Origin of the sequence: Fibrisoma montanum (assembly GCF_003583365.1) — a bacterium.
In the GTDB taxonomy this organism is placed as follows: Bacteria; Bacteroidota; Bacteroidia; order Cytophagales; family Spirosomataceae; genus Fibrisoma; species Fibrisoma montanum.
The window spans coordinates 807210-864880 of the sequence record NZ_QXED01000001.1 but is presented as its reverse complement, the minus strand read 5'-3'; the positions used below and the strand labels follow the sequence as shown (position 1 = coordinate 864880).

Here is a 57671-nt window from a genome sequence, read left to right as displayed (position 1 = left end):
GACTAATCATTGTCGGGCACCGGGGTCCACTGAACGTGTACAATAACCTCATCACTAATTCGGGCACCTGCGGTGTCTTCGTCGATGAACGGGCTAACTCAGTGCCTGGTGTTAGCATCAAATTCACGAACGTAACCGTCGACGGTGCTGGTGAAGACGCCTTCCGGTTTTATAACGAGACCCAGAAAAACGAGGTGAGTAAGACGGTCACGCGAAATTATAAACGGTTTCTGTTCGACCGTTCTCCCAAAACGGTTCCTCTCGTTGAATCCGGCAACTACGACGGCACCGGTGCAGCACCCAAAGGGGTTGGTTACCAGCCATCGAATTGATACTGGGTATTACCCCCAACCCCCTGAAGGAGGCTAAACCATCCGGGTCTTTCAGCCCCCTCCAGGGGTGGGGGTAATACATGAATAACACGGATATGAGTAGCCAGCCAGGCCTACAACAGAAAAGCCACTGCTCAAGCAGTGGCTTTTCTGTTGTAGCACGTCGAGACGATCTATCGCGCCGAAACCAATTCAATTTCGAAAACGATTGGTGCATAGGGCGGGATGACGTACCGGCCTGAGTTTGGCGGATTCTGCGCGCCGGCCGTTCCGTAAGCCAGGGACGAAGGCAGAATGATGATGGCCTTTTCACCAACGTTTAGCCGGGCCAGTCCTTCTTCAAATCCAGGGACAAATTTGGTCTGTCCTACTACTTTATCCGTCAAGCCACTGTCGAACGGCGTTAAGCCACGTAGTAATTTTCCCGAATAACTGATCTGTAAGTTCTGTCCGGTGTTTGGGGCTGCAGCCGAAGGTACCGTTTTGGTTTTAACAAAGCGCAGTCCACTGGCCGTTTTTTCGACGTTGGTCAATTTAGCCCGCTTGATGTATTCATCGATCTGTTCGTCTTCGGTGCGCGACCGCAGGAACGTAACATCAAACCGAACGGGTGAATAAGCGGGTAATTTGTCGCCAACGGCCTGATTGCCGTACGCCAGGTTATACGGCACCAGCAACGTAGCTTTTTCGCCTTCGCGCATCAGCCCGATGCCATCCTGAAGCCCCGGCAGGAATAGGTATTGATTCGTGAACTGGTAGTAAACGGCCGAGTCTTTACGGGTACTGTCCAGAAACTCGTCATTCAGATTATAGAGCTTAAACATAAACTCGACTTCGTCTCCAATCTGAGCTTTCTTTCCGTTGGGATTGGGCGTAGTAATGACGTAATACAGGCCCTTATCGGTACGCTGTACTGTCAGGTTTTTCTTGGTTGCGTAGGTCTGTATCTGAGCATCGTTATCCGGAATCTCTGTTGAATCGAGCGAATTCATACAGCCAGTCAAACCTGCCAGTAACAGCGCGCTACCAATTAAAGCTTTTGATGTACTCATGAAATGAAGTTATCAAACAAATATGTTTCTCAACACGTATTGACCCCTTAAGGTGCGAAAGCGTTGGTAAGCTTCTTAAATAATTTTAATTTATCACCAGACTTTCGCCATTTTTTAACGCCCGAAAGCGCTCGGCAGGTATCCCCCTGGCGACCAAAGCTTTCGATAAATCGACGACTGGCTCGTTTTCGCCGTCGTCGGCCAGCGGGAACGTACCGAAGTGAATGGCTACGGTCCGCTCCGCCCGCACATCCTCATGAATCTGTACCGCTTCGGCCGGCGAACAATGCACCGGCGACATGAACGAAGGCGGTTTGTAAGCACCGATCGGAATCAGGGCCAGACGGAGTGGACCGAATTGCCGGCCAATTTCCTTAAAGAATGCTCCATAACCTGAGTCGCCGGCAAAATAGATGCGCCCGGCCGCTTTGGTATCCAGCACGAATCCGGCCCATAACGTAGCGTTCCGGTCAAATATGCCGCGGCCGGAAAAGTGCTGCGCCGGTACGCAGTGAACCGTAACACTGTCGTTGTAGACAGCCGACTCGCGCCAGTCGAGCTGCGTTACGTTCCGGCAGCCCTGCTGATCCAGAAACGTCTTGACGCCAAGCGGACAAAAGACCCGTGGCTGATCACGGGCGCAGATTTTCTGCACGGTGCCGATATCGAGGTGGTCCCAGTGGTTGTGGCTCAGCAGCAGGATGTCGATGCGGGGCAGCTCATCGAAACGGATACCGGGTGGCTGATTCCGCCTGGGGCCCGCAAACTGAAAAGGGCTCACCCGTTCGTAGTAGATGGGATCGGTCAGGATATTCAGCCCTTCCGTTTGAATCAGTACGGTCGAATGGTTGATAAACGTCACCCGGATCGACTGGTCATGAACCCGGTCGGGCGGGGGAGGGCCCGGCGGCTCATTATGATAGGATGCCCATTGGCCCTGCTCACGGTTCAGCAGCCAGCCAAGCAATTCCCGAAACCCTTTGGGCTGGGTATCGCCGAGGTTCCGGAATACCTGCCCGTCGAAGTGATCGCTGACAGGACCAACGTAGCGGGGAGCCGAAATCAGGTAGCCGATCAGCAGGGCTGTTGCAACCAGCAGTACGGCAAAAACGCCAATGATCAACAAAAGTTTGGACGGCATGGCTTAGGGGATCAGCACCTGGTCTATGACGTGAAGAACCCCGTTGTTGGTTACCTGATCGGCTCGTCTGACGGTTGCCGGAATGGTGTTTCCATTGCCTTTTACGGTGATTAAACTACCCGATACGTTGACCACCACCCGGCTGTTGGTCAGCAACGTATTGACGCTGCCCGGCTGGAACTGATACGACATCGTAGCACCCGGCAGTACGTGGTAGAGCAGCACACTCGCCAGCGCCTGCGGATTGGCGGCCTGTATGCTCGCCAGTGTGCTGTACGTCCGCGACGCCCGGAACGCATTGTCGTCGGGGGCCAGTACCGTTACCGGCTGGCTGCTGGCGCTCGTGCTGCTCAGCGTGGCCGTTATCGTTGGATTAACCGTCTCGATCCGGCGAATGGCGGCCGTCAGAAACGTCAGATTCGGGTTGGTCTCGATGGCCTGCAACGTAGTACCGGCCGAGGGAGTAAGCACTTTATCGATGACGTGAATGATACCGTTAGCCGTTTGCACGTTGGCCCTGGTCACCCGGGCGCCGTTCACGAAGAGGGTGCCGTTGCTGGCGTTGTTAATGTACAACACCCCCCGACTGGCCGTTTCTACCTGACTTTGTCCGGCTGGGATGTCTGCCGAATTAACCCCGGCCGAGAGCACATGGTACAGCAGAATACTCCGCAACTGATCTTTCGGTACGCTCGTAACAGCCGCTTCGTCGAGGAAGCCCGACGCCTGGAAGGCGGTGTTGTCGGGGGCGAACAGGGTCAGGTTGCCACCTTTCAGGTTATCACCGACGCCCGCATACGTAATGGCCGCACGGAGGATACTGAACTGAGGGTCTTCCAGCACAACGTCGGGTATGGTTTTCGGGCTGGCGTCTTCGTCGGTCTGGCAGCTAACCACTGTCAGCATCATAACAAACAGGGCACTGATCCGGCAAAACAGGTAAGAAAAAGCCTTGTGCATGACTAAGGAAAAACGGTGTATGTGAGTTGGTTTAAAAACGTAAAGACCCGGCTTATGTTTCTTCCGGACAAATATAGTACGCAACAATGGGTAAGTAGCCGGAACCAAAAGAATGCAGGCTGTGATCTGATCGGGATGATATAACAACCGAGGGTGATTACCTTGAATCCCAGTCCTGAATTGTGTAACTTCGCAGCCTTGTTGCTCTGTAACAGAGATTCTCTTAATTATTGTTAAAACTATCCCCCTGGGATGAAGGAACACATTGACCCGAGCAATCTGCCCCAACATATTGCCGTTATCATGGACGGAAACGGACGCTGGGCCAAACGGCAGGGAGCTGCCCGGGTATTCGGTCACCGAAACGCCATCAAGGCCGTACGGGAAGTAACGGAAGGTTGTGCAGAACTGGGCGTAAAATTTTTAACACTTTACGCCTTCTCGACCGAGAACTGGAATCGTCCCAAATTTGAGGTGGATGCGCTCATGCAACTGCTGGTGCACACCATCCGGGGCGAAATCAAAACGTTGATGGACAACAACGTTCGGCTGGCGACCATCGGCAACACGGAAAGCCTGCCTATCGATTGCCGGCACGAACTGGCCGAGGCCATGCGCGAAACCGAACAGAATACCGGACTGACCCTGGTGCTGGCCTTGAGCTACAGCGGGCGCTGGGAGATTCTGGAGGCTGTGCGGCAGATCTCGGCCGAAGTGCGCGACGGACGGCTTACCCCCGGCGAAATTGATGAGCAGGTGTTTGGGCAGTTTCTGAGCACGAAAGGCATTCCTGATCCCGAATTGATGATCCGCACCAGCGGAGAGATGCGCATCAGCAACTTTTTGCTCTGGCAACTGGCCTACTCGGAACTGTACATGCCGGATGTGCTCTGGCCTGATTTCCGCAGAAAGCACTTGTACGAAGCCATATTGAGCTATCAGCAGCGCGAACGCCGATTCGGTAAAACGAGCGAGCAGTTAGTAAAATAGGGGAACGGCATACAGTATCTGGCCAGTGGAGCCACAGCGACGCTGCCTGGAAGCTGCCCGCCGGATACCGGATGCCGAAAACCGTAAACTGAAAACTATCTAGACACGTACCACACTTGGAACGATCTGTAAAATGTATTTTAGGGGCCTTGCTGCTCCTCTGTCTGGGGTCGGGCGTAAGCCGGGCACAGGTACGCGTGGGCGTAGGCGTCGGTCGGGATGATGCGACGACCTCAACCAGTTCTACGGAACTGAGCGATTACGCCAATCCAAAAGAATACGAAATTACCGGCCTTACCGTAACGGGCACCCGCTACCTCGACCCAAACTCACTGGTGTCGCTGTCGGGTCTTAAAGTAGGGGATAAAATCCGGATTCCCGGCGAGGCCGTCGGCTCGTCGATCCGCAAGCTGATGGACTCCGGCCTGCTGGATAACGTCGAACTCTTCGCAACGAATGTAAACGGCGATAAAATTGCGATGAGTTTCCGGGTGCAGGAGCGGCCCCGGTTATATCGCGTTAACTTCCTGGGGGTTAAAAAAGGTGAACAGGATCAGCTAAAGGATAAAGTAAAGCTGAACCTGGGTAAGATCGTTACCAACACAGTTACCAAGAACACCCAACTGGCCGTTCGTAAGTTTTTTGTGGATAAGGGCTACCTGAACACGAAAGTAAAGATTACGACCGTGCCCGACAGTACGCGCAACAACGCTACAATGCGCGTGCTGGTCGATAAAGGCCAGAAAGTGAAAATCAACAAGATCACCTTCGATGGCCGTTCGGAAGTGGAGGAAGCCAAGGTCCGGATGAAGCTGAAGAGCACAAAGGAGATGCGCTTTGGCCGGTTGTTCACGCCCTCGAAATTTGTACCAAAAAAGTACGAAGAGGATAAGCAGAAGCTGATTGAGTATTACAATAAGTTGGGTTACCGCGACGCGATGATCGAGGAGGATACGATCATCAACAACGGCGGTAAAACAATCGACATTGTGCTGCGGATCAATGAAGGCCGCAAATACTACTACCGCAACATCGAATTCTCGGGAAATTACCTGTACACCGACGCCCGCTTGCGGGAGGTGCTTGGTGTCACCAAAGGCGATGTCTACGACCCAGAAGATCTGGAAAAGAAAATGAACGGCAACCCCGGGCAGGACCTGAGTTCGCTGTACATGGATGATGGGTACCTGTATTATAATGCCCAGCCGGTTGAGAAGACCATCGAAGGCGATTCGATCGACCTCGAAATCCGGGTTTTTGAAGGCAAACAGGCGACCATCAACCGGATCGTGCTCAATGGTAACACGAAAACCAGCGACCACGTAGTGATGCGCTCCATCCGGACGCTGCCCGGTCAGAAATTTTCAAAAACGAACCTGATCCGGACGCAGCGCGAACTGGCTACGCTCGGCTACTTTGACCCGGAGAAAATTGGTATCAATCCGGTGCCGCAGAACGACGGTACCGTGGATATTGAGTATAGCGTTGAAGAAAAACCAAGCGATCAGATCGAACTGTCCGGTGGCTGGGGCGGCTACGTGGGCTTTGTCGGTACGCTCGGCCTGACGTTCAACAACTTCTCGGCCCGCAATATCCCGAACTTCAGTGCATGGCGGCCGCTGCCGGCCGGCGATGGTCAGCGGGTTTCGCTACGTTTCCAGGCCAGTGGTAAGCAATTCCAGGTGTACTCGCTGTCGTTCACGGAGCCGTGGCTGGGTGGCCGGAAGCCTAATGCGCTGTCGGTGGGCGTCAACCATACGGTGTATCGGTCCTACAGCTTTACCGATCTGTACAGCCGGTCGACCCGTGGGGCAGTACCAATTGGTTCGTACGTTAATACGTCGTTCAGCGTTGGTCTGGCCCGTCAGTTGAAAGTGCCCGACGACTACTTCTCGCTGAGCCACTCGCTGTCGTACCAGCGCTACGATCTGAATAACCTCGATATTTTCTACATCGGCTACCGGAACGGTATCTCGAACAACATTACGTTCAATACCACCCTGTCGCGCAATAGTATTGACAATCCGCAGTTCCCCCGATCGGGGTCGTCGTTCTCCCTGAGTGGTTCATTCACGCCCCCCTGGTCGGCCTTCCGCTCGGTTGAAACCTCAACGCCCGAAGACAAATACAAGCTGGTTGAGTACCACAAGTGGATGTTCGATGCGAGCTGGTTCCAGACCGTATTCGGCAAGCTGGTTCTGAATGCGCGGGCGCACATGGGTTTCCTGGGCAGCTACAACAAGCGCACGCAGATCGGTCCGTTTGAGCGATTCGTGCTGGGTGGATCGGGTCTGGCCGGTCAGGGACAATTTGCCCTGGCGCAGGACATCATCGGTCTGCGGGGTTACGACGATCGCTCTGTGTTTACAGCTGACTATGACCGGGCTACCGATGCTACCGCACGCAGTCAGGGCGGGGTCGCCTACAACAAGTTCGTCGCCGAACTTCGCTACCCGGTATCGCTGAATCCATCGGCCACAATCTTCGTACTCGGCTTCCTGGAGGCTGGTAACAACTGGGGAAGTTACAAACAGTACAACCCGTTTGACCTGAAGCGGTCGGCTGGTTTTGGCGCCCGGATCTTCATGCCGGCCTTCGGCCTGATCGGTATTGACTATGGCTACGGTTTCGACCGGATCCCGGGGGTTAAGAACGGCCCTGGCGGACAATTCCACTTCACAATTGGTCAGCAATTCAGATAAGATTTCAGGTTGTCAGACGTTAGAGTTTGTATAGTAGACAAAAAAGATCGACTATAATTCCACCAACTCTAACATCTGATGTCCAACCGGTTGATTATGAAAAAAGCTATATTTTTCGTACTTTTGTGCTTTGTTTGGCTGGCAGTTCCAGCACGGGCGCAGAAGTTCGGATACGTTGATACGGAGTTTGTATTCAGCAAGATGCCGGAGTACCAGAAGGCACTGGGCGAAATAGACAAGTTCACCGATAAGTGGTCGAAAGATATTCAGGATAAATACCTGGAAATCGAGAAACTACAGAAAGCGTATCAGGCCGAAGAAATTCTGCTGACCGAAGATATGAAACGCGAACGGCAGCGGGTGATCAGTGACCGGGAGCGCGAAGCCCGCGAATACAACAATAAGGTGTTTGGGTATGAAGGCCTGCTTTTTCAGAAGAAGAAGGAACTCATGAAGGCACCGATGGAGTTGGTAAACCGGGCAATCGAGAAAGTGTCGTTGCAGAGAAAGCTGGATTTTATGTTCGATAAAGCCAGTGACTTTGTGATGTTGTACACCAATCCGCGCCACGATTACACCGACTACGTTATGGAAGAATTGGGACTGGATGCCGACAGCAAAGCCAAAAAATCAACAGCCGTTAACACTAGTCCCACAACGACAACACCAGCTGCTGGTTCTGGTACGCCAGCCCCCGGTGACCCTGCAAACAAAACAACCACAAAACCAAAGTAAGTACTAACAACTAATTCGAAATGAAAAAAACTCTCGTCATGGCGTTCGCAACGGCTCTGCTTGCAGGTGGTTTGAACGCACGGGCACAGGCCCAGGCTTCTACGCCGGCAGCGGGCGCCACAACCGCGGCAGCTCCGGTGAAGCTGGGTTATACGAACATTGATTACATCCTGGGTCAGACGCCCGAATCGAAAGATATTACCAACCAGTTGACCATTCAGCGGACGCAGTCAGAAAACGAACTGAAGCGGATGCAGAAAGAACTGGAAGATAAATACAACGCCTACGAGAAAGGGGCCGCTTCGATGACCGACGTGATCCGTAAAGATCGCGAGACCGAACTGCAAAGCCTTCAGGCGCGGATTCAGGAATTTGGCCGGACGGCTGAGCAGTCGTTGCAGACCAAATACCAGCAGCTGGTGAACCCTGTGGTTCAGAAGATCCAGAAGGCTATTGACGCCGTTGCCGCAGAAAACAGTTACACGTACGTGTTCAATCTGGATGCGGGGGCGAATACAATTCCTATTTTGCTGGTAGCTCCTCCGCAGGATAACATCACGGACCTGGTGCTGAAAAAACTGGGTATCGACCCGTCGAAAGCAGCAACAGCCAACAAGCCCGCTAATGCAGGTGGCTCTGCTCCGGCGGCAGGTTCTACAACGACTCCGAAGAAGAACTAAAAGTCATTGCTATAATGAAAAAGCCGCCTTATCCGGGCGGCTTTTTTGTTACGATTTTTCTTAGAAAAATTTAATATAATAACAGCAAATTTCTTATCTGGCTAAGAAAAGTATCAAAAAGAGCCGATTTCAAGCCTGTTGACAAAATCTTAGCTTTACTTTTACGTTTCTTAACGTAAACTACTATCTAACCTGTCGCTCATGATTCGAAACGCTGGTAGTATGACGTGGCTGCTGATGTGCCTGTGGGCAATCGGTAGCAGTTATGCTCAAGATACGAAGTCATTACAAATAGTCCTTCCTACACAAACCGATTGGAACGTTATACCCGAAGGAAACTCTGTACGCTTCACGATTAAAGCCGTTGGGGCTCCTGATGATACCGTAACCTTTTCGATTGCTCAGGGCCGGCAACATGGTATGAATTTCGATTCCGTAGGCTCTTTCAGTTGGACACCAAGTTTTGACATAGCCGACCGGATTCAGACAACAAAAGTAATTTCAGTGATTTTTGAAGCCCGCAATCAGCGCGGGCAAAGCGTTACGCAGTCCGTTGATTTTAAGGTACTGCACGTCAACAGACCGCCTACCATCGGTGATCTGCGGCCTTTCTACGTGCGTTACCGCGCCCAGAATACGTACAAGATGGATTCCGCTATGATTCGCGACGAAGATGGCGACCCGATTGTGTTTATTCCAGTTCTGGACCAGATGCCCGAAGGGAGTAAGCTGACAAGTCAGGGCGAATTGACGTGGACATTATCATTGAGTCAGTTCAACAAGCTCAAAAAATCGCCCCAGTACATTGAGTTCTGGGTAGAAGACCAACCCGCCAAGTCGAGAACTAAAGGGCGCTTGAAACTGGAAGTGACCGAAATGGACCTGCCGCCCGACATTGCTATCATTCCGAAGGAAACGCATTACCGGCTGCGTGAGAACCAGACCGTTAACCTGAAATTTTATCTGTCAGATCCAAACGGGGACGATGACATCACGACATTTGACTTTCTGGCCGATAATCAGCAGATCCCCAAACAGGCCTTAATCAAAAATACAGAGAATCAATACGAGTTTATCTGGCAGCCAGGCTATAATTTCGTCAAGGATCCGTATGACTCATTACGGACGGTCTTGACTTTCTACGTGCTTGATAAAGCTCAGAACCGGGAAGAACGTAAGGTTTCGTTTACAGTATACAATACGATTAATGAGGGAGAGAAAGACCGGTATTACTACACGCAATACCGCCAGGCGCTGGTGAGTGCCTGGAACCTGGTTGAGCAATTGGCGGATAAGGAGGAAGAGCTCAAAAAAGACTACAAACGAGCCAAAAAGGGGAAACGTAATCGATCGGTGGCCAATGCTTCACTAGGGGCCGTGACTGGCGTTACGCCGGCCGTAACGGGAGCGAGTACGAGCCCGGAGGCTCAAAAGAACGGTCGCCTTATTTCGGCCATTGGCGGAACGGCCGTAATGACGATGGGTACGCTTGAAGCAACGGAAGTCGTCGGTAAGTCAATGAAGGACTTGCTGGATCGGTACAACTACGTGCTGAACAAAAAAAGCGAAATTCAGAACCGAGGAAACGTATTTGCCCGCGAATTTGCCTTGAAGTCATCCCGTCGTAATGGTGAGTTTATCAAGAAACTTGATGAGTTTCGAGGTTCAATGAGTCTGAGTGGTCTGGTTGCCCTGGAGTTGGATGCAAACTGGCAGAACAAGAAAGAAGCCAGCGACAAAGCGATTAAGCAGACCTTCAAGGATTTTACCCCGCTGGAAGAAACCCAGTAGATATCTTAAGCCATCGTATACGTAAAACGGCCACCGTTGCGCAACGGTGGCCGTTTTCTATCGTTTCAGATCTCAATCCTATTGATTTGTTTCCTTGGGGGTATCGGGAAGAACGGGCGCCGGCGATGGCCGGGCATCTTCATCCGATGATTGAGCCGCGTCGACAGAGGGATCCGTATCGGCAGACGAGGTGGCTGTATCATGACTGAATTCGGCCGCGGGCAGAACGGCGGCTTCGGTTGCGTCTGGGCCGTCGGAGGGCAAAATAGAATCTTCAACTGGTGGCTCACCAAAGAAACGACGCTGAAACAGCAGGATCAGGCAGACGCCAACAAAAATGCAGGAGTCCGCAATATTAAAAATAGGTGTCGAATAATATTGACCACCCCAGACCGGTACCCACTCCGGAATGAAGCCTTCCCATACATCGACAAAAATCATATCGATCACCTGGCCATGAAACCAGGGTGTCGGCGATCCGTAGGGCGCATTACCCAGAAAAACGCCGTAAAACGTACTGTCAATAACATTGCCGACCGCCCCAGCCAGAATCATGGCCATGGCCCAGAGCAGCCCGTCAGGGGCGCCCCGATGCGCCAGATTCACCAGATAATAGCCAATGCCGACCATAGCCAGTAACCGAAATACGCTCAAAATTAATTTACCGTATTCGTAGCCCAGCTGCATACCAAAAGCCATGCCCGGATTCAGTACGTAATGCAACTTGAGCCAGTCGCCGATTACTTTAATCTGGCCTGCAAAGCCAGGAGCCATGTAGAAATGTACAGCCAGCTTTACCCCCTGATCCAGGACAATTAAGGCTAAGGTCAGCAAAAAAAACTTGAGGGGACTTTTCCGAATCATATCACAAAGATAGCTGCCCTACGCATTGGGCTTATCATATAAACGCGGATTGAAACAAATTGGGACGGATTTGTACGGAAAAGTCCGTTTAATCCGTCCCAATGTATAAGCTTATAATCAGTCGGCCAACGCCTGGTTCTATCGGCGACAGCCTTTCCGGCGAGCCAGTTCGTTGCTAACCAGCGTAAATTCCCGGCTGCTCTGCCCGGCAATAGACTTATTTTCGTCGGCCCGGCGAAACAAATACGGCATAACAGCCTCAACCGGGCCGTAGGGCACGTATTTGGCTACGTTATAGCCTGCATTTGCCAGATTGAACGAAATATTATCACTCATACCCAGCAGCTGAGCAAAGTAAATGTGCGGGTCGCCCGGGGCAATACCGAGTTGCTTCATGCACTGAATGCAGTACTGGCAACTATACTCGTTGTGCGTACCGAGACAGATTGATACTACATCGCGATTCTCCAGGCAGAAATCAATCGCCAGATTAAAATCACGGTCGGTGTCATCCTTCGTAGGCTGAATCGGGTCCTGGTATTCCTCCTCATGAGCCCGCAGGCGTTCTTTCTCCAGATACGCCCCACGAACCAGTTTGGCCCCCAGGAAATAACCTTTAGCCCGCGCTTCCTGCACATCCCGGCGCAGATGATCGAGGCTTTCCCAACGATACATCTGATACGTATTGTAAACAACGGGCCGTTCGTGGTTATACCGATCCATCATCTCATACGCGAGCGTATCGATCGTATCCTGAATCCAGCTTTCCTCAGCATCGATGAAAATCCGGACGTTCCGTTCATACGCACGACGGCAAAGCGTATCTACGCGCTGAAGAACCAGCTCAAACTGGGCTTTCTGCTCCTTGTTGAGCGAGTCGCCAATCTGAACGGCTTCGAGGAGTTCTGTAGACGCGATGCCGGTTACTTTAAAGACTGAGAAAGGAATTTCGCTGGATTCGCTGGCCCGTTCGATGGTGCGCAGGATTTCGAGGGTCGTATCGTCGAAACATTTTTCACTTTCCTCACCCTCAACCGAATAGTCGAGGATGGTTCCGACGTGGGCGTTATGCAGATGCTGGATTGTCTTCTCACAGTCGCGGATGGTTTCCCCACCGCAGAATTGTTCAAAAATCGTATTCTTTACAAGCAGTTTGATGGGTAGTTTGAGCTTCAGCGCAATTTTTATAAAAAAAGTGCCTAAATTTACCAGCCATCCCTTATTCATCAACGCAAATAACCAGTACGTTTTTCGAAGTTTTGAATTCGACTGGGAAGAGAAAGCAATCGAAGTGTCCTCGAAGGAGACGGGTTTCACCTCAATCTCTCGGAGTGCGGTCACCCGCTGGACAGTACTTGGCATAGGATTACTTCGGTTCGACATATCAGTGCTCCGTTCTGACGGTGCTACTTCCATAGCATTAGTGCGTTGCTTGGTTAACACGAACTGCCTTTTCTGGCCGAAATATAAAACGAATTTTCGGCACATTCGGTTAAGCGGGCAGACGCAGCTACTGAAAACAAGTTTAAAACCCGTTAAGACAAATGAAGGAACCGGGCTGAAAAACAGTCGATTCCTCTTGCAAATATACTACAAAATTGAATTAAAAGTTCCCTATAGAATTGAGGTGTTATTTCCAGATTACGCATACATATGAAAGTTGACTTAGCCGTTGAGCCGCTTGGATCGTGGATACAGACCGACGGCAAACCTTTGATTATCGCTGGTCCGTGCAGTGCCGAGACCGAAGAGCAACTCTGTGAAACGGCCCGCCAGCTCAAAGCGCTGGGTGCCGTACATGCCATCCGTGCCGGTGTATGGAAGCCCCGTACGCGCCCCGGAAGTTTCGAGGGAATGGGCGAAGCAGCCCTGCCCTGGATTCAGCGGGCTAAAGCCGAAACGGGGCTGCCGTTCGCCGTGGAAGTCGCTACGCCTGAACACATTGAACTGGCGCTTAAATACGGCGTCGATATCCTGTGGGTGGGCGCTCGTACGACAGTGAACCCCTTTAATGTGCAGGAGATCGCCGATGCGCTGCGGGGTGTCGACGTGCCGGTACTGGTCAAAAACCCGGTGAACCCGGACCTAGCTCTGTGGGTCGGTGCTTTTGAGCGTCTTGCCGGTGCTGGGATTAAGAAACTGGGGGCAATCCACCGCGGGTTTGCTACGGGCGAAGCGACCAAATACCGCAACGTACCGATGTGGCAGATGGCCATCGAGCTCAAGTCTATTTTCCCGCAGTTGCCTATCATCGGTGACCCGAGCCACATGGCTGGCAAACGGGCTTACCTCAATGAGCTGGCACAAATGGCGATGGACCTCAACTACGACGGTCTGATCGTTGAATCGCACATTGACCCGGATAACGCCTGGAGTGATGCGGCTCAGCAACTGACGCCGGCAGCCTTCGGCGATATGCTCGATCACCTCCAGATTCGTCAGGTTGAGTCAGAAAACCTCGAATTTCAGGGGGTTATGGATCAGACCCGGCGCAACATCGATAACGTTGACCGGCAGATCGTTGAGATGCTGGCAGCCCGGATGGCGCTGGTTGAACGGCTGGCTGAATACAAGCGCGACAATAACGTAACGCTGTTCCAGCCCGACCGCTGGAAAGAAATTCTGAAAACCCGTACTGAACTGGGTCAGCGCCTGAATCTGTATCCTGAACTGGTGGAGGAGATTTACAAGATCATCCACATGGAATCAATCCGGAAGCAGACGGAGGTAATGAACAACCAGCCGGCGGTTTAAAAATAAGGAGAAAAGGAAGAAGGGGAGGCCAGGAGAAAGGAAGTTGCAACCGTGCAACTCTTTTCTCCTAGCCTCCCTCTCTTTTTGCCTGTCTTTACTTCAGCTCCATTGTCAGCGATGAGCGGTTATAGGCTCCGAAGCAACCCAAACCGCCCCGGATGTTTGTCGGAATAGGCACCGGCTCGGCGAAGGGATTACCATCCGTGCCGGCCTGCCGTTCTACGGCGTCGTGATAGCGATAATAATTTTCGTCGACGTTGAGCAGATACACAGCTACCCGACCAGCCGGGCGAACCGACTGCCTCTGTCCGGTTACGAAAGAAGAGGACGCAACCAGCTGGCCACGGCCGGAAATCATATCCTGCCCGTCGCGCCCGGCATCGTTCACGGTTAAGTTATTACCAAAAGAGATTTGACCGATTTGCCGAATTGTTGTGTCCCGTGGGGGTCTATTAGGCTGGGTATACCTGGTGGTAAAGGAATATTCATTTGAACCAGCCACCCGGTAAAAATTAGCCTGACCAGCCGGGTCGGTCCAGCGCAACCGAACGTAATATTCCGTGCTGGTAAAGCCAAAATTGTTGATAACGGCCGAGTCTACCGTAAACGACGAAAGTGCCACCGGTCCCGGCACCGTGCATTCGGCTTCGACGGCCGGGCTACCCGGAGCTTCAACCCGTAATCGGTACGTTTGCCCCGCTCGGATGGGCATTACTGACGTTTTCGCCCAATATTCACTGAAGCCACTGAGTAAAATCCCATACATGTACGTTTGACTGTCCCGAACACGTAACGTAACGGACTGGGTGCCGTCCGAAAATGTGACGAGCGCATTGGCAACCGTACTGCTGGCGGGCGTTGTCGTTCCCACGACCGATTGGGAACGGGATACACGCACCACAACGGCCGTATCGCCCGGCGCGATGAAGCAACTCACGACTAATTTCTGGGGTTCAGTAGTCAACCGGTCGGGGTTTATTTCCTGTCGCAGACTATCACAAGCCATTAGGAACAGAACGCCAGCAGCAAAAAGTAACAGACCAGCTATTCGTTTCATAGTCATAGAAGATAAAGTCAGTTGCTCAAAATTTGAAATTGTAACTGAACGAGGGTACCACCGGAAACACCGAGTACCGAAACAGAGCTGTGCGGCCGGGCTGACTACGGTCCTGCGGAGCAATGGTTTCTAAATTATAGAAAAACGGATTTCGGCGGTTGTAGGCATTGTAGAGACTAAACTCCCAGGTCCGCTCATGGCGTCGTTTCTGTTTGTGGAACTGAATACCTACGTCGAAACGATGGTACGCTTCTGCCCGGAAACTATTTCGCTGCCCACCGTAATCGCTAACCTCGCCCGGGTAACTGAACAACGGAGCAATTATCGAATTCATCCCATTGGCATAGACGGTACGCAGACCGGGGTCATGCAAAAACGCCTGGTAATTCGCAACCGGCACCGTCAACGCCTGACCCGTACCGTACACCCACGTACCGGATAGGGTAATGCGCTTGCTTAGTTCATAGATGCCCACCACCGATACGTCGTGCCGCCGGTCGTAGCGGGGGAAGAACGGCCGCCCGCCGTTTAGTTCGGCGAACTGCCACTGCGTCCACGACAGGGTGTAGCCCAGCCAGCCCGACAGCCGACCGACTTTCTTTTGCAGCAGCACCTCCGCGCCATAGGACCAGCCCCGGCCCGCCGTTACGTTGTCTTCCCAGCGCACCCGCTCGGCCGACGTCGGGTCGTCGATGAGCAGAAAGCTGGCGCCCTCGCGGTAGTTGATGATATTCTGCATCTGCTTGTAATAGCCCTCCAGCGTCAGGGCGAAGCCTTTACCCAGCACGAAATTATCCGAAAAATCCCGCGCCAGCCCAACGGCCACCTGCCGCGACTGTTGTGGAGCTACGCGGTCGGTAGTCGGCACCCACAGGTCGGTGGGCAGGCCGATGCCGGTGTTGCTGAGCAGGTGAATGTACTGGTTCATGGTGGCATAAGACGCCTTGGCCGACAGCCCCGGTCGCAGTTGATACGACGCCGACAGCCGCGGTTCGGGGCGCAGATACGTAACGCTTCCCTGCTGAAATGCGCTCAGTCGTAAACCCGCGTTGATGCGCCAGCGGTCGGTGGGTTGCCAGACATCTTCGGCGTACAGACCCGCTTCGACGGCGTTGATCGCTTCAACGTTGCGCGTGAACTCGTCGATCAGCCTGTTCTGTACTACCAGCGCACTGGGCGTAAAGCGGTGTGCCGTCGCCTGCCCGCCCATCCGAAACGAATGGCGGGGCGTTGGGTAGTAATCCAGGTCAAATTTTACGCCCAGATCGCGGATACCCGATCGGTATCGTAACGACGTAGCGTTCTGGCCGTTCTGGTCCGTTTCGTCCGACGAAATCCCGAAATCGTAGTTGCTGTAAATCAATGATAAATTGGCGAACAGTTTCTGGCTGAACAGGTGATTCCAGCGTACTGTCCCCGTCGCATTGCCCCAGCCTAAGCCAATATCAAAAGTTCCGCCGTCTTCGCGGGAATAAAACCGGTCGCGACCGAAGTAGCCGCTCACATACACCCGGTTCTTGGGACCAAAATCGTAGTTGGCTTTGGCGTTTAGATCGTAGAAATAATAGCCGGCCGTGGTTTCGCCGTTTGTTGACGCCCGGATAATTGGGGCCGTCAGCACGTCCAGATACGTCCGCCGGCCCGATACCAGAAACGAGCCTTTCTTGTTTTTAGTAAATGGTCCCTCCAGCGTTAGCCGCGAGGCAATCAGACCGATGCCGCCTTCGCCGTGCAGCTTCTCGCGGTTGCCGTCTTTCATGTTCAGCTCAATGACCGATGAGAGTCGCCCGCCATACCGGGCTGGGAAACCGCCCTTTGTGAGCTCCACACTCTTGAGCGCGTCGCCGTTGAAGACGGAAAAGAAACCGAAGAGGTGGTTGGCGTTGTAAACGACCGCGTCGTCGAGGATAATGAGGTTCTGGTCGGGGCCGCCACCCCGTACGTAAATGCCGGTCTGCCCTTCGGAGCCTTTTTGTACGCCCGGCATGAGCTGCAGGACTTTCAATACGTCCTTCTCGCCCAGCAGCGTCGGAATTTTCTTGATCTGCGCCACAGGGATATCAATCTGGCTCATCTGCGGGCTTTCGCTGACTTTTTCGTCGGTTCGGGCTCCTCTGACCTGTACTTCACTCAGTTCGCGACCGGGCGTCAACGTAACGTTGAGCTGGGCGTTCCGGCGAAAGCTGACGGTTCGGCTGACGGTGCCGTAGCCGACGAAGGAAAAGGCGAGCGTGAGGGAATCAGTGGCGGGTAGGGTCAGCGAGTAAAAACCATACGTATTGGTCGTCGTGCCGGTCGAGGTACCGGGCAGGTAAACGTTGACGCCGATGAGAGCCTCCTGACTGGCAGCCTCGCGCACGTAGCCACTGACCGTAACGCGTGTGGACTGGGTTTGAGCCTGGGCAATCTGAATTAACAACGAAAAGAGTAATGGGTAGAGAAATAATCGCATAACGTAGAGTCTACTAAGAACTTCGGAGTACAAGAATATAAAAAGGGTTGGAATGTAACGGCAGGGTTCTGAGCAATTAACATTCTTTAAAGGAGTACGCGTATAATAAAACCCAGTGTGCGTGTAGGATAAGCTCAGTTTTCGGGAGTTACGGAAACAAAAAGCCGTAAAATCAGGTACTGTATATAGAAGGAGAATGCGTTTTAATCGCTTATTCGCCATGTTACAATACGACAAACTTTCCCTGAATATACCCGAAACAACCAAACCTCGTGTCGTCATCATCGGCGGGGGCTTTGGCGGAATGAATTTGGCCAAGAGCCTGCGCGGCTCAGGCATGCAAGTTGTGCTATTTGACAAGCAGAACTACAATGGATTCTGGCCCCTGCTCTATCAGGTGGCGACCGCAGGGCTCGAGCCCGATGCCATCGCCGAGCCGTTTCGTAAGATGTTTGATGGGTACGAAGATTTCCATTTCCGGATGGTACGGGTCAACAAGATTGATCCGGCGGCCAAAACAGTCTCAACCCTTATCGGTGATCTGCATTACGATTTCCTGGTGATCGCCAGCGGTTCCAAGTCTAATTTCTTTGGCAATCAGCAAATTCAGAAATACTCGTTTCCGCTCAAGACTGTTCCCGAAGCGCTGAACATCCGGAGTCAGTTTCTTCAGTGCTTTGAACAGGCCAGCATCACCCGTGATCCGGCCGAACGGGAGGGCCTCCTGACGTTTGTTATTGCCGGGGCCGGACCTACGGGGGTAGAAATGGCGGGTTCGCTGGCCGAGATGCGGAAGCACGTATTGCCGGCCGACTACCCGGGGCTGGATTTCAGTCAGATGAGGATTTACGTAGTGGAAGGTCTGGGTAAAGTCCTGCCACCTATGTCGGAAGAGGCCGGCCGAAAGGCACAACAGTACCTGGAGGAACTAGGGGTTATTGTCAAGCTGAATACGCTGGTCGAAAACTACGACGGAGAAATCGTTACGTTCAAAGGCGGTGAGCAGATCAAAACGCAGACGTTGGTCTGGGCCGCGGGTGTAACGGGCGTTATGATCGACGGTATTCCTGCCGAGTCGACCGAACGTGGCCGAATCCTGGTCGATCCAATTAACCGGATTCAGGGGCTGAACGACGTATTTGCCATTGGTGATATTGCGTTCATGAAAACCGAGAAGTGGCCAAAAGGGCACCCTGGCGTGGCGCAGCCGGCTATTCAGCAAGCTAACCAACTGGCAAAAAATTTACGCCGGATTGTGCGCAATGAGCCAACTCAGCCCTTCGAATACTTCGATAAAGGTTCACTGGCCATTGTAGGGCGCTCCAGAGCCGTAGCTGATTTGCCCAAGAATTTACACCTGAGCGGATTCATTGCCTGGATGGCGTGGCTGTTCGTGCACATCTGGTACCTGGTTGGCTTCCGGAGCAAACTGATTGTATTCAGCAACTGGATGTACCGGCTCTTCACTTACCAGCGCGGTACGCGACTGATCATCCGGCCGTTTATTCGGAAAGACGATAAGGTGGCCGAGGAGATTATCCTCCGAAACGAAGCGGTCTGAACAGATTGAACGTCAATGCAGAACGGTGGGGCTGTGACGCGGCTCATAAATCAGCCGGATAAACGAGCTCAGCCGTTCTGTATCCCGTTGCGTTGGAATACCGGCTACAATCCCCACCAGTAAATTATCGGCTACCCCGACCCGTAGCTGAGGCCGCATGACCGTGTGCATGGTGTGGCCGGAGATTGCTTTGTTGATCTCAAGACCCAGAAAATTGCGCGTACCCGGAATCATGTAGTGCAGGTTCGAATTGATTTCGAACGATCGCTTCCAGTGGTGGTGTCTGAAACTGCGTTCAAATTTAGGTCCTGTATAAACCAGGGTGTGAAAGTTCTGCCCCCAGCGACGGGCCGCCACGAAGAACGGGTTAAATACGTTCCCTTCAATCATGCCCTGTTGCCCCAATCGCTTCAGATCGGTTAGTTCAAGCTCATTGATGTAGCCAATGGCCATAGAGGTCTGTAGGCGCTCGGACACAAAAAAGGACCACTGAGCTGCCAGCTTGAGGCTTTCGAGCCGATTGTCGGGTTTCTGGCGGTTCTGGTTCTGCGTATCAATGCCGTTGGTCATGTAAAAGGTCATCGGCAATTCGATTTCCAGTCCCAGCCGGTCTGCGGGCGCAAACTCGTACTCAATCAGTGCCTGATAAGTGTCGTAATTCAGATTGTCGGTCAGGCCAAGGCCAATGTTCCATTCGCGTTCACCTTTACGGGCACCCAGGTCGCGGATCAGATCGATGTAAAGTGGCTCGGCATGCAGTACCTTATCGGGATGTCGGGCGTCTTCTACCTCCCAGATGGCCAGGCTATCGAGAGTACGGTTACTTACGGTTGAGTCTTCGGCAAACTGTTGTGCGTGGGCACCAATCGAATACATACCCAGCAACACCAGGGTACTTAACCACTTCATAAACATATAACGGAGCGTAATTAGCCTCTGCGTAAGGTTCCTTACGCAGAGGTACTTAAGAAAGGTGGGACGGATTTTGCTCAGACCTCCTGCATGCGATTGCGGTAACGTACCGAATTCAATCGCTGAGCGGTAACGGCCAGTTCGGATGCGGTGGGCCGACGAAAGATGAGTTGGATGTTCCGGGACTGTGCGGTCGACCGGAAGTTACGAATCGCATCCAGTACATCACGGTCGATATACGTTGACTGAGTGCCGTCGATCTCAATAGTTGAGTTGTCGGGCGCATCCCGCAGAAGGCTAACAATTCCTGCTTTGTTCAGAAACGATACGTGTTCGCCGAGCCGAATCCGAATCAGGGGGCGGCCGTTTTCGGTCTTGATCGTATCGGTCTGGTGCCCTTTGCGGTAGTTTTCGCGCAGGATGAAGAAGAGTCCGACAGCCATACCAATGGCAATACCTGTCAGCAGATCGGTGAGTAAGATAGCTGCAACTGTCGTGACGAACGGCAGAAACCTGACTTTACCAAGACGGTACAGTTGTCGGAATGTGCTAACGGGTGCCAGTTTGTAACCCGTTATTAAGAGAATAGAAGCCAGCGACGCCCACGGAATCATGTTCAGAACGCCCGGAATTGCCACCACGCAGACGAGCAGCAGGGTACCATGCAGCAGAGCTGCCACTTTGGTTCGGGCACCGGCATTGATGCTCACGGAACTCCGTACGATGATCGACGTAACCGGTAGCCCGCCCAGGAGTCCACTCAGGATATTACCAATACCCTGGGCTTTCAACTCCTGGTTGGTGGGTGTCCGGCGTTTGAGCGGGTCTAAATCGTCAATGGCTTCAATGGATAAGAGCGCTTCCAGGCTGGCTACCAGCGCAATTGACAGAGCGGCTGCATACACCTGCGGATTGGTGATCTGCGTGAAATCCGGCATGGTCAGCAACTGCATGAAAGCAGCCGGGCTGTCGGCAACCGGCAGTTGCACCAGATGATTACCGCCCAGTGCCCACTGCGGATACGCCACTTTTAAGAGTTCGTTGATGAAGACGCCCAGGACAACAACTACCAGGGCGGCTGGAATATTTTTCAGGAGCCGGTGCTTTTTTACCCACGGCTGCTCCCATAAAACCAGGAGGCTAAGCGAAAGAATGGCAATGAAAATAGCCGCTACGTTGAACTGACCGAAAGCCAGCCGAAACTGATCGATAATGTCAATGCCTTTGTTCGGTAGCAGCACAATTTCTTCGGCCGCGTCGGCATCGTAGCCAACCAGGTGAGGAATCTGCTTAATAATCAAAATGATACCGATACCGGCCAGCATTCCCTTGATCACGGATGAGGGAAAGAAATTGCTGATGATACCTGCCTTTGCGTAGCCGAAGCCAATCTGGAACACACCGGCGAGACAGATTGCCAGCAGAACGGCGGGAAATGACCCCAGGCTCTCGATAGCGCCGAGAACGACAACAATCAAACCGGCCTCAGGTCCAGAAATACTTAACGCCGACCGGCTGAATATACCAATGACGATGGCACCGATGATGCCTGCAATAATTCCCGAAAACAACGGAGCGCCCGAAGCCAGGGCAATGCCCAGACACAAGGGAACTGCCACCAGAAATGAAATAACGCCCCCTCTAATATCTCCCTGAAGATGACCAAAATCAATCACCTTACTTTTTTGAATGTTGCCCATTAGCTGTTGGTTGATCCGTTGATGCGAATACATGAAAACCGGATTCACACAAGCCGGTCGAGCACCTGCCAATTGTTTGAATCCGGTTGAATGCGTTTTAGAAACCGCGGGTAGCGACAGTCTGCCGGCGGTCAGTCATTGCCGAAGTCTGGGCTGTTTCGCATTGGTCCAGCGCCGAACGTATCTGATGTAATTGATTATCGAGTTGATACTTCACTGTTTTCAGCGAATCCAGCTCGCGAGCCCGTTGCTGGAGCTGTGCCTGAAGCACTTGCTTGTTCGTATCTTTCTGCTGGTAGGCCGTTACTACGTTATAACCGATCGTCAGGAAGATGAGGCCCCATACGGTACCCCAATTGACGACACGGCTCATAGCCGAGCGGTTATGTGTTTCATCACTGATCATGATCTTCCGGTTTAATTGATGAAATTGGCCATTACAAAGGTACGGCCCGGCAGAAAGGAGCTAATTAGAGACCGGTTAGAAGGCAATGAGAGGGCGATTAGATGTCGATTAGAGATCGATTAGAGTCAGGGCAATATGGGAAGCCGGATCGTAAAAATGGTTTCCCGGTTCACTTCCGATAGGACTGTGATCCGGCCGGAGTGCAATTCGACAATGCGCTGCGTCAGGGGCAGGCCAATGCCGTGTCCTTTGATGTGCCGCACGCTTTCGGCCCGGAAAAACGGCTCAAAAATGTGCGGTAAGTCTGTCTTGCTGATGCCTATGCCCTGGTCTTTGAATCGAACGCTAACCCACCGGCTGTCGGCCTGGAGGGATACTTCCACCTTTTTATTGGGCGAAAACTTACAGGCATTTTCCATCAGGTTCAGAAACGCCGTGGTCAGGAGCGATTCATCACCCAGGATGGTCAGATCGGGCGGTTCAGACTCGGCGTCGTTATGAATCAGCAGTGCCACCTGGAAGTCGGGTTGCCGGGTGGTCAGCAGCCGGGTGGCCTGATACACAACTTCATCTACCGGTACCTCCCTGAACGTTTTGCTGGCTTCGTCGACGCTGACCTGAGCGAGCTGGAGCAGACCGTTGGCCAGTTTGTTAATCTGGTGAATGGTTTCGAGCACCGCCCGCCATTTTGCCTCGTGTTCTTCAACCGTCCGGTGCCTGATGAGGGTCGTTTCGATCTGCCCCGTGATGACCGTCAGCGGGGTACGGAGTTCGTGCGATGCGTTGGTAACAAAGCTCCGCTGCATGTCGAGTGCCGATTGAACCCGGTCGAGCAGGCGGTTGAAAGTACTGGCTAACTGCGCAATTTCATCGCCATCATTGCCCGCCCGAACGCGCTTGTCAAGTTTGGAAACGGTAATGGCATCCACCTGTTTCACTACATCCTTGATGGGCTGGAGGGTTCGGCCGGCATTGAACCACCCCAGCGCACCCATCAGAGTTAGGCTCAGCAGTGAACCGACGATCAGGATAGTCCGTAAATGATACAGCTCCGCCAGGCCGTATTCATCGTAGGCAGACGCAACGATGACCCACTTTTTCGACTGATTGGGATAGGTTAACCCCACAATCTGCCGTTCGTTGTGCTGCATCCAGATAAGCTCCTCCGCACGAATACGGTCGAGCAGAGCCGATGTTTCCAGCACTTCATCCGGGCGCAGGTCACTCTGGTATACCATACGGTTGTCTGCATCGAACACGGTGATTTGTTCTTCGGGCAGGGCCGTCAGGTTGTAACGATCAATGATACGCAGGAGTCGTTCGTTAATCTCACTAACCTCGATCAGCAACCGGGCGGTTGATCTGGCTTTATCAGCCAGCCGGTTATAAAAGTCGACCCGGCGGTAATAGGCCGATGTTGCGTAGATAGTAAGCGACAGCAGTACAACATTGGCAGCAACAACCAGGAGAAAGTTGACCGAAAGCCGGGTGCGTATGTTCATGCGTCAGTTTTCGTCCTCTTTCATGATGTAGCCAATGCCGCTTATGGTGTGAATCAGCTTCGGCAGGAAATTTTTGTCGACTTTCTTGCGCAGATAATTCACGTAAACATCTACGACGTTTGTGCCCGTGTCGAACGTTACGTCCCAGACGTTTTCTGCAATTTCAGACCGGCTCAGAGCCTTGTTGGGGTTTTTCATGAAGTATTCCAGCAAGGCCAGTTCGCGGGCGGTAAGCATAATTTTCTGATTACCACGCCGTACTTCCTTGCTCATTACGTTCAATTCCAGATCCGCCATTTTCAGTAAGGCGGGCTCCGCTTTAGCCGAAGAACGTCGGCGGTTCAGGGCTCGCAGACGGGCCATTAACTCGCGAAATTCGAATGGTTTAACCAGGTAATCGTCGGCTCCGACGTCAAATCCCGTAAGCTTGTGTTCGGTGCTTCCCAGGGCGGTCAGCATAATAACGACCACATCATCGTAGCGGTCGCGAATGATCTGGCAGAACTCATACCCGTTGATAATGGGCAGGTTAATGTCCAGAATAACGGTTGAATACGGAGTCTCGGCCATCATTTTCTGACCAATAATGGCATCAGGCGCTATATCGGCAGCGAATCCGTAGTCTTCGAGTCCGCTTTTAATAAACGAAGCTACGTCCTGTTCGTCCTCAACTATCAAAATACGCATGAATCAGAGCTATGCAGCGTGATAAACGATAACTATCCACTAAAGTGACTTGTTATGGTTACAGTACAGCCAGAAAATTCGTTCGGCCTCTGTCTGTAAACCGGACTGAAAGCAGGGCAGATGATAAATAGTTTGCCTTAACCCACTCAATTATAAGAATTTGCCGTTATTTTCTTACAGCCTGACCACTAAAAGCGCTTTCCAACATGGTACGAATACATCGCCGACTGGCCGTCTGGTCAGGTTTTCTGATGCTCAATGGCCTGATCGGGCTTAGTTCATTAACACTGGCGCAGGTACCGGCCACCGCAAACCGGCCGGCGTCAACTACACCCGCTGCCGGTGTGACGACGGCCGAAACCAAGGTATCTACAGCGGCCACCCCAGCCATTCCCGGTGCCTACATCAACCCCGATACCGTAAAGGCAGGGCCGTTCGATATGGGCAAGATGTGGACCTTCGATAATCCGCCAAAGGACTACTTCCGCAAAACCTACAACGTCAACGCCGACGACAAGTGGTTTGAACAAGCCCGGCTGGCATCGCTGCGGTTCGCCGACTACTGTTCGGCATCTTTCGTGTCGCCCAATGGGTTAGTGATGACCAACCACCACTGCGCCCGCGAATCAGGAACGGGCGTGCAACGCAAAGGCGAAGACCTCAACGCGACAGGGTTTTTCGCAAAAACACCCGCCGAGGAGCGTAAGGTGGAGGGGTTGTTCGTTGATCAGCTGGTCAAACTCGAAGACATAACCAACCGGGTTCAGCAGGCCATGAGTGGGGCTGAAGCCGGTTCGGAGCAGGCTCAGCTTCGGGCCCGGGAGCAGGCTTTTGCCACCATCAAGCAGGAATATGCCTCGAAAGAAGGCTGGCAGGGCCTTGAATTACAAACCATTACGTTCTACAACGGGGGGCGGTACGCGCTGTACGGGTTCAAACGCTACAACGATGTCCGGCTGGTGTTCATGCCCGAATTGCAGCTTGGTTTCTTCGGCGGGGATCCCGACAATTTTACGTATCCGCGCTACGCCCTCGACTGCTCGTTCTTCCGGGTGTACGACAACGGGAAACCGCTCCAGACAACCCACTTCTTCAAGTTTAATACCAATGGCGTCCGCGATGGCGAACCGATTTTCGTGATCGGTAACCCCGGCCGTACGGAGCGGCTCAAGACGGTGGCCGAACTGGAATACGACCGCGATTTGCAGGTGCCCTTTACCCTGCAGCTGCTTCGTAACCGGTCCAATGCCCTGCAGGCCTACAACGCGACGGCTAAGAACGACAGCATTCTGAACGAGATTTTCTCGCTGGAAAACAGCTATAAAGCGTATACCGGACAACTGGCGGGCCTGCGCGATCCGTACCTGATGGCCCGTAAGGCCGCTTTTGAGAAGCAATTTCAGGCCGATGCCCGGGCAAAAAACGTTTCGGCCGACCGGCTTACCCTCTGGGACGACCTGGCGGCCAGTACGACTCAACTCCGATCGGTGTTTGCGGCCAGTAATTACCTCGCGCCCAGCGAACGGATCATGGGTGAATTGCTGACGTTTGCCAACGTACTGATGCAGTACGGCGAGCTGTCGACCTCGCGACCGGATGCCGCCGAGAGCGCCCGTTCGCTGGTGGTGGCGCCCAAATTGCGGAATCGGGCCCTGGAAGAAGCGTATCTGGCGGCTCACCTGACCGAAGCGCAGATTGGGCTCGGCAGCGACGATCCCTACGTCCGGACTGCGCTGAACGGCAGGTCGCCCAAAGAAGCGGCTGCCTACCTGATCAGCAACACAAAGCTGACCGATCCGGCCTTCATAAAAGACCTGGCTGTGCGGCCGCAGGCGATCCGGTCGGCCGACGATCCGCTGCTGGCGCTGGCCCGCATCGGGTTTAGCCGCTACGTAACGGCTGCCCGGCAGGCCCGTCAGTTGTTCCAGACGCAGGAGGTGCTGCGTGGTCAACTCGGCCGGTTGCTGTACGACGTGTACGGCACCAGCATTCCGCCCGATGCTACGTTCTCGCTCCGGATCAACGATGGGGTTGTCAGAGGGTACGCTTACAACGGGACCCGGGCCCCGATCATGACTACGTTTGCCGGGTTGTACGATCGCAATTACTCGTTCGGCGATAAGGCCCCGTGGAACCTGCCCGCCCGCTGGAAGAATCCGCCCGCTGAGTTACTTCGGCAACCCATGTGCTTTATTTCAACCAACGATATCATTGGTGGCAATTCGGGCAGTCCAATGATTAATAAAAACCTGGAAGCGGTCGGGTTGGTGTTCGACGGTAACATGGAAAGTCTGCCCGGAGAGTTCATCTTCGTGCCGGATCTGAACCGGAGCATTTCCGTTCACGCGGGCGGAATGGTAGCGGCCATACGATACATTTATAAAGCCGATCGGCTGGTTAAAGAACTGGTTGGCACTCCACCCGCCGTGCCCGCGAAGAAATGATCTGGCCGGGTAGACCGGTCAAAATCAGGTTGAGAACCCACCGGGAGATTGCGAAAAGCAACCTCTCCTGGCGGGTTTTTTAGTATCTTCGGGCTTTGTCGCGTACAATAACCCACTTCATGAAAAAACATCTCTTCTGTTGGCTGGTGGTGTCTTTGCCAATAGCCGCTACGTTTGCGCAGTCTGCGAAACAGAAAGTTACCGTCACCGACCTGACCCGCATCAAACAGGTAGGTGGCATCAGGATCGCTCCGGATGGACAGCGGGCCCTCTACGCGGTTACGACCATCGAGCCGAACCCCGATCAAAAAGAGGAATACGACTACAAAACGCACATCTACCTGACCGGCCTGAAACCCGGCGACACCAAGGCGCTAACCCGGGGCACCGAGAGCGCCCGGCAGGCAGTCTGGTCGCCGGATGGCAAACAGATTGCGTTTGTGCGGACGGTAAAAGGCAAAGGCCAGATTTTTGTCATGCCGCTGGATGGGGGAGAAGCCTATCAGCTCACCAACGGCAAATACGGTGTATCTGGCCCGGCCTGGTCGCCCGACGGTAAGCGCATTGCATTCACGGCTAACGTATCCATGGCCGAGATGCTGAACGATTCGTTGCTGAATCCCGGCAAACGCGGGCCGGTCTGGTCGCTTGAAAAGCCGGGCTTCGTTAACAACGATTTCGTAAAGGAAAGCAAGGCAAAGCCCAACCCCGACGGTACGCTGGCCGAAATCCGGGCGTATCTCAACAAAGACGTCGAGGATAAAAAAGCCAAGGTTATTAACCGCCTGAACCTGCAGGGTGAATCAACCACGGAGCCGGACATGAGCTTTCAGCACCTGTACGTTGTGGATGCGCGGGAAGGTGCCCAGCCTAAACCCCTAACCCGGGGCTTCAAATCATTCCAGGCCAGCGACTGGCTACCCAGTGGACAAGGTCTGGTAGCCGTTACCGATCGGGATTCGCTCAAACACCCCGATCGCGAGCAGGACAATGCCATCGTATACATCCCGGCTGATGGGTCAGGGCGTTATACGCTGGTTCTGGGCGAAGCCGGAAAGAGCTATTACGCGCCTGAAATCTCGCCGGATGGTCGGCAACTGGCGTTCCTGACGAGCCCGGCGCAGGGCGTTAATTTCGGGCAGATTGGTTTGGCTGCCTTTACGGGTACGGCGGTGTCGGGTATGCAGCTGGTTACGTTCGACCGGGCTGCCGGAAACCTGACCTGGACCGAAACCGCATCGCCCAAGGGTAAAAAAGCTGTTGCTACGTACGCCATCTATTTCACGGCCCCCTCAAACGGAGGTTATCCGCTGTACCGTCTGGACCCAGGCACGAAGCAGGTTACGCAACTCACGGATGTCAACACCGGCGTCAGCAACTTCGATGTCGCCGGCTCAACCGTTGTGTTTGCCAAAACGGAAGTGGTCAATCCCTCAGAATTGTACGTAGCTGATGCCGCCGGTAAAAATCAGGTGAAACTGTCCAGTCATAACGACTGGGTAGCCCAGCGCACGCTCAGCTTCCCCGAAAAGCGGACGTATAAAAACTCCATCGGCCAAACCGTCGAATACTGGATTATGAAGCCGGCGGTAGTTGAAGCCGGTAAAAAATATCCGCTGCTTCTGAACATGCACGGTGGACCAACCGCCATGTGGGGGCCGGGCGAACCGTCGATGTGGCATGAGTTTCAGTACTTCTGCTCACAGGGCTATGGGGTTGTGTATGCAAATCCGCGCGGCTCGGGTGGCTACGGTCTGAATTTCCAGCGGGCCAACGTAAAAGACTGGGGAACCGGCCCGACCGAGGACGTACTGGCAGCCGCTACCGATGCGGCCAAAGAAGCGTGGGTCGATACGAGTCGGCAGGTAATTACGGGCGGTTCATACGCCGGCTACCTGACGGCCTGGATCGTAGCACACGACAACCGGTTCAAAGCCGCTTTTGCGCAGCGGGGTGTGTACGACCTCACTACGTTCATGGGTGAGGGTAATGCCTGGCGGCTGGTGCCGAACTACTTCGGTGGCTATCCCTGGGAGGCTGAAGCTCAGAAGGTGCTCGATGCCAATTCTCCCTATACGTTCGTCGAAAACATTAAGACGCCACTGTTGATCAAGCATGGTGAAAACGACCTGCGGACGGGCGTGATTCAGAGCGAAATGATGTACAAGAGCCTGAAGATTCTCGGACGGCCGGTCGAGTACGTCCGAATGCCGGGGGCCACGCACGAGTTAAGCCGGTCGGGTAACGTACGGCAGCGGATCGACCGGATGCTCCGCATTTACGAATTTTTTGAACGATACATCGGCCCGGATGCCCAGGGCCTGACGCAGAAATAAGTTGATCAGACGCCGGGAAACGGAGGATCCGCAGAGCGCATTACTGATGGCAGGTTTGTCGGCGTACTCGGCGGATTCTCTGTGCGCTCTGCGTTTAAACAGCATTATGGAAAAACTCGAAGACGCCCCCAAGTTTCGTTTCTGGAAAGGCCAGCTAGAAAGCAACGGCCTGAAAATTAACGGTGTTAAAGATCATTTTATCCGTCGGCGGCACAACGGCGAGGTGCTGTTTGCCATGCTCGAAGTGGATGCCGACACCCCCGAAGGAGACAAAATTCCACCGGTCTGTTTCCTGAAAGGTCATGCAGCCTCCATCCTCGTATCGCTCATTGACAAAGAAACGAAGGAGAAATTTGTGGTGCTGGTCCGCCAGCGACGCATCTCCGATGGTTCGCATACGTATGAGCACCCAGCTGGCATGGTCGACGCCGACGACGCGCCCGATGAAGTGGCTGCCCGTGAGCTGGGTGAGGAGATTGGGCTGGAGGTCAGGGCCGATGAACTGACCAAACTGAATCCCCGGTTGTGGTTTCCCAGCACCGGTACCAGCGACGAAGCCATGCACTTCTTCTTCATCGAACGGGAGCTGCCGCGCGAAGAGATCATGGCGTTTCACCACAAAGACATGGGTAACCAGTCGGAGTTTGAACGCATCACAACCGCCGTAACAACCCTTCCGGAAGCGCATAAGCTGGTCAATAACGTCAACGGCCTGCTGATCCACTTCCTGTATCTGAAACACGTCGGCGACTACGAAACGATGAAGTTGCTGTAAGGAGCCGTTCAGGGATTGACTCGCCACGAGTCAATCCCTGAACGTTGTATAAAGGCAGAAAATCCTTGCCAACGAACCCGGTTAAGCGTCGAAAGAACTGGGTGTCTACCGACAGAAACCGCTTACAGCGTCGCTAAACTACCGCGTCTGGCAACAGCACTTCACCTGATTACCGCCGTGGCTGATGCGCACCGGCTGGTCGGAAATAAACACGGTTTAATGGGGTGCCTGATGTACTTGAACCTGGCTGTTGATTCCGGGACAATGCAGACATTGGTCTAAAAAAGATTACGTTTTCAACACCGGCGCACTTGTGTTTTTAAAGGCTAAACCGCTATATTTGCACTCCCAAACCGAAAAATGCTCCCGTAGTTCAATGGATAGAATTATGGTTTCCGGTACCATCGATAGGGGTTCGAATCCCTTCGGGAGCACTCAGAGTGAATAAAGGCTAATTCGTTATAGTGTATTTATGTTCACTATCAGCGAGTTAGCCTTTTTGCTTTATTAAGGTTTATGAAAAATAACACCGTTTCGTCAACTTAAACCGTCAACTGATCCGTCAACCGTGTAAGTTTTCTTCGTAACTTGGTAGAGACCAAACCAAGTAAGACCAATGAAAACTGTGTCCGATAAGGATATAAAATTCCTGCTCAAAGACCCCCGCGCTGACCGGCCAACGCTCATCTCCATTGTGTATCGGTATGATAATCAAAGGTTTGTTTATTCAACCGGCCTGACTATTGATCCCTATCAATGGGATGCCGATAAACAACGCGCCCACATCAACCAAAAGGCTCGCAGTGTTCGGGAAACATACCAAACTATTAACGCAGGCCTAGATCGTTACCGGACCACGCTCAAAACGATTCTGACGCGGCTGCAACTTGCCAACGTACCGTTCGACAACCGAACTATTAAACAACACCTCGAAGCCGAAACCGGGCGCGTCAAAAAGGTTAAACCCACGCCAGTAGTTGAGAGGGAAAGGGAGCCGTTTACAGCTTACATTGAGCGATTTGTTCGGCTGGCTGAGGATGGCAAACGGCTCAACGCGAAAAGTGCCCGGTATTCCCGGTTTACTCTGGCCAGTTACCGACTATTGAAACGGTTACTGGAAGAGTACCACACTGAAACCGGCAACCCGGTTGACTACGACGCATACAGCCTTACGTTCTACCACGCCTTTAAAATTTGGTTGACAAGTCGGGGGTTGACGCTTAATTACGTTGGTTGTTTACTTAAGAATCTGAAAATACTTCTGAAACAGGCTTACGGAGATGGATTACATACAAACACGATTTTCCAGCACAAAGACTTCAAAAAGTTCTCGGAGGACGTTGATAGTGTTTACCTAACTTCCGATGAACTAACCGCAATTTATAACCTCAATCTGTCGTCAACGCCAGGGTTAGACCGGGCGCGTGATCTGTTTCTGATAGGTTGTTATACTGGTCTACGATTTTCTGACTTTACGCAGCTACGGCCCGAAAACATTAAGGACCGTATCCTGACGCGCAAGACGCTCAAAACTTCTGAACGGGTTTCTGTACCCCTCAATTCAAAAGTCTTGGCCATTCTGGCTAAGTACAACGGTGTACCTCCGCAACCGATCAGCAACCAACGCTTGAACGATCACCTGAAAGAATTATGTAAACGGGCGGGTTTAACCGAACGCATTGAAGTTAGTCGAACACGGGGCGGCTCTAACGAATTGCGCTATCCCGAAAAGTGGGAGTTAGTCGGTACGCATACTGCCCGGCGTTCGTTTGCAACTAACGCATATTTGGCAAAGGTGCCGCCTGTTTCAATTATGAAGATTACTGGCCACCGTTCCGAGAAGATGCTACTACGGTACATCAAAGTTTCGTCAGAGCAAAATGCTATGATGTTGCTCGATCACGATCACTTTCAGTAAAGTGTGTCTTAGCAATTCAAATATGAAAATCACAGGCCACTGAGTAAAACGCCTTGTTGATGTTGGAACACCCACAATTTGCAGGGAACGCCGACAAGAAGACTTTTCCAATTAGTTCATTGAACAAAGTAATATGATATTACTGGCATTATTTACTGAGACTTATTCTGCGCTAACTCGAAGAAAGTTGCCTTAATAATCACCCACTTACAGGAATGAATTTACAAACAACCCAATATGACCAACTGGTCAATTTATTCAATTGTTGGTCATATACCGGCCTTTTGTCATTTGCAGCTTATGAGACACAATTGAAGAAGTTACCGGGTGAAGATGCTCGATTAGCCGTAAGTAGGGAGACTATGCATTTTTTTTACGAAACCCGTCAACAACTGCAGGACTGCTTAACTGGATTAAGCAAGGAAGTGGAGGCTAATATGCTCACAATAGGGCGTGACCAGCATGACATTATATATCTCAATAAGTTAGCCAATACTTACAATCAGATTACGGAGTACCTTAACAACGAGTTCGGTAGGCAGATAGATAGCTTTGATGGCTTACTGTTTGATATTGAGCCACCTAAAAAACCAATCATAGGCGAGTATCGTGATATAGGTGGTTTTCAAGCTGCAATAATGGATGAAGCAGTTGACCCCTATTGGAATGAGTATGTTACTGAAGAACAATACATAGTTGATGCTGCTGACACTCCCCCCGTTCTTATCAGGCTGATAAAATCAATAACCGAAGGGTTTGCTTTTGGGGCTGCTGTTCTGTATCAAGCAATAACGAAATCTATCGTTTATAAAAACCATCCTGATCTTATTACACTTTTGCCAAGCGATACGCACAAAATCACAGTTCAGAATCAACAATCTTCTAAACCATACGTCAAATTAAGGTGGACTGGAACAAATAGGAGTTTATACGAACTGTTTGCCCAACTTTCATTTATTCAAGTGAAACCGGGAAAACCCTTGCTTGACCATTCAATCAATGAGTTAGCGGAATTTCTGTCTGCTTGTGTCGAAGGATTACCCCAAGCCGAAACAGTCGAACGGGAATTAGAGAAGATGAGAGAGGATGATGGTATAAGTAACTCTGTGAGAGGCCGTATCAACCTGCATATTACACGCGACTAAACTTTACTTAACAGGTTACGGGGAATGTTACACCCGTAAAATTGTAGCCATCAACTCACACCAATTTCGTACTGTACTTATCGAAAACCAACTATGTACGGTACTGTTATCCAAATTACAATGACCCCTGAGCAGTTAACGCAACTGCTTGATGAACGCCTGGCAAACGCCCTTGCTAATTACACACCACCTAAGCCTGAGGGAGCAGTTCTGCCTGACTTAATGACCCGTAAGCAGACCGCCGAAACACTACAAGTTTCACTGACTACCTTAAACGATTGGGCAAAAGACCGGGACGATAGGCCTGCTATTCTTATTCCTCGAAAAATTAATGGACGAGTACGTTACCACCGTGCTGACGTCCTGGCTGCAATGAAAGAATCGCGTCGTTTCAAACAGAATAGAAGTATTTGAACGGGGCATATGTATTGCGGCATGAAAACGATGAATGCGGTGGTCGATGTCGAACACCTCATTGCCCGGTTAGATATTGAACGTCTCTTTTCGCCAACCTATGGTGATATTCGGGAATTGCGCCCACTTAGAACTGTATACAAGGGGCTACATTTGTTTATTCAGCCACGCGCCGATAGCACTACCCATTATTCGGTGCAACTTAGGGGATCGTTGGCAAAGTTTCATAATCAGGAACAACACTGTTTCAGCTTTTTAGACCCTTATGACACCTTAAAAGTGTTAGACGATTTGGCGACAGATTTACGAGTTAATTTGTTTGAGACCAATTTGAATAACCTTGAAGTCACGGCAACAGTTCAGGTGCAAGATGCCAAAGCCATTGTGGGAAACGCTCTTAGTTATCTCGGCGTTGTGGCTAAGCGTGGACGAATGAGGACAGGCCTCTTGTACTCCGATCTGCAGGCCAGCCAGCACCGCTTGAAACTTTACGAGCCATCAGGTGGGTTGTTGCGTGTCGAAATCCACGCCGATAAAATGGCATACTTTGGCAACACACAACCCAAAACTCTGGCGGACCTTGCTTTACCTTTGTTCGCAGAGCCAATGGCTACTAAGTTGCTCAATGCTTTTGGCAAAGTTATTTGGGATTGTGTTGATCTTGAACCCGACGCCTTACCGCTGGACCAAGGCTATCTTTTGGCGAAAGGCCGGAATCCGTCATACTGGCATGTTAACAAGGCCAAATACAACCGCGCTGATTATAGCCGTATTCGTAAGCAACGCGAGCGAGAACGTCCTAAATTCGACGCTATCGTACAGCAGAATTGGACAGCCGCTGACCGCCCTGTCGAGGTTGAACGCAAGATACGAGAACAGTTAACCGCTTATCTTGATATAATGCACACCGGTAAGTACGAACGAGAGCTGAATATGTGTGTAGAGCGTTGGCAGATCGCGGGTTGTCGCAAACCTACACTTCACTAATTGGTAAGTTCGGAGTCTCTAAACATAATCTATCTATTTACTCTAACACCGGACAACGGTCAAAGTATTGGTTGAACAACTTGAGCAGATAAGACTTAACGAGTAGGTCGGCTTTTTCATTCGGCTGTATAACCGCAATCGTCGTTACGTAATCCGATATTTTTTGGGTATAGCGCTTTTGCGTCATGCAACGATACATATAAGCACATAGACTAGGGGTGCATTGAGTATATGAATATAGTCAACCCTTTGATTGATAGCCTATTAATCGATTTGTGATAATTTCAAAAAAACTAAATTCAAAATTACCATGTTGCGGCAGTCCACCCGAGCTTTTTTACCCTAATGGCGGATTAGTTAAGCACCTACAGGAAATGAGTTTACTCTCAATCTTTGCAAGAGACTGACCGTATGTACCTGTAAAAGACCGGCTCAATCTGGCTGAATCGCCCCCCTTATGTCTTACTCTCTTCCAGAAAAGGGAGTTCTTATCAAAAAATATTCGCCCGAGAGTACGCCGGGGCAATAGTATGGTAGTCCTCAGAGGCAAAACCGTTTTAAATACCCCCCCGGCTTAATGGATTGGGGCTGTTATGGGTCCTGAATGATTCCTGCCTTTTAATTTTATGTTTGAGGATTGCGATTTTGAAAATGGGAAACCGCCGGTTAGTTGGGCGAGGAAGAACCGCCCAGGCGAAGGGGAATAAGGCAAGGAAGTAACGGGCGGTTGGTCTATCTTTGTCGCGAGTCACTAACCGTGTTGGGATTTTCCTTGCTATGATGGAATACCTTGCGCCATTCGGCTTTGGGTTTATTGAGCAATTCCTGTATTATATTCGCAATAGCTTCTGGACTTACATAGGCTACCTCAGCGAGAGTCATTCGCTGTTGGTCTATAAGGTCCAGAAGTTTTGTTTTATAAGAGTACTTCGGGGTACATTGTGACAGGGTGAAACCGGATGAATCCACAGGTGAGCGGGTGTTCTGTCCGGTTACGGGTGTCCCTATTCCTGACCAGAGCAAACCGGGTGTTCGTCGGTTTGTGTCGGCGGTGATGCTCAGAACTGACGACGATCTGTTGATGAGCCTCAGCCCTCAGTTCAGGCAGTATGGTAAGGGGTCAAAAGAAGATCCGTTTAGCCGGGTGGCACACAACATCAGGAACCGGCACAGTAACCCGCGCAACAATTTAGCCCGGCGTTTACGTCGATTACTCAAAACACCCGGTTTGTTTCCATCGGCTGAGGTAATTCGTCTGACCGATGAACAACGGGCCGAACTCGACCACTGGAAAGGTACACCCTACGAAGTGCGGTTTTAAGATTCTTTGTAGGGTGTATCCAGTCGGTTACAGCGCGTAGGCACCTTCGGGCGTTTGACGTACCAGAGCTAAGGTGGCTAACGTGTCCAATAACGGTTGTACTTTTTCGGGTTTGGTACGCTGGAAAAAGGCGGCTACCTGTTTGGCGGTTAACGGAACGCCCGCCTGTTGTACCGTATCCCGAACGGCCTGCATCTGTTGGGCCAATTCCTTTGGCCATTCCTGTTGCGTGGTAGTGTTGGCGGTGGCCGTTGTCGTGTTACTGGCTACGGGTAGAGCAAGACCAAGTTGTTGTTGTTGCCCTGGTGCCTGATATTCGGGGCGCAGGTAGCGAATATGCCCGGCGGCCTCCTCAGCGGCTCGTTCGTGGTTCAGGCGAACCAGGCGGTTCAGGATTTCGGCTTCGGGTAGGTCGTGCGGCCATCCGTAGGCATCGGCAACGGCCGCGTCAATCTGTTGGTGCAGACTGAGGACCACCGACGCCAACCCCATTTGATTAATCGTTTGCTCCTTCGCGGTTAACGATTCACCAGCCTTTATTTTTTCCACTACGTTGTAAAGGTCGGTTAGTGTCAGTGTAGGGTGTGCGGCCTGTTGGCGTTTACGGTGTGCGTCCAACTGCTCAGCCAGCTCACGAATACGGACCTTCTGTTGTAGTGTTGCATCGGGAAACGGAAACGGTTCAAAAGAGCGGGATTTTACGTAGACAGGCGTGTTACCTCCTAAGTCGCTACCTGTTGCCAGCGCCCACGTTACATGAATATTACTTGATAAAATACCTAAATAATAAGAATCTTCTAAGGCAATGATAATTAGCTTGTTATCAGGAAGTACATCAGCATTAAGAAACTGAAAAGTTCGATGTTTTGCGGTTTCAACAGTAGCAATGTACCTGTTAACGCCAAATAGGGCTTTGCGTAAATCCTCTCGAGAACGGCGATGTAACCACCAGTTTGTTCTTAATTTTTCGTCTCTGTTTTGATCCCGCTCAGGCTTTACTGTCTGTAAAAGATGTTGATATACATCAGGGAATCGTGTCAGTAGATCGTTCTCAGACAATCCAAACAAATCAATTGCATAAACACTTCGGGGCTTGTCGGTTAAGTCACGGCCATTTCGATAAGGTCTGATGTAATTTTTTAGATCAACATCATTGTCTACACCTAAAAATTTAGCTTGTTCAAAATTGAGAATAAACCCTGAGCTACCAAGTTCAAAACCTCTATTTGATATACTCTCGTTTGATTTTAACGATCCGGCTGAATCTAATTCTACACCAATCGTTAGGTCAGATAGTATTTTCCCTTCTTTCGTTTCAAAAGTTACTTCTGCTGCCTCATCGCCCGTGGGAACATTGATTGTCTTTACGGTTGTCAACAGTCCCGAAAGGTTTGTTCCTAGCCGTGAGGGTGTTGTTTTCTCCGCAACAGTCATAGCGATAGTTACAGCCGCGCCATCTGCACTTTCAACCCATGGATGGTCAGGTATAGCAAATCTTAATACTAACGCTGGCGCATCACCTTCTAAAAAAGGCTGCATCACACGCCGGTTAAAGGTCTGTTTTAAACTATTGGTTGTAATAAACCCGAACCGTTCGGCGCTTCCCTGTTTCACCTGTTCAGCCGCGTTATACCACCAGTACATGACCAGATCAACCGAATCCGGCACTTTGCCTTTGTAAGTTTTACGTAGTGCCTCCGTGTAGCCATCGCCTAACGCGTCACGCATTCGGGCGGGGCCTACAAATGGCGGATTCCCCACAATAAAGTCAGCTTGCGGCCATTCGGCGGGTTTTGGGTTGGGATAGTCATACACCGTCACGCGGGCGGTTTCGTCGGGTACGGGCTGGCCGGTAACGGGGTGTAGTTTGGTTGTTACACCATCCCACCGCGTTACGGGTTGGCCGTTAGCGTCTATACGGGGTACGGGCGGGCCGTGCTGCAATACGGCGTCCTGTTGGTGTATGTTCTCGTACTCATCTAACAACGGTTCGCGTAGTTCACTAACGCCGTGGGTGCGTAGGTGCCATTGCAGGTAACCGATTTTCAACACTACATCGGCAATCGCAGCCGCGCGGGGATTCAGTTCCAGTCCTAACAGTTGGCGGGGTGATACGGTCGTGCCACCGCTGAGGTTCAACAGGGCCGTTTGACCGTAGGAGTTGATTGCGGCCAATACTTCACCTTCCAGCCGTTTGAGGTGTTCAAGGGTAACGTACAGAAAATTGCCCGAACCACAGGCGGGGTCTAAAATCTTGATAGAGGTCAGGCGGTGTAAGAACCGTTCCAGTTCGGCGCGGGCGTTCTTGTCTTTGCCCTCCTCCAACAGCCGGGCGGCTGCGGCCTGTGCTGCGGACCATTCCCGGCGCAACGGTTCCAGTACCGTAGGCAGGACCAACCGTTCGACGTACCGGCGCGGGGTGTAGTGGGCACCTAGGCTGTGCCGTTCGCGGGGGTCTAACGCCCGTTCCAGCAGAGTGCCAAAAATAGCCGGTTCAACGGCGGTCCAATCGGCTTCAGCCGCCTTCAGCAGCAAGGCTATCTGATCGGCATTGAGCGCAATCGCACGGGCATCGTGAAAGAGCTTACCATTGAATTTCCGTAGCCTTGCCTTCAGGTCCGGCGAAAAACCGCCCGTATCCATCGTACGCCAAAGGGTTTCTAAGGCATCGGGTAAAAAATCCCGTAGGTCTGGTTGTGCGTATTGGCGTAGCATACCCGTAAACGACTCCTTAGGAATCAGGCCAACATCCTCCGAGAACATGGTAAACAAACACCTCATCAGGAATTGGGCTACCAGATCGGGTGTATGCCCTGAGCGTTCCAACTGAGTGGACAGTTTAGCCAGGTATTCAGCCAGTTCCCGCGTAACGCGGGCCGAACGGCGGCTTGGGTCCAGTTCGCGCGGGTTCGTGAAGATCAGCCGCAACAAGTCCCGCGTTTCTTCCTCAGCCAGTTTCGCCAATGGGAGCCGGTACCGGGTTTGATCGGGAAACGGCACGAACTGATCACCCACCCCGGCAAAGTTGCTGTATAGGTCAATACAGTAGCCTACATCGGCAACCAGCACAAACAGCGGCCGGGGTTCATCGGCCGGTAACGCTCGCACGTAGCCTAGTGCCTGTTGGCGGGCGGTTTGCATCATCTGTTGCCATTTGGCCGTTCCGCGTACGGCGTGACCTTTCCGGCGTTTCTCAGCGGTTAGGCCAAGTTCCGCCCGTTCTGCCGCCTTCTGTTGGTCGGGTGTGTCAGTCCCCTGTTTGGTTTCCAACACAAAACAGCCCCGTTTGTAGAGGTCAATCCGGCCTATCGTGGTCCGGCCGGAACTGCCTTTTTCATTAAACTCAACCGCCCGTTCGAGTACGTAGGCATCTTGGGCGGGGTTGTCGGTAGTTGGGTCAGGGCGGGGTACGCCGATGAGGTCGCAAAGGTCCTGGAGGAATAGACTGTAATTAGCGCGTTCGGCACCACCGGCCGGTTTCCAGCGGGCTTCAAATTCGGGATAGGTCACGGAACAAGAGGAACGAATAAGTGTACGTAGATACGTAAAAGGTTGAATAGACTGAAAGTTACTAATTCGCCAAATACGATACGGCACCTGTAAGGAGTACGTAGTAAGATGCACTACGCACAGACGTTCACCGCATGACCGGGGAGGGGTACGGCAAATAGCTGGAAAGGAGCGAAATGCACGACCGATAGGCCCGTTTTACGTGTGTGCGGTCAAAATTAGGGAGGGGGGTTACTAAGTTGATTTTTAGCTCAAAAAGGCCATTTTAAGGCTAGGAAAACTACCTGTTTTTTGCTCATCTGGTATAAGTCTATGAATGACAAAGTTTAGTGCAAAAGACGCAAGGCTATGCTACTAAACATTCACACTGGCACGTAGCTGAAACAACGTACTTGCAGCGATTATGCACGTTAGCTGCCAGTTTGATTCTGTACTCGGTTTTTGAGGGTTTTTAACCGTTTGGCCAATGGATCAGACAGAGTGTATCGGGTAGTTACTTGTTGAAGATAAGTGGCCATTTTTTGGGCGAACTCAGCAGGAGAGATTTTGCCGACGTTATCGGAGGAAGGTTTCAATGTACAAGTTTAGTTTACGGTAGGTTGTGCAAATCTTAGAACTCAGATTGAAAAACCAAAGTAAACGAACTCATAATTAACTAAGTGGTATATCTACTAGCTATAAGAAATTAATATCTTCTATATCTGTAAGTTAAGTATGTTAAATCAAGTGCCAAAGAGTTGGGTTAAGAAGTGGTCGGCTTGACTAAGTGAATCGGGCTTTATGAGGTAATGATCAGCGCCCAGTTCTACGGCTCTTGCCCTGTATTCAGGGGTTTCCAACCCAGACATAATCGCAATAACTACAGCCGCGTATCGGGTATGGCTTCGTAACTGAGTGAGCACCTCAAAGCCATCTTGCAACGGCATTATTAAGTCAATCAAAATAAGATCAGGAAGAACCTTTAACTGATCTAGTTCAGCAACAACGGTTGTGCTGTCATGGATCGGGATGGTGATGCAATCGGTGCAATATTGCCTAAACAGTTGTTGTAGGATCAAATAGTCATCCTGGTCATCCTCAACGACAACCACTGTTTTGGTTGTAGTCCGGCCTGCCATCATGTACAATGTAGTCTAATTAGGTGTGCTGACTACAAAAGTATAATTTAAAACATGAACACCTAAAATTATTCATAGAGTTTGTAGACTAATTCTATCTTGCGGAATCATGCAGTTGCCAATGGCGAACCAGTTCGCTTACGATGTTAATAGTCTGGTTGTGATTTGCTGGTTTGGTGTAATACCCATTCGCACCTAAAGCCATTGAACGTTCTTTGTCCTCAGCATTACGGGAGGTAGTCAGAATGACAACGGGTAGATGTTGGTATTGAGGTATGTTGCGGATTTCTTCAAGAGTTTCAAATCCATTCATAACAGGCATGTTCAGGTCAAGAATGACGAGTCGGGGATACGACTCTAATTCGTTCAGCAGGAGGATTAATTCGGAACCGTCGTCAATGAATCTGACCTGAATGGAAGGAACGATCTGGCGCAGCGCCATTGCCATCAACAGTTGGTCGTCGGGGTCGTCGTCCACAACCCAAACTACAGGCTGATCGGTCATAATAGGAGTGAGTTTGTGAATGGATAATGAGCTAATAATCAAACCAAACCTAAAAATACAAATGAACGGATTAGGGTTAAATGGTAAAACTAATCTATTGACCTAACGGCCTCTTGTTAGATGGGTTGCTAGCTGTATGAAAAAACAAAGGCCGGGGGAACCACCCACCCGGCCTATATGAACCGGGGGAACCACCCGCCCGGTTCTGACCAAACCAAGTTGCCCGCTAAGGCACTCGATTCAGGTCAAAAGTACGAAGGTCAAAGGGCTACCTGTCAATTAGTAGACAAAGATTTTATAGTTTACAGGTGTATAATTAGAAATCCGTCAACTAATCCGTCAACTATGCTCAATATCCATTATAAATAGTTGATTTACAATAGGCTTTAAAATCCCTTCGGGAGCACAAAAACCCGCTGATGTAATGTCAGCGGGTTTTTTGTTTTCGATAGCGCGGGGTCTGGATGATAGATTCGTGAGTATCAGGGGCCCAGACTTTTTGAGTAACCTTGCTTCAACACGCATTATAAGGCAGGAGCCTGTAATGCAACGTATAGGCAACCGCCCGTATACGAAAAGGACTGTTTGTTGTATCAACCTTATACGTAAATTGGCCGTACTATATGAGTGTACCGAAAGGTCTGGATAGTAGCGCGGGGCAAATAATTGTAGGTCAACAGATTAGGCGCTTTTGTTTTATCCTGCCGACCGGGGTGCGTAATCGTCAGGATCAGGCTGCCGGAATGATGAAGACGGCCTGTTTTTAGTCTGGTGACGTGTGGATACTATACCGTAGCCTATCAATAAGGAGTTGATTCCAGGTAGCGTAATTTGATTGGTGAGGTACAGCGTGTAAGCGAGAGTATGTGGGCAAAAATTCATCAATAGGCGGTCAGTAGGTTTTTTGGTTAATTTACCTCCACTTGATTATTTGACTTTTGATAAGATAATCAATCCCGAATTCGTTTTATTTTTGCTTGAAAACATACAAAACAGATATGGAAACGCCCATCACCACACAAACATATCCCTGGCGACGCCATTACCCGGAAGGCGTTCCTCATGAAATAAATCCAGACGCTTACCCGTCGCTGGCCGCTCTGATGGAAGACGGCTTCCAGCGTTTCGCGAACCGCCCAGCCTACGAAAACATGGGTAAGCAGCTAACCTTTGGTCAGTTAGATCAGCTTTCGAAACAGTTTGCTTCGTTTTTGCAGAACGACTTAAAGCTCCAGAAGGGAGATCATATTGCTATACAAATGCCGAACGCGCTTCAGTACCCTGTGGCTATGTTTGGCGCACTGCGGGCCGGGCTTGTGGTTGTCAACACCAACCCGCTCTATACGCCCCGCGAGATGCAGCACCAGTTCAAGGACTCACAGGCAAAGGCTATCGTCATCCTCGCGAACTTTGCGGCCAACCTTGAAAAAATCATTGATAAGACAGACATTAAACACGTCATCGTGACGCAGTTGGGCGATTTGCTGGGTTTCCCCAAAAAGCACATCGTCAATGCCGTGGTTAAGTACGTCAAGAAGCTGGTGCCGCCGTTCAATCTGCCAAACGCTATTTCGTTCGGCGACGCGCTGAGCCGGGGCAGTCGGCAACCTTTCCGGCCGGTAGACATCAAGGGCAGCGATCTGGCGTTTATTCAGTACACAGGCGGCACGACCGGCGTCTCGAAGGGGGCGATGCTGTCGCACCGGAACATCATCGCCAACGTAGAAGGACAGGACGTCTGGATGAAACCCGCTAACTTGCCCGACGGTGAAACGGTGGTGGTGGCGGCCTTACCGCTGTATCACGTATATGCCCTAACGACCAACGCACTGGCCTCGCTGAAAATAGGCTCTATGAACCTGCTCATTACCAATCCCCGGGATATGAATGCGTTCATCGACGACCTCAAACGGCACAAAGTCTCGTGTTTTACCGGCGTCAATACGTTGTATAACGGGTTGCTGAATCACCCGCGGATTAATGAGGTAGATTTTAGTCATCTCAAAGTGACGTCGGCAGGCGGAATGGCGCTGCAAACGGCCGTGGCCGAACGCTGGCAGAAACTGACCAGCAACAAACCCGCTGAAGGATACGGCCTCACCGAAACTTCGCCGGTGTTGTGCTCGAACCCGGTTGTGGGTGGCAACCGCGTTGGCACCATCGGCGTGCCCTGGCCGAGTACTGAGTTGAAAATAGTTCGCGACGATGGGACCGATGCGGCCGTGGGTGAACCCGGTGAGATCTGCGCCCGGGGGCCACAGGTATTTGTTGGCTACTTCAACCGCCCCGAAGAAACGGCAAAAGCCATGATGGGCGACTGGTTTAAAACCGGCGATATTGGCGTAATGGATGCCGACGGGTACTTCAAGATCGTGGATCGCAAGAAAGACATGATTCTGGTGTCGGGCTTCAACGTCTATCCAAACGAGATTGAGGACGTAGTGGCCCAGTGCCCCGGGGTTCTGGAGGTAGCCTGCATCGGCGTTCCGGATGCAAAATCGAACGAAGTGGTTAAAATCTTCGTGGTAAAAAAAGATCCGAACCTGACCGAGGAAACGATCAAGGCGTACTGCCGCGAAAACCTGACCGCCTACAAGGTGCCAAAGCTGATCGAGTTCCGGCCGGAGCTGCCTAAATCCAATGTGGGTAAGATTCTGCGCAGGCCGCTGCGGGATGAAGAAATGGCGAAACGCAACGCATAGATAGTTGGTTAACGCATAACGTCCGGCGTTTGAGGTTTTCAGGAACACTGTTGCCTCAAAGCCGGACTTTATGCGTTAATCCAACGACCCGACTCAGGCCATCATCGGCACTGGTTCGGCGTCTTCGTGCAGGGATTCAAGTTCCTGCTGGAACCCGCGAACCTGCTTGATGAACCGGCTGGCTTTCCGGCGTGAGACCTCCACACGGTCGCCGTTTACCAGACTGACAGTCAATTGCTGGCGGTCGGGGTGAATATCCTGCAGGTACAGCAGATTAATGATGTTCTTTTTGTGCGGCCGTACAAACACCTTCGACGACAGGCGGCTTTCCATCTTTTTGAGCGTCAGCGAAACCATTAGCTGGCTGCCATCTACAAAGTGAAATAGGGTGTAGTTGCCTTCGCCTTCCAGCCGGACGATCCGGTGCATCGGCATCTTCTTGCGGTATCCCCAGAAGGGGAGCGTCAGGTCGGGCATGTCAAATTGCTGGGCAATCTGTTCGACATGCGCTGTTGTCAGCGGCTTGGGTGACAATTGCTGTTTCATACATTTGAACGGGTGTGAATAAGATTGACGCAGTGAACTCGGAACGGGCCGATAGCCTCACCAACGTGCTCTACAATTTTACACAAAATTCAGAATCAATGCATTATAAGATGGATAATATTTTATTAGTAATAAATACTTAATACGCATGGCCGCAGAAACTGGATTAAAAAAAGGCGTTTGCCGGCAGACGAACTAATACGTTTCATTTAGGATTATGGGAGGTAATAACCTCTTTGAAGTTTCTACTATGGCAACCTTGCTCGATCTGGTTGGCAATACTCCTCTGATTGAATTAAACCGCATTCACCAAAATCCCCGGGTTAAAATCTACGGTAAACTGGAAGGTCATAATCCAGGTGGCAGCGTGAAAGACCGGGCAGCCGCCAGCATGATCCAGGGCGCTCTGTCGCGGGGTGAACTGAAACCGGGAATAAAGCTGATTGAAGCTACCAGTGGCAACACGGGTATCGCTCTGGCCATGATTGCCCGGCTCTACGACATTGATATTGAGCTGGTCATGCCCGAAAACTCGACCCGCGAACGGGTATTGACGATGGAGGCATTTGGGGCTAAGGTCATTTTGACCGAAAGCATTGAAAGCGCCCGCGATTATGCCGACGCCCAGGTGGCCAAAGGGGGCTATCTGATGCTTAATCAATTCGCTAACCCGGATAATTACCTCGCCCATTACCGCACAACCGGCCCGGAAATCTGGCGGGATACCGACGGACAAGTCACGCATTTCGTTTCGTCGATGGGTACGACCGGCACCATCATGGGTACATCCCGCTACCTGAAAGAACAGAACCCGGACGTGCAGATTGTGGGGTGCCAGCCAACGGATGGCTCGTCGATTCCGGGTATCCGGAAGTGGCCGGTCGAGTACCTGCCTAAAATATTCGAACCCGAGCGGGTCGATCGCGTAATCGAAGTATCGGAGGCCAACGCGGTGCAGACGACGCGGAAACTGGCCAGCGTGGAAGGCGTTTTTGCCGGTATGAGCAGCGGAGGAGCCGTCTATGCGTCGATGAAACTGGCCGAAGAACTGGAATCCGGCGTCATTGTCTGTATCATCTGCGATCGGGGCGATCGGTATCTGTCCTCATCGCTGTTCGGCTGATCAGTCGCCTACACCCGTAATCAGACGGTTTTCTTCTTTCAGGCACGGTAACAGATTACGTATCTTTGTCGCATGTACAAGCGTATTCTGTTGCCGTTGCTGTTTCGTTTCGACGCCGAAACTATACACCATGTGGTCACGTCGGCCCTGAAGTTTGCGTTCAGGGTTCCCGGGATATCCTGGCTCAGTCGCAAACTTTACGTAATGGATGATCCGCGTCTGGCCCGTACTGTTTTTGGACTGACGTTTCCGAACCCGATTGGGATGGCAGCCGGCTTCGACAAAAACGCTGAGCTGGTCAGCGAGTTGGGCGATCTTGGCTTTGGATTCGTTGAAATCGGCACCGTAACGCCCCGGCCCCAGCCCGGCAATCCCCGGCCGCGGTTGTTTCGCCTGAAAGCCGATCGGGGGCTGATCAACCGCATGGGATTTAACAACAAAGGCGTTGGACCGGCCTCGGGGCGGCTGCGGCAGTTCATGCAGAAACGTAGCGGGCAAACGACCCGGATGCCGGTACTGATTGGCGGAAACATCGGAAAGAATAAGGATACGGCCAACGAAAACGCCCTGAACGATTACCTCAGCTGCTTCCGGGAGCTCTTCGACGTAGTGGATTACTTTGTCGTCAACGTTAGCTCGCCCAATACGCCCGGTCTGCGCGATCTGCAGGAAAGAGAGCCGCTGACCCGCCTGCTGACAGCCCTGCAGCAGGAAAACCAGCAGCACGCAGCGCCGAAACCAGTTTTGTTGAAAATTGCACCCGACCTGACGAATGGGCAGCTCGACGATATTATCGCCATTGTGGCCGAAACCCGCATCGCGGGCGTCATTGCGACAAACACGACCATCAGCCGCGCTGATCTGACTACCGAGGCTACCGTTGTGGAACAGATAGGAGCCGGTGGGGTTAGCGGATATCCATTGCGCCACCGCTCGACGGAGGTGATCCGGTACCTGCATAACCAATCGGGCGGGGCGTTTCCAATTATAGGCGTCGGAGGGATTTTTTCGGCTGATGATGCACTGGAAAAGCTGCAGGCCGGAGCCAGTCTGGTACAGGTGTATACCAGTTTTATCTACGAAGGCCCTGCGCTGGCCAAACGGATCAACCAGGCGTTGTTGAGAGCGCCCGCGCCGGCCATGCAGCCGCTAGCCTAAGTTTTTTATTAATCGCCCGCAATCGGCTCATCGGAAACTACCGTATTTTCGTTGAAAATAGGGAAATTTACCTCTGCGGCTACCACCCTACTCCAACGCATGGCACAACCAACCACCTCGCCCCGCCAAAATACCATCCGTCGGCCCGAACGAGTTCGTCCAAAAGAGCCGTCGTTCGACTGGGCGGCTGCTTTCGACCGCTGGCTGACCGATCAGCGATCCACCCTTACATTCGGGGTGTTGCTCATGCTGCTGGGCATTGGGCTGCTGGTCGCCTTTGTGTCGTATCTGATCAATGGACCCGCCGACCAGAGTGTCGTGAGTTCGGCAGGGGCCGGGTCGCTGGCCGAAACCGGTGCTGAAACCAAGAACTGGGTGGGGTTACTGGGAGCCTACGTAGCCCATGCGTTCGTGTTTCGCTGGTTCGGCATTGGGGCGCTTGGCTTTCCCGTGATTGTGTTTCTGGCCGGTTTCAAGCTGACGTTCGGGCGGGAGCCGCTGCCACTGGGCCGCACGACCGCCGGATTGTTGTTTGCGTCGGTATGGATCAGTCTGCTGACCGGGTATTTTGTGCTGGCAACCGACTCCGTGCAGGCCAGCAGTGTCTGGTGCGGAGGAGTAGGGTATGAGCTGAACGTAATGCTTTACAGTCTGTTTGGCTGGGGTAATCTGGCGATTATCGTCTTCCTGCTGTTCGGCTTCGTTGTTTATTTCTTCAACATCCGCAGTCTGAAGTTGCCGACTGTATCCATGCCTTCGCGCCCGGAATCGTCTCGTGCGCAAAAGTACACTCAGCCGGATGATACGTTGCAGACGTACGACGAATCGGATGCGGATGATCAGCCTGATGAAGCTAGTACGGAGGTAGAGCCGGCTGTTGAGCCCGGTTACGTACCCCCCCCGACGGTCAACGGGCATACGAATGGTACGGCGCCATCTGCTGAAGATGAGCAGCCTGAAACCCCTGCGCCCGACGTAATTGCGAAGAGCACCGGCGTTACGTTGACGATCAAAAATCCGGCGGCTGTAGTCGATACGCCCACCGGGGAGTTAAGTACAACTCCGGCGCCGGCTTTCGAACCGGATCCGTTCGAAGATGACGATCTGGCCGCGGTGCACGGTCTCTATGACCCGACGCTTGAGCTGGCTCAGTATCAGTATCCCACGCTTGAACTGCTGACTGAGTACCAGAACAACCGTAAAGCGCAGGTGTCGGACGATGAACTGACGGCCAACAAAGTCCGGATTGAAACCACCCTGCGGAACTTCGGAATCGAGATCGACAGCATTCAGGCGTCGATTGGTCCGACCGTTACGTTGTATGAAATCGTACCGGCCAAAGGCGTTCGTATTTCCAAGATCAAGAGCCTCGAAGACGACATCGCCCTGAGTTTGTCGGCGCTGGGTATCCGGATTATTGCACCGATGCCGGGTATGGGAACCATCGGGATCGAGGTACCCAACAAGAACCGCGAGATGGTGTCGATGCGCTCAATGATCATGAGCGATGTGTTCGCCAACAGTAAGTATGATCTGCCGGTGGTGCTGGGTAAAACGATCTCAAATGAAATTTACATAGCCGATCTGGCCAAGATGCCGCACTTGCTCATGGCCGGGGCAACGGGCCAGGGTAAATCCGTGGGTCTGAACGTACTGCTGACGTCGCTGATTTACAAAAAGCACCCCTCGCAATTAAAACTGGTGCTGGTTGACCCCAAGAAAGTGGAGTTGACCTTGTTTAACAAGATTGAGCGGCACTTTCTGGCCAAGCTGCCGGACGCCGAAGAGCCGATCATCACGGACACCAAGAAGGTTGTCAACACGCTCAACTCGCTGTGTATCGAGATGGACAACCGCTATAATCTGCTGAAAGATGCGGGTTGCCGCAACATCAAGGAATACAACGCGAAGTTTACCAAGCGCCGGTTGAATCCGGAGAAAGGACACCGGTATCTGCCTTATATCGTGCTGATCATCGACGAGCTGGCCGATCTGATGATGACCGCCGGCAAGGAGGTTGAGCAGCCCATTGCCCGTCTGGCGCAGTTGGCACGGGCCATCGGCATTCACCTGGTTGTGGCTACGCAGCGGCCGTCGGTGAACGTAATTACCGGTCTGATCAAGGCCAACTTCCCCGCCCGGTTGTCGTTCAAGGTAACGTCCAAGATTGACTCCCGCACGATTCTGGATACGGGGGGAGCCGAGCAACTGGTCGGGATGGGGGATATGCTGCTGTCGTCGAACTCCGATCTGATCCGGTTGCAGTGCCCGTTTGTGGATACGAACGAGATCGAAGAGATCTGCGAGTTTGTCGGTAATCAGCGCGGCTTCGACGATGCGTACAACCTGCCCGAGTTCGTGGGTGACGACGGGGGCGCTGCCGACGATAAAGATGTGGACCTGGGTCAGCGCGATCCAATGTTCGACGAAGCCGCCCGGTTGATCGTGATTCACCAGCAGGGCAGTACGTCGTTGATTCAGCGAAAGTTGAAGCTCGGCTACAACCGCGCCGGCCGGCTTGTCGATCAGCTCGAAGCGGCTAAAATCGTGGGGCCGTTCGAAGGAAGCAAAGCCCGCGACGTGCTGGTGCAGGATCTTCAAACGCTGGAAGACATACTACGTCGACTCAAGGGTGAATAATTCCGCTCCCGAAGTTGTTATGGCTTCGGGGCTGTCGTCCCGCACCGGTATCGTTAAACTTTTTCCGGCCGGTCTGGTCTAACTACTGAAACGAATTGCCAACTTTGGCGGCAATTTGGCTAATCCAAATTCTAAAATGATAGGTAATATGATACAGAAAGCAGCCCTGCTGCTTGGTTTAGTGGCCATGATGGCATTGCCTGCATCGGCCCAGAAAGACAAACGTGCGCAGGATATTCTGGATGCAATGAGCAAAAAATATAAAGCCCTGAAAAGCTACCAGGCTGCGTTTACGTACACCAGTGCCGGGGGCGGAGCCAGCGAAACCCTGAAAGGCGATCTGACAGTCAAAGACGCCAAATTTCGGCTGAACCTGGGTGGGCAGGAGGTGTTCAACGATGGTAAGACGATGTACACCTACATCAAGGAGTCCAACGAAGTGAACGTACAGGACTACGACGGCAGCGCTACCAACGAACTGAACCCAACCCAGATTTACACCATCTACAAGCGTGGCTTCGATTACCGGTTTCTTAAAGAACAGAAGCAGGGTGGTCGTACGCTGGAGGTGATTGAATTAAAACCCAACCGCGACAAGAGCCAGATTGCCAGCATTCAGATTTCGGTCGATAAGGCGGACAAATCGGTGCGAAACTGGGTGATCATCAATAAGGACGGAAAGCGCACGACCTACAACATCACGAAATTTGCGCCGAACGTTAACGTAACGGACAGTTATTTTGCTTTCGATAAAGCAAAGTACCCCGGCGTTGAAGTAGTGGACCTGCGCTAAGGAAAAAAGAAAAAAACGGTGCCGGGATACGTAGTATCAAACTGCGTATCCCGGCACCGTTTGCTGGTTTATACTTTCTGCCCGAAAGCCAGGTCACCCGCGTCGCCGAGCCCGGGAACAATATAAAAGTGGTCGTTGAGGTGATCGTCAATAGCCCCCAGCCATAAGTGACACTGCGGGAGCCGTTCCTGCACATAGGCGATTCCTTCGGGACTGGCCAGCACGGCCGCGATGTGGGTCTGTGCCGGAATACCGTACCGAAGCAGCGCATGATACACTTTTTCGAGCGAACGGCCCGTCGCCAGCATCGGATCGCTCAGGATTAGCGTTTTGCCGCTCAGATCCGGACTGCTGATGTAATCCATCGCAATCTCAAATTCGTCGTTCGACCCAAGTGCGTAGCCCCGATACGCCCCCGCAAAGGCATTTTCGGCCTGATCAAAAAAGTTGGTAAACCCTTGATGAAAAGGTAATCCAGCGCGTAAAATTGTCGCTAAAACCGGCTGTTGGCGCGGTAATTGCGTTTTAGATACGCCGAGTGGAGTAGGAACGTTGACGTTGTGGTAGGGTAGCGTTTTTGATATTTCATACGCCATTAATTCCCCTAACCGTTCCAGGTTTCGGCGGAAACGGAGCCGGTCCTGCTGAACCGAAACGTCGCGTAATTCGGCAATAAACTGATTCGCTATTGAAGGTTGCTTCGTAAAAACAAACATGATGGCCCGGTCTTTCGGTGTAAATTAGCCGCATGGCTGGCGTATATCCAAACCAAATACCTAATTTGTGGGTCATATGGAGCCGATAGCGAAAAAGAACGTTGTGAAAGGAATCAGCCGGTAACGTATATGCGAAGAATAGTTTACGTTTTCAGTTTTATAGTATTTGCACTTCCGGCCTGGGCCCAAAGCCCGTTTGCACCCCTCAATAGTGATTATTATCATCTGATCGACCGGATCGAGATTCGGCGGAACCGATGGGCGGAGGGGTTTCACAGCACCATAAAACCGTATAGCCGGCAGAGCATTATCCAACTGACCGATAGCCTGGCTCAGAGTGGTGATCGTCCCTTATCGGATACGGACTATTTCAACTACAACTACCTGCGCGACGACAGTTGGGAGTGGGTACCTTCGCCGGCCGATACGCTGGCGCTCGATCCGTTTACCAAGCATTTACTCCCTCCTCCTTCGCCCGGCGATAGCCGTCGGCCGTTTTTGAAACACTTTTACCGCAAAAAAGCCGATTTTTATAATTTTCAGAATGCCGATGTCGATCTGCACGTGAACCCGGTGTTTTATTTCGGGATGGGAAACGAACAGGTAACGGGACTGAGTGATACCGAGCCTAAACGAGACGGGCAGCCGTTTGTGAATACGAGGGGGCTCGAAGTGCGGGGATCGATCAGCCGACGGCTGGGCTTTTACACGTTTTTTGCGGATAACCAGGCCATCTTCCCCCGCTACGTCGACGACTACGCCCGACTCTATCGCCGTCCCGATCAGGGCGTTGGCTTTGCTCCGGGCGAAGGATTAGCCAAGCAGTATCGCACAACCGGAGCCGACTTTCTGACGGCCCGGGGCTACATTACGTTCAATGCCTTAAAGGTCATCAACATCCAGTTTGGGCACGACCGGAACTTCATCGGCAATGGGTTTCGCTCCATGCTGCTGTCGGACAATAGCGCTCCGTATATGTTCCTGAAGTTTTCGACCCGCATCGGACGTAATATTCAGTATACCAATCTGTTCACGCAGCTACAGAATACCGAGCGACCCGTAGCGGCCGACTCGCTGATTCCGCAGAAGTTTGCGGCCATGCACCACCTGAGTATCAACATAACCCCGAATATTAACGTAGGGGTGTTCGAAGCCGAGGTGTTCAGCCGCGACCGGCTGGATTTAAGCTACCTGAACCCGATCATCCTGTATCGGTACGTTGAGTCATACCGCGGCAGCGCCGATAACGCACTGATTGGCATTGATTTCAAGGCCAATTTCTTGTCGCATTTTCAGTTTTACAGCCAGTTCATACTCGACGAATTCCTGATCGATAGTCTGCGTAAAGGGCAAGGTTCCGTAACTAACAAGTTTGCGTTGCAGGCGGGCCTGAAATACATCGATGCCTTAACGATTCCCAATCTGGACCTTCAGGCTGAATTGAATCTGGCTCGTCCATACACGTACTCACACAAAACCGGACAGACCAGCTATACGCACTACAACCAGCCCCTGGCTCACCCACTGGGCGCTAATTTTATTGAAGGCATTGGCGTTGTACGCTACCAGAACAAAAAGCTGTTCATCAACGGTACGTTTGGCATCATGAAGTTTGGTACGGATCCCCCCAACCGTAACTACGGCGGAAACGTTATGAAAGACTACCGGCAGGCGTTTCGACAAGAAGGTAATTTCATAGGGCAGGGGCGCACGACCATGGTAACGTATGCCGATGCACGGGTGTCGTATATGTTTCGTCACAATGTGTTTGTGGAGGGCCGGTATCTGTACCGTTTCCAGGATAGTCAGTTCAATGAGAACGACTACGTGAATCGGGTGGCCAGTCTGGCTCTGCGCTGGAATTTCGGTTATCGCAGTCCGGTCTTTTAGAAAGTTTTCGGGTTTTGGTTCATGGTTATTGCGGCCAAGTAGGCAACTTTGCCGGCGCTACGGTTTTTCAGACAGAAAACCGTAAACTGAAAACGCATAGAAATGCTCGACATCATACGCCAGGAACTGACCGAAGCGCAGTCGGTTCTGGATACATTCATCAACGATCCTGCTAACCTTACCGCCATCGAAGCGGCTGCCCGGCTCATGGCCGACGCGCTGCAGACCGGTCATAAAATTATTTCGTGCGGAAACGGCGGCTCCCACTGCGATGCTATGCACTTTGCGGAGGAGCTATCGGGCCGATACCGCGAAAATCGCCGGTCACTGGCAGCCATTGCCATCTCCGACGTAAGCCACCTGTCCTGCGTCGGCAACGACTACGGTTATGATTATGTCTTCTCCCGGTTCGTTGAAGGACTCGGCAACGCGGGCGACGTACTGCTCGGTATCAGCACCAGCGGCAATTCGGCCAATGTCATCCAGGCTGTAGAAACGGCCCGCCAGAAAGGCATGACCATTGTCCTGCTGACCGGGAAGAACGGCGGTAAACTGGCTGGCCAGGCCGACGTTGAGATCCGGGTGCCGCATTTTGGGTACGCCGACCGCATTCAGGAAATTCATATCAAGGTCATTCACCTGCTGATTTTGCTGATCGAGAAACAGGTGATCGGGCAGTAATCATCAGGGTTTTCTGGCGACAACCATGGCCCGGCTGGGGATGGTCCGGTAGTGAACAACCTTGTGCGGCTTAAGTCCGGCGGCCGTTTGCCAGTGCTTAATCTCATCAATCAGGTAGTTTCCCGCGGTGCTGCTCAGTCCGTAGAAAAGGTCGGTGCTGCTACCGACAAGGTCCGGTTTGGTGGTAATGTCCGGCCGGATAAACTCATTCACGATGAATACGCCACCGGAGCGCAGGGCCTTCGCCACTTTATTCGTAACGAGTTGATTCTGTTCCGGCGTAAAATGGTGGGCCAGGCTGGACAGTAACACAATGTCGAACTGATCGGTCCCGAAATCGTCGGTCAGGGCGTTGCCGGGCTGGTAGCCGACGCGGTCGCCCATGCCTTGCCGGGCCAGAAACGGAGCCGACTGTTCAATGGCCGGAGGTAAGTCAAGGATGGTTGAGCGCAAGGCCGGGAGTTTCCGACACAGCACAACCGAATGCTGGCCGTGTGAACCGCCAATATCGAGCATTCGCGTTGCCGATTTAGGTACGGGTGCGCGCCGGCCAAATTCCCGGGCTTCGGTGCCCGTAGCCGCCACCATAGCCTGCTGGTAGTACGCCCACTGCTCCTTGGAAAGCGTTTCGTGGTATTGAATGCCCTGGCCGGTTTTCAGGTAGTCGCCCAGATGGCTCATCCACTCCCATACAACCCGGTTGTTGAAAACCATCATGCCATGTACCGACATCGCATCGTCTTTGAGTACAAACCGACGGGCCATGCGCGTCAGGGCAAACCGCCCATTCTCGTAGTGGAAATAGTCCAGCGCCGTCAGCAGGCCCATCAGCTCCCCGAGGGCTTTGGGGTGTAACTGTAGGTGAGCGGCCAGTTCATCGACCGACTGAGGTTTATCTTTCATTGCCTCGAAAACACCCTTATCGGAGGCTTCCAGCACGGCCTTGGCCACAACCGGCATAATCTGAGCGTGAAGCAGCGGAACAGGGACAAGATTGGCTTTTAGGGCAAACCACTCGACTGGATTTTCGGGCGTTATGGTCAGTTGCATGAATAGCTGAAACAAATACTATTCAGACATAACTGTTTTTGGCACCAAACGGCTTAGCGGCTTACTCTTCGGTAGTAAAAACGGTAATCCGACTCATCCGGCCCAGTTCTCCCGATCCAGGCTCCGGTACTGAATCGCTTCGGCGAGGTGCTCGATGCGAATCTCCTCCGTGCCGGCCAGATCGGCGATGGTACGCGACACTTTGCTCCAATAAAATATTTGTAGAGTTCATTCAACCAATGCTTTTACTAGGCAATCCCGAACATCATTATAATATTGTATATTAACCTTTGTAATCATTTCGTCTGACAGGTCATTCAATTGACGGCGAGCGTTAAGAGGAAATAGTAAAGTCGATGCACCTTTTTCGACAGCTAGTTCGGCTATGGTGATAGCATTATAGACTGGATCAATTGATCCACCCAGATTTAGTTGCCCTACAATAGCCATTCCGCCCCGAACGCTACGTCCCAGCGTGGTACTACATAGTGCTATCAGCACACCAACCCCCAGACTGCTTCCACTGCGGGCGGAATCAAACGCACGAAGTTGAACAGAGTATTCGTGCGAACGTGGGTCTCGGTCGCCGATAAGTTCCTTAGCTCGATTATATAGATTCTGCTCGGCAAACCGAACACTTTCCTGAAAGGGAGGAGGAGTGGGCTTGTTTAAAATTCGTACGCCATTACCCGGTCCAACGGTTGATTCTACTTTAAACAGTCCGGCAGGCTCATCAACTGTTCCAGTGCTGATTGTCCATACTGAGCCAGGTGGTTGTGGGTCTTCTCCAATGGTTGTTTCACTGTGTAGCTCAGGAGTAGCTACAAATGTTTCGACTCCCTCAGGAAGAAGCCGGTAACTGAAATGAGTGCTTCTAAACTCAGCAGACCCAATCCTCTTCTGCTGCTCCTTTACCCTACGACGATATTCCAGCGCTACTTGCACCGCCCAGGCTAACTCCTCGTCCGTAATGTGGGCATCTGGATTAGGTTGCATAAGTTTGAGTAGCCCGTTCATTGTCTTGTGGATTGCTGTAGTGTCACGTCCACTCAGTGCTCCACCAAAATCTAATCGAGGTAAAATGCTCGATAAACGACTGACGTCGCGCAAGCGGGTCCAGCTTTCGGCCAGGAAGTCGCTGACCAGACCAAAATGCGTAGTGAAGTAGTGGCGGTTTAGTTTAGGAAAATCCCAGCCAGGCACAAAGGCATGAATGCGATCCATGAAGGCGGTGTCATCACGCATTTCGGGAGGCAAGGGGCCAAAAAGATGACTAATGCGCTGCTGATGTTCTATATCTACGTCAAAGTTACCAACCATGACAATCCCTCCATCAGCTCGAATCGGCTCTTTGCCCCGGCTAAACTCGCCACTTTCCATGTAACCCTTCATGATGTTGACTCCGTCTTTCTGATCGAACGACACGCCAGATACTTCATCGAAACAGACAACATCATATTTGCACACGAGACCCCGTTCGCCGGAAGCCATATTCACGAACATCCGGGCTACGGTTGTTTTGCCACCGGATACCAGATGTGAGTAAGGCGACAACTGTTGGTAAAGGTGTGATTTACCTGTGCCGCGTGGCCCTAGTTCAACCGCGTTGTAATTGCGTTCAACAAACGGGATCATGCGCACCAGCAGCACATTCTTAGCCCGTTCGCTTAACGTCGCTGGCTCAAAACCGACGCTGCGGATTAAGAAGTCACGCCAGTCAGACCAGGTGAATTGACTACGACCTTTGTATAGAATCGCCAGTACGTTTCGTTGAGAAAGTTGAATAGGCCGAATACTATCAATGCCGAACGGACGACCACCGTTTTCCTGTGCAATTGTAGCGTCGTAGGTCAGTTCGACTTCGGCGTAAAAGCCGCCTGTAAGCATTCGATCATTGGCGTTAACCAACTCTGGAGAAATCCGGACCGTATTCAGCATTAAACTTGGCAGCGTGGCTACGTAGCTGTCAGTTCGTGGGTCGAGCCGGGCGGTCAGGTTATCAATGAGCCGGATAGAACCTTTCTCACGAGCTTTCGACTTAACGTACTCTTCCTCGCCCGGCCGTACAGTACGATCCTGCAATTGCCGCCGAACAATTTCCAGTCCCTGCTGCATTTCTGTTTCGTCGGTGGTAGCGCAGTAGCGGCCAAGCAGAAACTCAATGACGTAGGTTGGAATAGGGTACGTTTTGCGAAACGGCTCCAGTAAATCTTTGCGAACAATATAGCCCTCGAATGCACGGGCCGCTATCTGGTCAATTGAATCTAATTCCATTAGTACATTAGCCACCCACGGTGGTTAATTGTTTGGCCACGATCTGGTCAGCTTCGTTCAGCAAGATAAGCTGCACGGCCTTGCCTTCTTCAGCGTCATCAACAAAAATGTTTCCTTTGTTAGCACGGACGGTGGGTAACTCAGCCGATACAACCACGCTGCTACTGGCATCCGTCAGTTTGGTACGCATATCCAGCCGATAACCGTCCCGGGCGTTTTCGGTCTCAACTACGCAACGCATACCCACCCAACGGACTGCCCTAATTAGAGCGGGCTTTACGGGCTGAGCGTTGGCTGATTCAATTCGGAGCATTGGAACAAAGCACTCCTGAAGCGACAACCCGCCGTGAGCGTATACTTCGTTGGCTTTGAAAAACGAGACACCTGGTGCGTAGGCTACAAACAAACTGGGGTTCCAACGCCAGGGTAACTGCAATAAGCTAGTTTTGGCCCCTTCTTTAACCACGGCGCATCGGCCCCAGCGGGTTTCGGTAAGGTGGGCTGGTAAGTCTGCTTTGGGCAGACCACCGGGCAAGAGTAGCCAGCCGTGGTCCGTAACCAGGGTTACCTGTTGGACACCCCGTGCTAAAATCCCATCCAGCGTTTCGCGGAGTTGGTCGAATAACTCATCAACCCGGCGCACCATGTCGACTCCTTCCTCATGCCCCTTGCGATCAATGTCGCCAATCTCCTGCCAGCCCTGCTGCTCGGCCGGAAGTGTGCTGGTATTCGTTACGTAGGCAAAGCCCTGACGCGTTAACTCTGTGCGGAAGTTGGCTGTTGTCAGCGCCTTGCCGGATGTCGCCAATGCCGGTCTAAACTCTTCGAACGAACTATTTGGATCAATGGCTTCGGCGACGGGCGAAACGGCAGGCTTCGCTGTGGGTGTCAGGCTGGGCAGGGCCGACCAACCGTCGGTTAGTTCAACGCGGTAACCCGCTCCCCGTAAGCGCTCAACAAAGTCAACAGCCAGTTCGTAACGTAACGCATCGACAAACAAGACAAAGTCTCCTGCGCCAGCGTGGGCAGGTGGGTTTGTCAAGGCAGTGGCGTCCTGTGCCAGTAACGCCTGAAATTTTACCGCAAGGTTTTCCAGCCACGGCCGGTAAAGAGCATTGATGATGCCATTGACGGCCTCACGGTCGGACAGGCTCCGTACGCTGGCCAAGGCTTGCCGCATAGCGCGGTCGGCCCGGTGGCCGGTTTGGCGATAATACGCCTGCATATCGGCTAAGGTTTGCGCCGGAAAAGGAGCCGTGGCGACATCGGCCATCTGGCTGAGATGTTGCACGGCGGTGGCCAGCGGAGCCTGACCCAGCTCTGCCCAGACCCAACGCTGACGGTGTG

43 protein-coding genes, 1 tRNA gene and 1 pseudogene (2 of these 45 cut by a window edge) are annotated in these 57671 nt (G+C 52.1%); 24 read left to right on the top strand and 21 right to left on the bottom strand.

What is annotated here, in order from left to right:
• Nucleotides 1–332 carry the end of a right-handed parallel beta-helix repeat-containing protein gene (locus DYU11_RS03585; RefSeq protein WP_158600211.1) on the top strand. It extends 877 nt beyond the left edge of the window, so the window shows 332 of its 1209 coding nt (coding positions 878–1209); its start codon lies off the left edge, out of view; the stop codon is at nucleotides 330–332.
• Nucleotides 333–505: 173 nt separating this feature from the next.
• On the opposite strand, the gene DYU11_RS03580 is transcribed toward DYU11_RS03585, so the two are convergent.
• The 3 genes from DYU11_RS03580 to DYU11_RS03570 form a co-directional block, all read right to left on the bottom strand.
• On the bottom strand, nucleotides 506–1324 hold the full coding sequence (locus DYU11_RS03580; RefSeq protein WP_158600210.1) for an FKBP-type peptidyl-prolyl cis-trans isomerase: 819 nt from the start codon (nucleotides 1322–1324) through the stop codon (nucleotides 506–508).
• 145 nt (nucleotides 1325–1469) lie between these two features.
• A complete protein-coding gene (locus tag DYU11_RS03575) occupies nucleotides 1470–2525 on the bottom strand; it encodes an MBL fold metallo-hydrolase (protein ID WP_119666249.1) in 1056 nt (351 codons plus the stop codon).
• 3 nt (nucleotides 2526–2528) lie between these two features.
• Nucleotides 2529–3485 carry a fasciclin domain-containing protein gene (locus DYU11_RS03570; protein ID WP_229365683.1) on the bottom strand — a complete coding sequence of 319 codons (957 nt, stop codon included), beginning with the start codon at nucleotides 3483–3485 and terminating at the stop codon, nucleotides 2529–2531.
• A gap of 252 nt (nucleotides 3486–3737) precedes the next feature.
• Between DYU11_RS03570 and uppS the strand changes: the two genes are divergently transcribed.
• The 5 genes from uppS (at nucleotide 3738) to DYU11_RS03545 (ending at nucleotide 10383) form a co-directional block, all read left to right on the top strand.
• Nucleotides 3738–4475: an undecaprenyl pyrophosphate synthase gene (gene uppS, locus DYU11_RS03565; protein ID WP_119666248.1), complete on the top strand. Its 738-nt coding sequence runs from the start codon at nucleotides 3738–3740 to the stop codon at nucleotides 4473–4475.
• Between the two features lie 137 nt (nucleotides 4476–4612).
• Nucleotides 4613–7177, top strand: a complete 2565-nt coding sequence (gene bamA, locus DYU11_RS03560; RefSeq protein WP_374755984.1) for an outer membrane protein assembly factor BamA — start codon at nucleotides 4613–4615, stop codon at nucleotides 7175–7177.
• Nucleotides 7178–7273: 96 nt separating this feature from the next.
• A complete protein-coding gene (locus tag DYU11_RS03555; RefSeq protein WP_119666700.1) occupies nucleotides 7274–7912 on the top strand; it encodes an OmpH/Skp family outer membrane protein in 639 nt (212 codons plus the stop codon).
• A gap of 20 nt (nucleotides 7913–7932) precedes the next feature.
• Nucleotides 7933–8592 carry an OmpH/Skp family outer membrane protein gene (locus tag DYU11_RS03550; protein WP_119666246.1) on the top strand — a complete coding sequence of 220 codons (660 nt, stop codon included), beginning with the start codon at nucleotides 7933–7935 and terminating at the stop codon, nucleotides 8590–8592.
• Between the two features lie 201 nt (nucleotides 8593–8793).
• Nucleotides 8794–10383, top strand: coding sequence for a hypothetical protein (locus DYU11_RS03545; RefSeq protein ID WP_119666245.1), 1590 nt, complete (start codon nucleotides 8794–8796; stop codon nucleotides 10381–10383).
• Between the two features lie 78 nt (nucleotides 10384–10461).
• Here DYU11_RS03545 and DYU11_RS03540 read toward each other — a convergent pair whose 3' ends face one another.
• On the bottom strand, nucleotides 10462–11247 hold the full coding sequence (locus DYU11_RS03540) for a lipoprotein signal peptidase (protein WP_119666244.1): 786 nt from the start codon (nucleotides 11245–11247) through the stop codon (nucleotides 10462–10464).
• 138 nt (nucleotides 11248–11385) lie between these two features.
• Nucleotides 11386–12609: a proline dehydrogenase family protein gene (locus tag DYU11_RS03535; protein ID WP_119666243.1), complete on the bottom strand. Its 1224-nt coding sequence runs from the start codon at nucleotides 12607–12609 to the stop codon at nucleotides 11386–11388.
• A gap of 291 nt (nucleotides 12610–12900) precedes the next feature.
• Between DYU11_RS03535 and DYU11_RS03530 the strand changes: the two genes are divergently transcribed.
• Nucleotides 12901–14001 (top strand): chorismate mutase, encoded by a 1101-nt coding sequence (locus DYU11_RS03530; protein WP_119666242.1) that lies wholly within the window; start codon nucleotides 12901–12903, stop codon nucleotides 13999–14001.
• 94 nt (nucleotides 14002–14095) lie between these two features.
• On the opposite strand, the gene DYU11_RS03525 is transcribed toward DYU11_RS03530, so the two are convergent.
• Nucleotides 14096–15058 carry a DUF4249 domain-containing protein gene (locus DYU11_RS03525; RefSeq protein ID WP_158600209.1) on the bottom strand — a complete coding sequence of 321 codons (963 nt, stop codon included), beginning with the start codon at nucleotides 15056–15058 and terminating at the stop codon, nucleotides 14096–14098.
• A 25-nt stretch (nucleotides 15059–15083) separates the two neighbouring features.
• The gene (locus DYU11_RS03520; RefSeq protein ID WP_119666240.1) at nucleotides 15084–17510 is read right to left on the bottom strand and encodes a TonB-dependent receptor; all 2427 of its coding nucleotides are present in this window, start codon (nucleotides 17508–17510) and stop codon (nucleotides 15084–15086) included.
• A gap of 220 nt (nucleotides 17511–17730) precedes the next feature.
• On the opposite strand from DYU11_RS03520, the gene DYU11_RS03515 reads away from it, so the two are divergent.
• Nucleotides 17731–19071, top strand: a complete 1341-nt coding sequence (locus tag DYU11_RS03515; RefSeq protein ID WP_119666699.1) for an NAD(P)/FAD-dependent oxidoreductase — start codon at nucleotides 17731–17733, stop codon at nucleotides 19069–19071.
• Nucleotides 19072–19083: 12 nt separating this feature from the next.
• Here DYU11_RS03515 and DYU11_RS03510 read toward each other — a convergent pair whose 3' ends face one another.
• The 5 genes from DYU11_RS03510 to DYU11_RS03490 form a co-directional block, all read right to left on the bottom strand.
• The gene (locus DYU11_RS03510) at nucleotides 19084–19980 is read right to left on the bottom strand and encodes an HAEPLYID family protein (protein WP_119666698.1); all 897 of its coding nucleotides are present in this window, start codon (nucleotides 19978–19980) and stop codon (nucleotides 19084–19086) included.
• A gap of 80 nt (nucleotides 19981–20060) precedes the next feature.
• The gene (locus DYU11_RS03505) at nucleotides 20061–21683 is read right to left on the bottom strand and encodes a SulP family inorganic anion transporter (RefSeq protein WP_229365682.1); all 1623 of its coding nucleotides are present in this window, start codon (nucleotides 21681–21683) and stop codon (nucleotides 20061–20063) included.
• Between the two features lie 97 nt (nucleotides 21684–21780).
• Nucleotides 21781–22056 (bottom strand): hypothetical protein, encoded by a 276-nt coding sequence (locus tag DYU11_RS03500; RefSeq protein ID WP_147367878.1) that lies wholly within the window; start codon nucleotides 22054–22056, stop codon nucleotides 21781–21783.
• A 158-nt stretch (nucleotides 22057–22214) separates the two neighbouring features.
• A complete protein-coding gene (locus DYU11_RS03495; protein ID WP_119666238.1) occupies nucleotides 22215–23591 on the bottom strand; it encodes a HAMP domain-containing sensor histidine kinase in 1377 nt (458 codons plus the stop codon).
• 3 nt (nucleotides 23592–23594) lie between these two features.
• Nucleotides 23595–24278, bottom strand: a complete 684-nt coding sequence (locus DYU11_RS03490) for a response regulator transcription factor (RefSeq protein ID WP_119666237.1) — start codon at nucleotides 24276–24278, stop codon at nucleotides 23595–23597.
• A 206-nt stretch (nucleotides 24279–24484) separates the two neighbouring features.
• Between DYU11_RS03490 and DYU11_RS03485 the strand changes: the two genes are divergently transcribed.
• The 9 genes from DYU11_RS03485 (at nucleotide 24485) to DYU11_RS03445 (ending at nucleotide 35618) form a co-directional block, all read left to right on the top strand.
• Nucleotides 24485–26722, top strand: a complete 2238-nt coding sequence (locus DYU11_RS03485; RefSeq protein WP_119666236.1) for a S46 family peptidase — start codon at nucleotides 24485–24487, stop codon at nucleotides 26720–26722.
• 119 nt (nucleotides 26723–26841) lie between these two features.
• Nucleotides 26842–29058 carry a S9 family peptidase gene (locus DYU11_RS03480; protein WP_199736655.1) on the top strand — a complete coding sequence of 739 codons (2217 nt, stop codon included), beginning with the start codon at nucleotides 26842–26844 and terminating at the stop codon, nucleotides 29056–29058.
• 106 nt (nucleotides 29059–29164) lie between these two features.
• Entirely contained in the window at nucleotides 29165–29833 is a 669-nt protein-coding gene (locus DYU11_RS03475; RefSeq protein WP_119666235.1) for an NUDIX hydrolase, read from the top strand.
• A 362-nt stretch (nucleotides 29834–30195) separates the two neighbouring features.
• Nucleotides 30196–30267, top strand: a tRNA-Arg gene (locus DYU11_RS03470).
• Nucleotides 30268–30449: 182 nt separating this feature from the next.
• Nucleotides 30450–31751 carry a site-specific integrase gene (locus DYU11_RS03465; RefSeq protein WP_119666234.1) on the top strand — a complete coding sequence of 434 codons (1302 nt, stop codon included), beginning with the start codon at nucleotides 30450–30452 and terminating at the stop codon, nucleotides 31749–31751.
• Nucleotides 31752–31966: 215 nt separating this feature from the next.
• A complete protein-coding gene (locus tag DYU11_RS03460; protein WP_119666233.1) occupies nucleotides 31967–32896 on the top strand; it encodes a hypothetical protein in 930 nt (309 codons plus the stop codon).
• Nucleotides 32897–32989: 93 nt separating this feature from the next.
• On the top strand, nucleotides 32990–33310 hold the full coding sequence (locus tag DYU11_RS03455) for a helix-turn-helix domain-containing protein (protein WP_119666232.1): 321 nt from the start codon (nucleotides 32990–32992) through the stop codon (nucleotides 33308–33310).
• 21 nt (nucleotides 33311–33331) lie between these two features.
• Nucleotides 33332–34297, top strand: a complete 966-nt coding sequence (locus tag DYU11_RS03450) for a hypothetical protein (RefSeq protein WP_147367877.1) — start codon at nucleotides 33332–33334, stop codon at nucleotides 34295–34297.
• Nucleotides 34298–35246: 949 nt separating this feature from the next.
• Nucleotides 35247–35618 (top strand): hypothetical protein, encoded by a 372-nt coding sequence (locus DYU11_RS03445; RefSeq protein WP_147367876.1) that lies wholly within the window; start codon nucleotides 35247–35249, stop codon nucleotides 35616–35618.
• A gap of 27 nt (nucleotides 35619–35645) precedes the next feature.
• On the opposite strand, the gene DYU11_RS03440 is transcribed toward DYU11_RS03445, so the two are convergent.
• The 3 genes from DYU11_RS03440 to DYU11_RS03430 all read right to left on the bottom strand — a co-directional run bounded on the left by DYU11_RS03440 (nucleotide 35646) and on the right by DYU11_RS03430 (nucleotide 40751).
• Entirely contained in the window at nucleotides 35646–39128 is a 3483-nt protein-coding gene (locus tag DYU11_RS03440; protein ID WP_119666229.1) for a class I SAM-dependent DNA methyltransferase, read from the bottom strand.
• A gap of 722 nt (nucleotides 39129–39850) precedes the next feature.
• Nucleotides 39851–40249 carry a response regulator gene (locus tag DYU11_RS03435; RefSeq protein ID WP_119666228.1) on the bottom strand — a complete coding sequence of 133 codons (399 nt, stop codon included), beginning with the start codon at nucleotides 40247–40249 and terminating at the stop codon, nucleotides 39851–39853.
• Between the two features lie 91 nt (nucleotides 40250–40340).
• Nucleotides 40341–40751, bottom strand: coding sequence for a response regulator (locus DYU11_RS03430; protein ID WP_119666227.1), 411 nt, complete (start codon nucleotides 40749–40751; stop codon nucleotides 40341–40343).
• Between the two features lie 998 nt (nucleotides 40752–41749).
• Here DYU11_RS03430 and DYU11_RS03425 point away from each other — a divergent pair.
• Nucleotides 41750–43453: an AMP-binding protein gene (locus tag DYU11_RS03425; RefSeq protein ID WP_119666226.1), complete on the top strand. Its 1704-nt coding sequence runs from the start codon at nucleotides 41750–41752 to the stop codon at nucleotides 43451–43453.
• Between the two features lie 93 nt (nucleotides 43454–43546).
• On the opposite strand, the gene DYU11_RS03420 is transcribed toward DYU11_RS03425, so the two are convergent.
• A complete protein-coding gene (locus tag DYU11_RS03420) occupies nucleotides 43547–43999 on the bottom strand; it encodes a LytR/AlgR family response regulator transcription factor (RefSeq protein ID WP_119666225.1) in 453 nt (150 codons plus the stop codon).
• Between the two features lie 250 nt (nucleotides 44000–44249).
• On the opposite strand from DYU11_RS03420, the gene cysM reads away from it, so the two are divergent.
• From cysM to lolA1, 4 genes are all read left to right on the top strand, one after another.
• A complete protein-coding gene (gene cysM / locus DYU11_RS03415) occupies nucleotides 44250–45122 on the top strand; it encodes a cysteine synthase CysM (protein WP_119666224.1) in 873 nt (290 codons plus the stop codon).
• A 72-nt stretch (nucleotides 45123–45194) separates the two neighbouring features.
• Nucleotides 45195–46280: a quinone-dependent dihydroorotate dehydrogenase gene (locus DYU11_RS03410; RefSeq protein WP_119666223.1), complete on the top strand. Its 1086-nt coding sequence runs from the start codon at nucleotides 45195–45197 to the stop codon at nucleotides 46278–46280.
• Nucleotides 46281–46379: 99 nt separating this feature from the next.
• Nucleotides 46380–48920, top strand: a complete 2541-nt coding sequence (locus tag DYU11_RS03405) for an FtsK/SpoIIIE family DNA translocase (protein ID WP_119666222.1) — start codon at nucleotides 46380–46382, stop codon at nucleotides 48918–48920.
• 151 nt (nucleotides 48921–49071) lie between these two features.
• Nucleotides 49072–49713, top strand: coding sequence for an outer membrane lipoprotein periplasmic chaperone LolA1 (gene lolA1, locus DYU11_RS03400; protein WP_119666695.1), 642 nt, complete (start codon nucleotides 49072–49074; stop codon nucleotides 49711–49713).
• A 68-nt stretch (nucleotides 49714–49781) separates the two neighbouring features.
• Here lolA1 and upp read toward each other — a convergent pair whose 3' ends face one another.
• Nucleotides 49782–50429 carry a uracil phosphoribosyltransferase gene (gene upp / locus DYU11_RS03395; RefSeq protein ID WP_119666221.1) on the bottom strand — a complete coding sequence of 216 codons (648 nt, stop codon included), beginning with the start codon at nucleotides 50427–50429 and terminating at the stop codon, nucleotides 49782–49784.
• A 129-nt stretch (nucleotides 50430–50558) separates the two neighbouring features.
• On the opposite strand from upp, the gene DYU11_RS03390 reads away from it, so the two are divergent.
• Both DYU11_RS03390 and lpcA read left to right on the top strand, forming a co-directional pair.
• Nucleotides 50559–52319 carry a hypothetical protein gene (locus tag DYU11_RS03390; protein ID WP_119666220.1) on the top strand — a complete coding sequence of 587 codons (1761 nt, stop codon included), beginning with the start codon at nucleotides 50559–50561 and terminating at the stop codon, nucleotides 52317–52319.
• A 102-nt stretch (nucleotides 52320–52421) separates the two neighbouring features.
• On the top strand, nucleotides 52422–53000 hold the full coding sequence (gene lpcA, locus DYU11_RS03385) for a D-sedoheptulose 7-phosphate isomerase (RefSeq protein WP_119666219.1): 579 nt from the start codon (nucleotides 52422–52424) through the stop codon (nucleotides 52998–53000).
• 3 nt (nucleotides 53001–53003) lie between these two features.
• Here lpcA and DYU11_RS03380 read toward each other — a convergent pair whose 3' ends face one another.
• The 4 genes and pseudogenes from DYU11_RS03380 to pglZ all read right to left on the bottom strand — a co-directional run.
• Complete coding sequence (locus tag DYU11_RS03380) at nucleotides 53004–54050, bottom strand: class I SAM-dependent methyltransferase (protein WP_119666218.1); 1047 nt, start codon at nucleotides 54048–54050, stop codon at nucleotides 53004–53006.
• A gap of 93 nt (nucleotides 54051–54143) precedes the next feature.
• Nucleotides 54144–54254, bottom strand: a pseudogene (locus DYU11_RS03375) (magnesium chelatase subunit ChlI family protein); the annotation flags it as partial.
• Nucleotides 54255–54278: 24 nt separating this feature from the next.
• On the bottom strand, nucleotides 54279–56324 hold the full coding sequence (gene brxL, locus DYU11_RS03370) for a BREX system Lon protease-like protein BrxL (RefSeq protein ID WP_119666217.1): 2046 nt from the start codon (nucleotides 56322–56324) through the stop codon (nucleotides 54279–54281).
• A gap of 7 nt (nucleotides 56325–56331) precedes the next feature.
• A protein-coding gene (gene pglZ, locus DYU11_RS03365; RefSeq protein ID WP_119666216.1) for a BREX-1 system phosphatase PglZ type B crosses the window boundary here: on the bottom strand, nucleotides 56332–57671 show its 3' portion. The gene runs 976 nt beyond the window's last position; the window shows 1340 of its 2316 coding nt (coding positions 977–2316); its start codon lies beyond the right edge, outside the window; its stop codon occupies nucleotides 56332–56334.

Excerpts from the sequence above, each read along its gene's own strand:
- DYU11_RS03570 (WP_229365683.1), bottom strand. The coding sequence starts at position 3,485 with ATGCACAAGGCTTTTTCTTACCTGTTTTGCCGGATCAGTGCCCTGTTT.
- lpcA (WP_119666219.1), top strand. The coding sequence starts at position 52,422 with ATGCTCGACATCATACGCCAGGAACTGACCGAAGCGCAGTCGGTTCTG.
- cysM (WP_119666224.1), top strand. The coding sequence starts at position 44,250 with ATGGCAACCTTGCTCGATCTGGTTGGCAATACTCCTCTGATTGAATTA.
- DYU11_RS03455 (WP_119666232.1), top strand. The coding sequence starts at position 32,990 with ATGTACGGTACTGTTATCCAAATTACAATGACCCCTGAGCAGTTAACG.
- DYU11_RS03540 (WP_119666244.1), bottom strand. The coding sequence starts at position 11,247 with ATGATTCGGAAAAGTCCCCTCAAGTTTTTTTTGCTGACCTTAGCCTTA.
- DYU11_RS03575 (WP_119666249.1), bottom strand. The coding sequence starts at position 2,525 with ATGCCGTCCAAACTTTTGTTGATCATTGGCGTTTTTGCCGTACTGCTG.
- DYU11_RS03525 (WP_158600209.1), bottom strand. The coding sequence starts at position 15,058 with ATGAAACGAATAGCTGGTCTGTTACTTTTTGCTGCTGGCGTTCTGTTC.
- DYU11_RS03530 (WP_119666242.1), top strand. The coding sequence starts at position 12,901 with ATGAAAGTTGACTTAGCCGTTGAGCCGCTTGGATCGTGGATACAGACC.
- DYU11_RS03405 (WP_119666222.1), top strand. The coding sequence starts at position 46,380 with ATGGCACAACCAACCACCTCGCCCCGCCAAAATACCATCCGTCGGCCC.
- DYU11_RS03490 (WP_119666237.1), bottom strand. The coding sequence starts at position 24,278 with ATGCGTATTTTGATAGTTGAGGACGAACAGGACGTAGCTTCGTTTATT.
- DYU11_RS03500 (WP_147367878.1), bottom strand. The coding sequence starts at position 22,056 with ATGAGCCGTGTCGTCAATTGGGGTACCGTATGGGGCCTCATCTTCCTG.
- DYU11_RS03380 (WP_119666218.1), bottom strand. The coding sequence starts at position 54,050 with ATGCAACTGACCATAACGCCCGAAAATCCAGTCGAGTGGTTTGCCCTA.
- brxL (WP_119666217.1), bottom strand. The coding sequence starts at position 56,324 with ATGGAATTAGATTCAATTGACCAGATAGCGGCCCGTGCATTCGAGGGC.
- DYU11_RS03450 (WP_147367877.1), top strand. The coding sequence starts at position 33,332 with ATGAAAACGATGAATGCGGTGGTCGATGTCGAACACCTCATTGCCCGG.
- DYU11_RS03495 (WP_119666238.1), bottom strand. The coding sequence starts at position 23,591 with ATGAACATACGCACCCGGCTTTCGGTCAACTTTCTCCTGGTTGTTGCT.
- DYU11_RS03545 (WP_119666245.1), top strand. The coding sequence starts at position 8,794 with ATGATTCGAAACGCTGGTAGTATGACGTGGCTGCTGATGTGCCTGTGG.
- DYU11_RS03485 (WP_119666236.1), top strand. The coding sequence starts at position 24,485 with ATGGTACGAATACATCGCCGACTGGCCGTCTGGTCAGGTTTTCTGATG.
- DYU11_RS03550 (WP_119666246.1), top strand. The coding sequence starts at position 7,933 with ATGAAAAAAACTCTCGTCATGGCGTTCGCAACGGCTCTGCTTGCAGGT.
- DYU11_RS03435 (WP_119666228.1), bottom strand. The coding sequence starts at position 40,249 with ATGATGGCAGGCCGGACTACAACCAAAACAGTGGTTGTCGTTGAGGAT.
- DYU11_RS03475 (WP_119666235.1), top strand. The coding sequence starts at position 29,165 with ATGGAAAAACTCGAAGACGCCCCCAAGTTTCGTTTCTGGAAAGGCCAG.
- uppS (WP_119666248.1), top strand. The coding sequence starts at position 3,738 with ATGAAGGAACACATTGACCCGAGCAATCTGCCCCAACATATTGCCGTT.
- DYU11_RS03430 (WP_119666227.1), bottom strand. The coding sequence starts at position 40,751 with ATGACCGATCAGCCTGTAGTTTGGGTTGTGGACGACGACCCCGACGAC.
- DYU11_RS03390 (WP_119666220.1), top strand. The coding sequence starts at position 50,559 with ATGCGAAGAATAGTTTACGTTTTCAGTTTTATAGTATTTGCACTTCCG.
- DYU11_RS03505 (WP_229365682.1), bottom strand. The coding sequence starts at position 21,683 with ATGGGCAACATTCAAAAAAGTAAGGTGATTGATTTTGGTCATCTTCAG.
- DYU11_RS03510 (WP_119666698.1), bottom strand. The coding sequence starts at position 19,980 with ATGAAGTGGTTAAGTACCCTGGTGTTGCTGGGTATGTATTCGATTGGT.
- DYU11_RS03410 (WP_119666223.1), top strand. The coding sequence starts at position 45,195 with ATGTACAAGCGTATTCTGTTGCCGTTGCTGTTTCGTTTCGACGCCGAA.
- DYU11_RS03535 (WP_119666243.1), bottom strand. The coding sequence starts at position 12,609 with ATGCCAAGTACTGTCCAGCGGGTGACCGCACTCCGAGAGATTGAGGTG.
- DYU11_RS03515 (WP_119666699.1), top strand. The coding sequence starts at position 17,731 with ATGTTACAATACGACAAACTTTCCCTGAATATACCCGAAACAACCAAA.
- DYU11_RS03580 (WP_158600210.1), bottom strand. The coding sequence starts at position 1,324 with ATGAATTCGCTCGATTCAACAGAGATTCCGGATAACGATGCTCAGATA.
- DYU11_RS03420 (WP_119666225.1), bottom strand. The coding sequence starts at position 43,999 with ATGAAACAGCAATTGTCACCCAAGCCGCTGACAACAGCGCATGTCGAA.
- DYU11_RS03425 (WP_119666226.1), top strand. The coding sequence starts at position 41,750 with ATGGAAACGCCCATCACCACACAAACATATCCCTGGCGACGCCATTAC.
- DYU11_RS03480 (WP_199736655.1), top strand. The coding sequence starts at position 26,842 with ATGAAAAAACATCTCTTCTGTTGGCTGGTGGTGTCTTTGCCAATAGCC.
- DYU11_RS03460 (WP_119666233.1), top strand. The coding sequence starts at position 31,967 with ATGAATTTACAAACAACCCAATATGACCAACTGGTCAATTTATTCAAT.
- DYU11_RS03555 (WP_119666700.1), top strand. The coding sequence starts at position 7,274 with ATGAAAAAAGCTATATTTTTCGTACTTTTGTGCTTTGTTTGGCTGGCA.
- DYU11_RS03465 (WP_119666234.1), top strand. The coding sequence starts at position 30,450 with ATGAAAACTGTGTCCGATAAGGATATAAAATTCCTGCTCAAAGACCCC.
- upp (WP_119666221.1), bottom strand. The coding sequence starts at position 50,429 with ATGTTTGTTTTTACGAAGCAACCTTCAATAGCGAATCAGTTTATTGCC.
- DYU11_RS03520 (WP_119666240.1), bottom strand. The coding sequence starts at position 17,510 with ATGCGATTATTTCTCTACCCATTACTCTTTTCGTTGTTAATTCAGATT.